General features: G+C 61.7%; 48 protein-coding genes (2 of these 48 cut by a window edge). 25 read left to right on the top strand and 23 right to left on the bottom strand.

The window, feature by feature from the left end; all coding sequences use genetic code 11:
• Positions 1-480, top strand: partial view of an LLM class flavin-dependent oxidoreductase gene (locus ADU59_RS17290; protein WP_068955378.1) — the end only. 918 nt of this gene lie to the left of the window's left edge; 480 of the gene's 1,398 nt are visible here — the last part of the coding sequence; its start codon lies beyond the left edge, outside the window; the stop codon is at positions 478-480.
• Between the two features lie 4 nt (positions 481-484).
• Here ADU59_RS17290 and ADU59_RS17285 read toward each other — a convergent pair whose 3' ends face one another.
• Positions 485-907 carry an META domain-containing protein gene (locus ADU59_RS17285; protein ID WP_083198326.1) on the bottom strand — a complete coding sequence of 141 codons (423 nt, stop codon included), beginning with the start codon at positions 905-907 and terminating at the stop codon, positions 485-487.
• Positions 908-1,079: 172 nt separating this feature from the next.
• Here ADU59_RS17285 and dxr point away from each other — a divergent pair, with 172 nt between their 5' ends.
• Positions 1,080-2,273: a 1-deoxy-D-xylulose-5-phosphate reductoisomerase gene (gene dxr, locus ADU59_RS17280; protein ID WP_068955377.1), complete on the top strand. Its 1,194-nt coding sequence runs from the start codon at positions 1,080-1,082 to the stop codon at positions 2,271-2,273.
• A 10-nt stretch (positions 2,274-2,283) separates the two neighbouring features.
• On the opposite strand, the gene ADU59_RS17275 is transcribed toward dxr, so the two are convergent.
• On the bottom strand, positions 2,284-3,402 hold the full coding sequence (locus ADU59_RS17275; RefSeq protein ID WP_068955376.1) for a serine hydrolase domain-containing protein: 1,119 nt from the start codon (positions 3,400-3,402) through the stop codon (positions 2,284-2,286).
• A gap of 86 nt (positions 3,403-3,488) precedes the next feature.
• On the bottom strand, positions 3,489-4,706 hold the full coding sequence (hemA, locus tag ADU59_RS17270) for a 5-aminolevulinate synthase (protein ID WP_068955375.1): 1,218 nt from the start codon (positions 4,704-4,706) through the stop codon (positions 3,489-3,491).
• A gap of 503 nt (positions 4,707-5,209) precedes the next feature.
• On the opposite strand from hemA, the gene ADU59_RS17265 reads away from it, so the two are divergent.
• From ADU59_RS17265 to ADU59_RS17255, 3 genes are all read left to right on the top strand, one after another.
• The gene (locus ADU59_RS17265) at positions 5,210-5,464 is read left to right on the top strand and encodes a YMGG-like glycine zipper-containing protein (RefSeq protein WP_068955374.1); all 255 of its coding nucleotides are present in this window, start codon (positions 5,210-5,212) and stop codon (positions 5,462-5,464) included.
• Between the two features lie 251 nt (positions 5,465-5,715).
• The gene (locus ADU59_RS17260; protein ID WP_068955373.1) at positions 5,716-7,638 is read left to right on the top strand and encodes an autotransporter assembly complex protein TamA; all 1,923 of its coding nucleotides are present in this window, start codon (positions 5,716-5,718) and stop codon (positions 7,636-7,638) included.
• A 91-nt stretch (positions 7,639-7,729) separates the two neighbouring features.
• Complete coding sequence (locus tag ADU59_RS17255) at positions 7,730-13,441, top strand: translocation/assembly module TamB domain-containing protein (RefSeq protein WP_068955372.1); 5,712 nt, start codon at positions 7,730-7,732, stop codon at positions 13,439-13,441.
• 34 nt (positions 13,442-13,475) lie between these two features.
• Here ADU59_RS17255 and ADU59_RS17250 read toward each other — a convergent pair whose 3' ends face one another.
• Positions 13,476-13,919, bottom strand: coding sequence for an Lrp/AsnC family transcriptional regulator (locus tag ADU59_RS17250; RefSeq protein ID WP_068955371.1), 444 nt, complete (start codon positions 13,917-13,919; stop codon positions 13,476-13,478).
• A 138-nt stretch (positions 13,920-14,057) separates the two neighbouring features.
• Here ADU59_RS17250 and rocF point away from each other — a divergent pair, with 138 nt between their 5' ends.
• The 4 genes from rocF (at position 14,058) to ADU59_RS17230 (ending at position 17,560) form a co-directional block, all read left to right on the top strand.
• Complete coding sequence (gene rocF / locus ADU59_RS17245; RefSeq protein WP_068955370.1) at positions 14,058-14,993, top strand: arginase; 936 nt, start codon at positions 14,058-14,060, stop codon at positions 14,991-14,993.
• A gap of 23 nt (positions 14,994-15,016) precedes the next feature.
• Positions 15,017-16,222 carry an ornithine--oxo-acid transaminase gene (gene rocD, locus ADU59_RS17240; RefSeq protein ID WP_068955369.1) on the top strand — a complete coding sequence of 402 codons (1,206 nt, stop codon included), beginning with the start codon at positions 15,017-15,019 and terminating at the stop codon, positions 16,220-16,222.
• A 281-nt stretch (positions 16,223-16,503) separates the two neighbouring features.
• Entirely contained in the window at positions 16,504-16,983 is a 480-nt protein-coding gene (locus ADU59_RS17235) for a chemotaxis protein CheW (RefSeq protein WP_068955436.1), read from the top strand.
• Between the two features lie 160 nt (positions 16,984-17,143).
• The gene (locus ADU59_RS17230; RefSeq protein ID WP_068955368.1) at positions 17,144-17,560 is read left to right on the top strand and encodes a hypothetical protein; all 417 of its coding nucleotides are present in this window, start codon (positions 17,144-17,146) and stop codon (positions 17,558-17,560) included.
• Between the two features lie 84 nt (positions 17,561-17,644).
• Here ADU59_RS17230 and ADU59_RS17225 read toward each other — a convergent pair whose 3' ends face one another.
• Both ADU59_RS17225 and mprF read right to left on the bottom strand, forming a co-directional pair.
• The gene (locus ADU59_RS17225; RefSeq protein WP_068955367.1) at positions 17,645-19,024 is read right to left on the bottom strand and encodes a virulence factor family protein; all 1,380 of its coding nucleotides are present in this window, start codon (positions 19,022-19,024) and stop codon (positions 17,645-17,647) included.
• Entirely contained in the window at positions 19,021-21,624 is a 2,604-nt protein-coding gene (gene mprF / locus ADU59_RS17220) for a bifunctional lysylphosphatidylglycerol flippase/synthetase MprF (RefSeq protein ID WP_068955366.1), read from the bottom strand. The genes ADU59_RS17225 and mprF overlap by 4 nt, the downstream gene beginning before the upstream one ends.
• Positions 21,625-21,851: 227 nt before the next feature.
• Here mprF and ADU59_RS17215 point away from each other — a divergent pair, with 227 nt between their 5' ends.
• The 4 genes from ADU59_RS17215 (at position 21,852) to ADU59_RS17200 (ending at position 25,206) form a co-directional block, all read left to right on the top strand.
• Entirely contained in the window at positions 21,852-22,655 is an 804-nt protein-coding gene (locus tag ADU59_RS17215; protein ID WP_068955435.1) for a potassium channel family protein, read from the top strand.
• 216 nt (positions 22,656-22,871) lie between these two features.
• On the top strand, positions 22,872-23,060 hold the full coding sequence (locus tag ADU59_RS17210; protein WP_068955365.1) for a hypothetical protein: 189 nt from the start codon (positions 22,872-22,874) through the stop codon (positions 23,058-23,060).
• 76 nt (positions 23,061-23,136) lie between these two features.
• Positions 23,137-24,015, top strand: a complete 879-nt coding sequence (locus tag ADU59_RS17205) for a DUF6030 family protein (protein WP_068955364.1) — start codon at positions 23,137-23,139, stop codon at positions 24,013-24,015.
• 483 nt (positions 24,016-24,498) lie between these two features.
• Positions 24,499-25,206, top strand: a complete 708-nt coding sequence (locus tag ADU59_RS17200; protein ID WP_083198318.1) for a sugar transferase — start codon at positions 24,499-24,501, stop codon at positions 25,204-25,206.
• 173 nt (positions 25,207-25,379) lie between these two features.
• Here the strand turns inward: ADU59_RS17200 and ADU59_RS17195 are convergent, their stop codons facing one another.
• From ADU59_RS17195 to ADU59_RS17160, 8 genes are all read right to left on the bottom strand, one after another.
• Positions 25,380-27,098, bottom strand: a complete 1,719-nt coding sequence (locus ADU59_RS17195) for an ABC transporter substrate-binding protein (protein WP_068955363.1) — start codon at positions 27,096-27,098, stop codon at positions 25,380-25,382.
• A gap of 85 nt (positions 27,099-27,183) precedes the next feature.
• Positions 27,184-27,465: a DUF2160 domain-containing protein gene (locus ADU59_RS17190; RefSeq protein ID WP_068955362.1), complete on the bottom strand. Its 282-nt coding sequence runs from the start codon at positions 27,463-27,465 to the stop codon at positions 27,184-27,186.
• Between the two features lie 13 nt (positions 27,466-27,478).
• Positions 27,479-28,315, bottom strand: a complete 837-nt coding sequence (locus ADU59_RS17185; RefSeq protein ID WP_068955361.1) for a carbohydrate ABC transporter permease — start codon at positions 28,313-28,315, stop codon at positions 27,479-27,481.
• A gap of 21 nt (positions 28,316-28,336) precedes the next feature.
• Complete coding sequence (locus tag ADU59_RS17180) at positions 28,337-29,203, bottom strand: carbohydrate ABC transporter permease (protein ID WP_068955360.1); 867 nt, start codon at positions 29,201-29,203, stop codon at positions 28,337-28,339.
• A gap of 2 nt (positions 29,204-29,205) precedes the next feature.
• Positions 29,206-30,294: an ABC transporter ATP-binding protein gene (locus ADU59_RS17175; protein WP_068955359.1), complete on the bottom strand. Its 1,089-nt coding sequence runs from the start codon at positions 30,292-30,294 to the stop codon at positions 29,206-29,208.
• A gap of 10 nt (positions 30,295-30,304) precedes the next feature.
• On the bottom strand, positions 30,305-31,399 hold the full coding sequence (locus ADU59_RS17170; protein ID WP_068955358.1) for an ABC transporter ATP-binding protein: 1,095 nt from the start codon (positions 31,397-31,399) through the stop codon (positions 30,305-30,307).
• A gap of 51 nt (positions 31,400-31,450) precedes the next feature.
• Positions 31,451-32,992 carry a glycerol-3-phosphate dehydrogenase gene (gene glpD, locus ADU59_RS17165; RefSeq protein ID WP_068955357.1) on the bottom strand — a complete coding sequence of 514 codons (1,542 nt, stop codon included), beginning with the start codon at positions 32,990-32,992 and terminating at the stop codon, positions 31,451-31,453.
• A 105-nt stretch (positions 32,993-33,097) separates the two neighbouring features.
• A complete protein-coding gene (locus tag ADU59_RS17160) occupies positions 33,098-33,862 on the bottom strand; it encodes a DeoR/GlpR family DNA-binding transcription regulator (protein ID WP_068955356.1) in 765 nt (254 codons plus the stop codon).
• Positions 33,863-34,051: 189 nt separating this feature from the next.
• Here ADU59_RS17160 and ADU59_RS17155 point away from each other — a divergent pair, with 189 nt between their 5' ends.
• The 8 genes from ADU59_RS17155 (at position 34,052) to ADU59_RS17120 (ending at position 43,390) form a co-directional block, all read left to right on the top strand.
• Entirely contained in the window at positions 34,052-34,822 is a 771-nt protein-coding gene (locus ADU59_RS17155; RefSeq protein ID WP_068955355.1) for an SDR family NAD(P)-dependent oxidoreductase, read from the top strand.
• Between the two features lie 36 nt (positions 34,823-34,858).
• On the top strand, positions 34,859-35,752 hold the full coding sequence (locus ADU59_RS17150; RefSeq protein ID WP_068955354.1) for a LysR family transcriptional regulator: 894 nt from the start codon (positions 34,859-34,861) through the stop codon (positions 35,750-35,752).
• A gap of 271 nt (positions 35,753-36,023) precedes the next feature.
• The gene (locus ADU59_RS17145; RefSeq protein WP_425332028.1) at positions 36,024-36,443 is read left to right on the top strand and encodes a formate dehydrogenase subunit gamma; all 420 of its coding nucleotides are present in this window, start codon (positions 36,024-36,026) and stop codon (positions 36,441-36,443) included.
• Entirely contained in the window at positions 36,440-38,011 is a 1,572-nt protein-coding gene (locus ADU59_RS17140) for a formate dehydrogenase beta subunit (protein ID WP_068955352.1), read from the top strand. Before ADU59_RS17145 ends, ADU59_RS17140 begins: the two co-directional genes overlap by 4 nt.
• A 216-nt stretch (positions 38,012-38,227) precedes the next feature.
• Positions 38,228-41,107: a formate dehydrogenase subunit alpha gene (fdhF, locus tag ADU59_RS17135; RefSeq protein ID WP_068955351.1), complete on the top strand. Its 2,880-nt coding sequence runs from the start codon at positions 38,228-38,230 to the stop codon at positions 41,105-41,107.
• Between the two features lie 156 nt (positions 41,108-41,263).
• Positions 41,264-42,091 (top strand): formate dehydrogenase accessory sulfurtransferase FdhD, encoded by an 828-nt coding sequence (gene fdhD, locus ADU59_RS17130; protein ID WP_068955350.1) that lies wholly within the window; start codon positions 41,264-41,266, stop codon positions 42,089-42,091.
• Positions 42,081-42,419 carry a formate dehydrogenase subunit delta gene (locus tag ADU59_RS17125; RefSeq protein ID WP_068955349.1) on the top strand — a complete coding sequence of 113 codons (339 nt, stop codon included), beginning with the start codon at positions 42,081-42,083 and terminating at the stop codon, positions 42,417-42,419. Before fdhD ends, ADU59_RS17125 begins: the two co-directional genes overlap by 11 nt.
• A gap of 254 nt (positions 42,420-42,673) precedes the next feature.
• Positions 42,674-43,390, top strand: a complete 717-nt coding sequence (locus tag ADU59_RS17120) for a pentapeptide repeat-containing protein (RefSeq protein WP_068955348.1) — start codon at positions 42,674-42,676, stop codon at positions 43,388-43,390.
• A gap of 14 nt (positions 43,391-43,404) precedes the next feature.
• Here the strand turns inward: ADU59_RS17120 and ADU59_RS17115 are convergent, their stop codons facing one another.
• Both ADU59_RS17115 and ADU59_RS17110 read right to left on the bottom strand, forming a co-directional pair.
• On the bottom strand, positions 43,405-44,304 hold the full coding sequence (locus tag ADU59_RS17115) for an HNH endonuclease (RefSeq protein ID WP_068955347.1): 900 nt from the start codon (positions 44,302-44,304) through the stop codon (positions 43,405-43,407).
• Between the two features lie 102 nt (positions 44,305-44,406).
• Positions 44,407-45,012, bottom strand: coding sequence for a nucleotidyltransferase domain-containing protein (locus ADU59_RS17110; RefSeq protein WP_068955346.1), 606 nt, complete (start codon positions 45,010-45,012; stop codon positions 44,407-44,409).
• Positions 45,013-45,207: 195 nt separating this feature from the next.
• Between ADU59_RS17110 and ADU59_RS17105 the strand changes: the two genes are divergently transcribed.
• The 3 genes from ADU59_RS17105 (at position 45,208) to ADU59_RS17095 (ending at position 50,485) form a co-directional block, all read left to right on the top strand.
• Complete coding sequence (locus ADU59_RS17105) at positions 45,208-46,599, top strand: sigma-54-dependent transcriptional regulator (protein ID WP_068955345.1); 1,392 nt, start codon at positions 45,208-45,210, stop codon at positions 46,597-46,599.
• Positions 46,592-48,589, top strand: coding sequence for a sensor histidine kinase (locus ADU59_RS17100; protein ID WP_068955344.1), 1,998 nt, complete (start codon positions 46,592-46,594; stop codon positions 48,587-48,589). Before ADU59_RS17105 ends, ADU59_RS17100 begins: the two co-directional genes overlap by 8 nt.
• Positions 48,590-48,832: 243 nt before the next feature.
• Positions 48,833-50,485 carry an OFA family MFS transporter gene (locus ADU59_RS17095; protein ID WP_068955343.1) on the top strand — a complete coding sequence of 551 codons (1,653 nt, stop codon included), beginning with the start codon at positions 48,833-48,835 and terminating at the stop codon, positions 50,483-50,485.
• Between the two features lie 192 nt (positions 50,486-50,677).
• Here ADU59_RS17095 and ADU59_RS17090 read toward each other — a convergent pair whose 3' ends face one another.
• Positions 50,678-51,109 carry an Lrp/AsnC family transcriptional regulator gene (locus ADU59_RS17090; protein WP_068955342.1) on the bottom strand — a complete coding sequence of 144 codons (432 nt, stop codon included), beginning with the start codon at positions 51,107-51,109 and terminating at the stop codon, positions 50,678-50,680.
• Between the two features lie 122 nt (positions 51,110-51,231).
• On the opposite strand from ADU59_RS17090, the gene ADU59_RS17085 reads away from it, so the two are divergent.
• Positions 51,232-52,335 carry a saccharopine dehydrogenase family protein gene (locus ADU59_RS17085; protein ID WP_068955341.1) on the top strand — a complete coding sequence of 368 codons (1,104 nt, stop codon included), beginning with the start codon at positions 51,232-51,234 and terminating at the stop codon, positions 52,333-52,335.
• 67 nt (positions 52,336-52,402) lie between these two features.
• Here the strand turns inward: ADU59_RS17085 and ADU59_RS17080 are convergent, their stop codons facing one another.
• The 6 genes from ADU59_RS17080 to atpA form a co-directional block, all read right to left on the bottom strand.
• Positions 52,403-52,657 carry a hypothetical protein gene (locus tag ADU59_RS17080; protein ID WP_139093186.1) on the bottom strand — a complete coding sequence of 85 codons (255 nt, stop codon included), beginning with the start codon at positions 52,655-52,657 and terminating at the stop codon, positions 52,403-52,405.
• A gap of 153 nt (positions 52,658-52,810) precedes the next feature.
• Positions 52,811-54,238 carry a mannose-1-phosphate guanylyltransferase/mannose-6-phosphate isomerase gene (locus ADU59_RS17075; protein ID WP_068955433.1) on the bottom strand — a complete coding sequence of 476 codons (1,428 nt, stop codon included), beginning with the start codon at positions 54,236-54,238 and terminating at the stop codon, positions 52,811-52,813.
• Between the two features lie 286 nt (positions 54,239-54,524).
• Positions 54,525-54,929 carry a F0F1 ATP synthase subunit epsilon gene (locus ADU59_RS17070; protein ID WP_068955432.1) on the bottom strand — a complete coding sequence of 135 codons (405 nt, stop codon included), beginning with the start codon at positions 54,927-54,929 and terminating at the stop codon, positions 54,525-54,527.
• A gap of 131 nt (positions 54,930-55,060) precedes the next feature.
• Positions 55,061-56,623, bottom strand: coding sequence for a F0F1 ATP synthase subunit beta (gene atpD / locus ADU59_RS17065; RefSeq protein WP_068955339.1), 1,563 nt, complete (start codon positions 56,621-56,623; stop codon positions 55,061-55,063).
• A gap of 24 nt (positions 56,624-56,647) precedes the next feature.
• A complete protein-coding gene (locus tag ADU59_RS17060; RefSeq protein WP_068955338.1) occupies positions 56,648-57,532 on the bottom strand; it encodes a F0F1 ATP synthase subunit gamma in 885 nt (294 codons plus the stop codon).
• A 27-nt stretch (positions 57,533-57,559) separates the two neighbouring features.
• Positions 57,560-57,671, bottom strand: the 3' end of a protein-coding gene (atpA, locus tag ADU59_RS17055; protein WP_068955337.1) for a F0F1 ATP synthase subunit alpha. The gene runs 1,418 nt beyond the window's last position; only the last 112 of its 1,530 coding nucleotides appear in the window; its start codon lies off the right edge, out of view; the stop codon is at positions 57,560-57,562.

The following is a 57,671-nucleotide window of genomic DNA, read 5'->3' as shown; positions in this document are numbered from 1 at the left end:
GGCGCACAGGCGCTGATCTCCGGCTGGACCGGCATCGACTTCGGCCAGTTCTCGCCCGACGAACCGCTGCGCCACCGCCACACCAACGCGGTGCAATCGGCTGTCGAGACCTTCACCACCATCGATCCCGACAAGATCTGGAGCGTGCGGGAAATGGCCGACTGGGTCGGCATCGGCGGCTTTGGCCCGGTCTTCGTCGGCTCGCCGCAGACGGTCGCCGATCTCCTGCAGGAATGGGTCGAGGATACCGATGTCGACGGCTTCAATCTCGCTTACGCGGTGACCCCGGAAAGCTTCGAGGATGCGGTCGACCTGCTGGTGCCGGAACTGCAGAAGCGCGGCGTCTACAAGAAGGATTACGCCAAGGGCACGCTGCGCGAAAAACTGTTCGGCGGAGGCCCCCGCCTTGTCGCACCGCATCCGGGCGCCGGCTACCGCCACTTGCCACAGGATCCGGTAAAGCTGGCGGCGCGCGGCTGAGCCGTCAACGTCCCTGCGCAGCCAGCCGCAGGGCGAGGCTCGAATCGGGCCTCGCCAGCACCAGCTTGGTGTCTTCAATTTTCCAGGACAGCCGCGTCCTCAGGGCATCGAAGAACTTCGTCTCCTGGTCCATCACCGCCGGCACGCACATCTTGCGTGTGGCGCCGGCCGGACCGAAGGTGATGACGTTGTCCTTCAGGTTGAAGATGCCTGTATAGCTGTTGCAGCCCGCAAACCCCGAATAGGTGCCATCGTCGTTGATTTCGAGCGTTGTCTGCAGATCATCGATGACGCCCCGGCCGCCGATATCCTCGGCCAGCCACGTGCCCACCAGCGCAGCCGGCACGGTATCTGCCGCAACCATCGAGACCGAAGCCGTATCGATCAGCACGCAGGAGCATGACAGAAACAGCGCAAGTTTCAGCATCAGCAACATCCTTTCCGGCGAGCGGCAGGCCCGGCCACTGGCCCAACCACTGATAATGATTCGCCGCTCCTGCGACCCTATCGCCATAAGCTTGGTCGAGACCACCCTTGTTGACATCCGCTTTCACCTGTAGAGCCTTGCGTGAAACACAAAAAAACAACGGGACTTGGCCATGACCTCCGGCGCAGCTGAAAAACGCCGCTTGACCATTCTGGGCTCGACAGGCTCGATCGGTACCAACACACTCGACGTTATCCGCCAGCTGGGCGGCCGCGAGGCATTCCAGGTTGCCGCTCTGACCGGCAACGGCAATATCGACCTGCTCGCCGAGCAGGCCATGACGACCGGCACCGAACTCGCCGTCACCGCTGACGAAAGCCAGTATGGAAACCTCAAGGCAGCCCTTTCCGGCACCGGCATCGAAGTCGCCGCCGGCCGCAGCGGCCTGATCGAGGCGGCCGAGCGCGATGCGGGCTGGGTCATGGCCGCGATCGTCGGCACCGCCGGCCTTGCCCCAACGCTTGCCGCCGCAAAGCGCGGCGCCGATATCGCGCTTGCCAACAAGGAATGCCTGGTTTCGGCCGGCGATCTCTTCGTGCGCGCCGTTCAGGCCGGCGGCGGCAAGCTGCTGCCCGTCGATAGCGAACACAATGCCATCTACCAGGTGCTGGAGGAAAACCAGCGCCATGCGGTCGAGCGCATCATCCTGACGGCATCCGGCGGCCCCTTTCGCACATCAAGCCTGACGGAAATGCGCGACGTCACCGCCGCGACCGCCCGCGCCCATCCCAACTGGTCGATGGGCCTGAAAATCTCGATCGACAGTGCCTCGATGTTCAACAAGGCACTGGAGATGATCGAGGCGAAGCACCTGTTCGGCATGCGGCCGGAGCAGATCGAGGTGATCGTCCATCCGCAATCGGTCATCCATTCGATGGTCGGCTACTCGGACGGCTCGGTGCTGGCGCAGCTCGGCTGCCCGGATATGCGCACCGCCATCGGCTATGCGCTGTCGCATCCGGCGCGGCCGTCGCTCGATGTCCAGCGGCTCGATTTCGCCAAGCTGTCGCGGCTCGATTTCGAGGCTCCGGACGAAGAACGTTTTCCGGCCCTGCGGCTGGCACGTCTGGCCATGCAGCGTGGCGGAGCGCAGGCCGCGATCCTCAATGCTGCCAAGGAAGTCGCGCTCGAAGCGTTTATCGGTGGGCGAACGGGCTTCCTGCAGATGGCCGAGATCACGGAAGCCGTCATGGAAGCGATGATTGCGATAACGCCTTCATCCACGATGGACGATGTTTTCGCAGTCGATGACGAAGCCCGGCGCATGGCGAGAGCGATCGTCGAACGGGATGCCGCCGCCGCTTGAGCGCGATGGCTTATACCCCGTAGACCGCCTCGACGATCCTGTCGGGAAACTCACCCATGCAGCCTTCCAGCGCATTGTTGGTCATGCTCAGCACCGTCAATCCCTTGGCCGGATCGATGGACCAGCTGTGGCCGTAGACACCGCCCCAGCGAACCGTTCCGGGAGACTGCGGTGTCAGCGCGCCGATGGGATCCTCGACCACGGCGCCGAAATAACCGAATTTGCTGCCGGAATCCGTGACCAGAGCGCCGATCCGGTTGGCAAGACCCGCCTGCACCGTTTCGGCTCTCAGCACATCCTTGCCGCCGGTCCGCAATGTTTCGAGAAAGGCGATGATGTCGCCAGCCGTTCCCGCCATGCCGGCACCACCCGACTGGAATGCCTTGCCGTTGAAGATCCGCGAGGGCGAAAATCCGAGCGTCCAGCCTGCCTCCTCCGGCGCGAAATAGGGATCCGACATCCGGACGGCGGCCGGCTGTGAATCGGTATAGGGCACGGCAAGCCGCGCGGTATCGGTGACATGAAAACGGCTGTCGGCCATGCCGAGCGGGCCGGCGATGTACGTCACGACGGCCTCTTCCAGCGAACCGCCATGCACCTTGGCAATCACCGCGCCGAGAATATCGGTGGCGAACGAGTAAGCCCATTGCGTGCCCGGCGCAAACGCCAGCGGCACGGCATTATGGCGGCCGAAATTGCCTTCGTAGTCGAGATCGGTATCCAGCAGGCCGCAGCTGATGGCCCGGTCAGCGGGCAGAAGCTCCAGCGCCAGATCGTAGACCAGCCCCGATGTATGCGTCAGCAGCTGATGGATCGTGATGTCGGCAACGGCGCCATCCGGCGTCTTCGGCCGGAACCACGGCAGATGGTCGGCGACGCGGTCTGACAGAGCCATCAAGCCACGATCGATCATGGCCAGGGCGGTGGCCGCGACGATGGGTTTTGTTACCGAGGCCAGCCGAAAGATCGTGTCGAATTGAACCGGAACCCCGGCTTCCCGATCGGCAAACCCGGCCGCGCGGCGGAAAATCGGCTCACCGTGCTGATAAACCAGCACGACGGTTCCGGTAACCCTCCCGGACGTGAGGAACCGGTCGATGACCTCATCAAGCCTGCGTTCGACGCTCATGACCTAAACTCCTGCAAGCCGCCAGAATCAAAAATGCGGACCATCTTTCGACAATCCGCATTGCAAATTCAAGCCTTTGGCAACGATCAGGCGACAGCCCTTGCCAGCGCACAGCGCGACCAGAGCTGATGCAGCGCACCGACCAGATGATCGATATCCGCATCCGAATGCAGCGGCGTCGGGGTGATGCGCAGGCGCTCGGTCTTCTTCGGCACCGTCGGATAGTTGATCGGCTGGACATAGACACCGCAATTGTCGAGCAGCAGATCGGAGATCCACTTGCACTTGGCCGCATCGCCGACGATCACCGGCACGATATGGCTCGGGTTGTTCAGATGCGGAATGCCGTTCTTGTCGAGCAGGTTGCGCAGACGGCGAACCCGCTCCTGATGGGCGAAGCGTTCGACCTGGCTTTCCTTGAGGTGACGGATCGAGGCGACGGCACCGGCAGCAAGCGCCGGTGGCAGAGCGGTCGTGAAAATGAAGCCCGAGGCAAACGAGCGGATGAAATCGCACAGCGCCGTCGATGCGGCGATATAGCCGCCCATCACGCCGAAAGCCTTGCCGAGCGTGCCTTCGATCACCGTCAGCCGGTGCATCAGGCCTTCGCGCTCGGCAATGCCGCCGCCGCGCGGACCGTACATGCCGACGGCATGGACTTCATCGAGATAGGTCATCGCACCATATTTGTCGGCAAGATCGCAGATGTCCTTGATCGGCGCGATATCGCCGTCCATCGAATAGACCGATTCGAAGGCGATGATCTTTGGCGCACGCGGGTCTGCGGCTTTCAGCTTGGCTTCGAGGTCGGCGACGGAATTGTGCTTGAAGATCACCCGCTCGCATTTCGAATGGCGGATGCCTTCAATCATCGATGCGTGGTTCCCGGCGTCCGAAAAGACGATCACGCCAGGAATCTTCGAACAGAGCGTTCCGAGCGCCGCCCAGTTGGACACATAGCCGGACGTGAACAGCAGCGCCGATTCCTTGCCGTGCAGATCGGCAAGTTCACGTTCGAGAAGAACGTGGTAATGGTTGGTGCCAGAGATATTCCGGGTGCCGCCAGCACCCGCGCCACACTGGTCGATGGCGAGTTTCATCGCCTCGGTCACCTTGGGATGCTGGCCCATGCCGAGATAGTCGTTGGAACACCAGACGGTAACGTCCTGCTTCTCGCCGCTCGCATTGTAGCGCGTCGCCTTGGGGAATTGTCCGCGCTGGCGCTCCAGATCGGCAAACACCCGGTAACGGCCTTCGTGATGCAGGCTGTCCAGCTCGCCTTTGAAGAAACTCTCGAAATCCATCATTGTCTCCAGAACCTTGCCGTCTTTTTGAGCGAAAGCGGCCCGGCGTCAACCCTTGCAAAGGGTCGCAGCGGCCGCCTGCGGCAAAAGGCCCCTAATTTTGAACAGTTCCAAACTATCCGTCACAAATTTCATTCCATCCGGCGCGGAGTGAGTCAAGTCACAAGAAAAGGACGGACCGTCCCGCCCTTATATTCTGTTTCAAGAAAACCAGCCGTAATCCGCTATGCGGCGGCAACCGCGTCTGCGGAGACAACCGAGCGCCGTCCGGAAAATTGCAAGAGGTGTCACGCAGGGAACTGCGCTTTCAGCTTCTGTTCAGCTTGAATGACGTTCTCTTGCGCCGAAGGGGGATTTGCAGGATATCTGTAGACGTTCACAGGTAGCGAATTATCTTTCGGCATTGCAAGTTCGACCGGAAGGGGACCTTACCGTCCATCTTCCATCCCTGGGGAGAAACGGACGGCGGGGATTTGAGTTCACGCGTCCAGATTGGAGAGACAATGAAAAAGGCCATCGTGCTTGTGCTGCTCGCGCTATCCGTCGCCAGCTGCACACAGACTGAAAAGGGTGCCGGTATCGGCGCAGTTTCCGGAGCGATCATCGGCGGAGCGATCACCGGCAACGTTCGCGGCGCTGCCGTCGGTGCTGCGATCGGCGGCGTTTCCGGTGCCGTCATCGGCCATGTCGCCGAACAGCCCGGCCAGTGCTATTACCGCGACCGCTACGGCCGCCGCTACATCGACGATTGCCGGTAATACCACGCACCCGACGCACCGGCGCCTGCCCTTTTTGGCGGCAGAAAACACGGCTGGACCCCGGAGAAATCCGGGGTCTTTTGTTTCGAATGCATCACACAAAGTGCGCTTTTTCCGAGAATTTCGCCTCCCTGCCTTCATCAACAGGGCTTTGCTGTGTAGGGTCATCGTTAATGAAAGGGAAAACCTTGTCATGCGATGGTGGCCTGCCGTGACGGCGGGCAGATGTTGAAAGTAGCCTGAACAGCGGAATGCGGAAACGAATGCGTCTGCCGAACATAAGTGTTGCGTATCGGAAGGCTGGCACTGCAATTGCGGTCGCGGCTATGGCTGCCTGTGGGCCGCTTTCGGTATCGGATGCTTACGCATTCAAGATTTTCGGCATGCGCTTCTTCGAGAAAGACGCGGAAGCCACCGATGTCGTCGATCCCGTCAACTACAACCTGACCCTGAATGAAGGCTCCGGCGACGCGGACCTCAAGCAGGCACTGGAAAACAGCTCCCGCCTGTTTCAGGACAAGGAAAAACCGGTTTCCGGCGACCTCGGTCTTGCCATCAAGGCGCGCGACGACCGCGACCGTCTGCTGGCAGCGCTCTACGAACAGGCGCGCTATGGCGGCATTGTCAGCGTCACCATCAACGGTCAGGATATCGACACGCTGCCGCCCGATCCGGTGTTTCCGCATGGCGCCGCGGTTCCCGTCGAAATCACCGTGAAGCCCGGTCCGGTCTTCACCCTGGGCAATGTCGTCCTCAAGGGGGACGCTGCGGGGCACAGGCCGGACGAATACCTGAAACCGGGCACAAGAGCCGATTCGACCCTCATCATCAAAGCCGGCGAAAAGGTTGTCGACGATCTCAAGGAAGAGGGCCGGCCGCTTGCCAAACTGACCGAACGCAGCGTCGTAGCCGATCATGCGACCAACACCGTCGACGTCACGATCGCGGCCGAGGGCGGCCCCGTGGCACCGGTGGGCGCTGTCACCGTCACCGGCACCAAGACGGTCGATCCCACCTTCGTCGCCGATTATTCACGCCTCAACGGCGGCAAGCCCTATTCGCCGGAAGCCTTGCGCAAGGCGTCCGACCGGCTACGCCAACTGGGCGTGTTTTCCAGCATCACCATCCGGCAGGCCGATCAACTGGCGCCGGATGGTACCATCCCGATGGCCATCGAGGTCTCGGAAGGCAAGCACCGCTATTTCGGCGCCGGCGCGCAATATTCGACCACCGACGGCTTTGGCATCCAGGGCTACTGGGGCCATCGCAACCTCTTCGGAAGGGCGGAATCGCTGCGCCTCGAAGGCTCGGTCAGCCGCATCGGCGAAACGACGGACATCGGCAATCTCGATTATTCCGCCGGCCTGCTCTTTGCCAAGCCCGGCGCCTTCGGACCGGCCTCCACCTTCAATGCCAGCCTGAAGGCGCAGCTGCTGGATCCGGATGCCTACAAGGCGACGATCTTCACCGGTGCCGCCGGCGTCACCGTCGAACTCTCCGACACCGACACGATCTCCGCCGGCGGCGAACTCAGCTGGGCGAATGTCGAAGATGCCTTCGGCAAAAATGAATACCTGACCGCGGCGATCCCGATCGAATATGTCCGCGATACGCGCGACAACAAGCTGAACCCGGCCTCCGGCTACCGTGCCTCGATCAACGCCAAGCCCAGCTACGAGATCAACGGCCAGACCTTCTTCAGCTCCTTCGAGGGGTCGGCTTCGGCCTATCTCGGCCTCGGCGCGGAAAACCGCTTCGTGCTGGCCGGGCGGCTCGGTGCCGGCGTCCTGGCCGGCGGTGACGGCCTCGCCTCGATCCCGGCCAACCGGCGCTTTTACCTTGGCGGCGGCGGCACCGTGCGTGGCTATTCCTATCAGGAGATCAGCCCGCGCAACGGCGACAACGAGATCCTCGGCGGCCGGTCCTATGTCAACGCCACGCTGGAGGCACGCATCGGCATCACCGAAAAGATCGGCCTTGTTCCCTTCATCGATGCCGGAACGGTATCGGCCAAGACCACGCCCGATTTTTCCGATATCCGCGCCGGTGCCGGCATCGGCCTTCGCTATGCGACACCGTTCGGGCCGATCCGGCTGGATGTCGCCGTGCCGCTGAATGCCTATCCGGGCGGCACGAAATACGGAATCTATGCCGGTATCGGCCAATCCTTCTGATTGCCCAAGGCAGTCACCACGGCCTGAAGCCGAACCCCGGTTTCAGGGAGAAGCAATTTCACCGCGACGCGACTTGCGCTATGGATGACCGATGAATCGTTTGCCCCGCTTCCTGAAAACCGCCTCGCGTTGGCTGGTTTACTGCCTCGGCTTTGGCCTCGTCGCCGTCGTGCTTGTCACCCTGTTTGCCGGCTTCACGGCACCGGGCGCGCGCTTCGTTGCCGCCATGATCGAGAAATACGCCTCGACGCCGGACCAGATCGTTCGCATCAACGATCCGAGTGCGCTGCTCAGCGGTGATTTCACCGCCTCCAGCGTGACATTGTATGACAGCAAAGGCATTTACGCGGAAATCCGTGAAGTCGCGATCGACTGGTCGCCGGCGGCACTGTTTTCCAGGCGCTTCGATGCGGCCAGCCTTTCGGCCGGATCCGTGCGTCTCGAGCGGCTGCCGATCCCGTCGCAGGAAACCCGGGAAGTCCGCCGAACCTTCGCCTTGCCGCTCGACGTCAAGATCGATGCCTTCAATCTGAAGGAGATCGTCATCGGCAAGGATATTGCCGGGACGGATCAGTTCCTGAGCGCCGAGGGCAAGCTGAACGCCACCAATGCCAGCATCGCCGCCGCCCTTGCCGTCGCCCAGCGAGACAGACCGGATGCCAAGGCCATTGCCGATATCGTCTTTGATCCGGCCGGCAACGCGCTGACGCTGGAAACCACCATCAATGAGCCCAAGGGCGGACTGCTCGCCAAGGCCATGCGCCTGCCCGGCGAACCCGCGCTCAACATATCCGTGACAGGCGAAGGCCCGCTCTCGAAATGGAGCGGAAAGGCAACGGCCGCCCTCGACGGCAACGAGGTTCTAAAGCTTGACGGCCAGCACACGCTGGCGGCCGATGGTTTCCGTACCGTCTCCCTCAAGGGCGGCGGCACGTTCAGCGATCTTTTGCCAGCTGCCTTCAGGCCGTTGTTCGAAGGCACCACCGATATCGACGTCTCGGCAGCACTCGACGGCAAGACCATTCGCATCCAGACAGGCAAGGTCTCGACCGGCGCGCTGACGCTCTCTGCGTCGGGCACCTACAGCACAACGGGTGAAAACGACCTGCAGGCAAGCCTGACCGGCAAGACCGGCCCGATCGATTTCCGCCTGCCGCTGGCAAAGGGCGAGGCACAGCTTTCCATCAACAGCGCCAATGTTTCGCTGATCGGTGAAGCGCAAAGCGCCGTGCTCGACCTCGGCGCCGATATCGGCAAGGCGACGCTGCCGCAGGGCGAGATCGACGCGATCAGGCTGCACGCCTATAGCGATAGCTTCAACCTGTCGACAAAAACAGGGCCGCTGAAAACCACGATAGAGACCGGCGCCACACGCTTTGTCAGTGCCGATATCGACCGCCTCGTCAAGGGCCCGGTCAAGATCGACGGCACGCTGTCGGTCACCCCGGAAACGGTATCCTTCGACCCGGTCACGCTGGAAAGCGCCAGCATCGGCGGCACGCTGACGGGTTCCTATGCGATTGCCGAAAACACACTGGCAACGGCCCTCAAGCTCTTCGCCGTGCCTGCCGTCCTGCCGCCGGCGCTGGCTGAGAAATTCGACACGACCATTGCCATCACCGGCAACCTCGCAACAGGCGCCAATGGCAGCGTCGATGTCAGCGATCTTGCCGTCAAATCCGGAACCGTCGAGGCAGCGGGATCGGCGGCGCTCGAAACCGGCAATCTGACGGCGGCGATCACCGGCACCATTCCCGAAATCGGCAAACTGCTTGCCGGCGCCAAGGGTGTCGCCAATTTCAGCGCCAACGCCACCGGGCCGCTTGAGGCGCTGGCGGTCAAGGCCGAGGTGACGGCGAATGGCGCAACGCTGGCCGGCCGTACCCTCAACGGCCTCGCCGTCAATGCTGATGCCGTCATCGGCCAGAACGGACCGAACGCAACGGTCACCGCCACCGGCACGCTCGACGGACAGGCGATCAACGCCAAGGCCGAGATCGCCTCTGCCAAGGGCAGCACCAGCCTTCCGTCGATCGAGGCCACCATCGGCGAGAACACGCTGAAAGGCGCGCTGGACCTGAGCGAGGATTTCCAGCCAAGCGGTTCGCTTGCCTTCAACTTCCCGGATGTCGGTCTGCTGGCCGCAATGGCCGGTCAAACCGCATCCGGCGACCTTGCCGGCTCGGCCAGCATCAAGAGCGAAAACGGCATCACATCGGTTGTCGTGAAAGCCGGTGGCACGGGCATCACCCGTGGCGACCTGATCATCGCCAAGCCCGCTGCCGACATCACCATTGCCGACCTCAAGGCCCTGGCAATCACCGGCACCGTGACCGTCGAAGAGGTGACACAGGGCGACAACCGGCTGGCCGGTCTGTCGCTCGGTTTCGATCAGCAGGGCAGCAGGACGAATTTTGCCCTCGACGGCAGCTATGACGCAGCCCCGCTCACCGCACGCGGCGACCTGCAGAGCGCCGATGGCAAGACGACGATCAACCTTCAGTCCTTCGCAGCCGCCCCGAAGAAAATCCCGCTGCAACTGGCGGCCCCGACGACGATCACGATCGAGAACGGCGCGGTCAACCTTCAGCAGCTTGCCATCGCCGCATCCGGCGGAACGGTGACGCTCAACGGCAGCGCCGGCGAAAAGCTGGATATGACCGCAGAGCTCGCCGGGATCGATGCCCGCCTGCCGCTGGCAAAGGGCGAAGCCCGTCTTGTCCTCGATACCGGCACATTGACGGCGAAGGGCAGCATGGAGTCGGCCATCCTCGACGTCAAAGCCACCGCCGGTCAGCTCGCCTTGCCACAGGGCCGCCTTGAGGCCGTCAGGCTTACCGCGCACAGCGATACCTTCAATCTGTCCACTCGCACCGGCCTCGTGAAAACCAGGATCGAGACCGGGAACATCCAGCTGACAAGTGCGGATCTCGACCGGCTGGTCAAGGGACCGTTGACGATCGAAACCACCCTGGACGTATCGCCCGACAGGATCGGTTTCGATCCGGTCACCGTCGACGGCAGCAACCTCGGCGGCACAATTGTAGGCTCTTTCGAAATCCCTGCAAACGCCCTGAATGCCGGGTTCAATCTGTCCGTCCTTCCTGCCGGCCTGCCGGCGTCGCTCGCACCCAAGTTCGACACGCCAGTCGCACTTTCCGGCATGGTGACGACAGGCGCGGATGGCGCGGTTGATATCAGCAGACTGGCCGTCAATTCCGGCACCATCGAAGCCGCCGGTTCGGTGGCGCTCAAGGCCGAAAATCTGACGGTAGCAGTGACCGGAACCCTGCCCGATCTCGGCAAGATTCTGGCCGATGCCAGCGGCATGGCGGACTTCAAGATCGATGCCAGCGGCCCGCTCGACGCTCTCGGCATCAAGGCCGAGGTCACCTCCAGCGGCGCAACGCTCGCCGGCCGGACGCTGAGCGATCTGCAGCTGACAGCCGATGCAACCGCCAATCCGAAAAACCCGCAGGCGAAAATCAAGGCCACCGGCGCGCTCGGCGGCCAGGCCATCAACGTCAACGCCGACCTCGTATCGGAGGAAGGCCGCACCAGCGTTCCGGTTCTTCAGGTCCAGGTCGGCGACAACAGGCTGAACGGCAAGATCCAGTTCACCGCTGATTTCCTGCCGCAGGGGACGATCGACTTCACCTTCCCCGATGTCGGCTTGCTCGCCGCCATGGCCGGTGAAAAGGCATCCGGGGATATCGCCGGATCGGCGTCCATCGACAGCAATGGCGGCACCACCTCGATCGCACTCAAGGCCAGCGGCTCGGGCATCAAGCGCGGCGATCTCGTCATCACCAAGCCGGTCGCCGATATCACCATCGCCGACCTGAAGGCACTGGCGGTCAAGGGCAATCTCTCCGTCGAAACTTTCGCGCAGGGGCAAAACCGCGTCAGCGGCCTGAAGCTCGATTTCGTCCAGCAGGCCGGCAAGACCAATGTCACGCTCGACGGCCAATATGACGGGGCGCCGCTCAACCTGCGCGCCGACATCCAGACCGCCGGCGGCAAGACCGTCGTCAACCTCGCTTCTTTCGCAGCCGCCCCGAAAAGGATACCGGTCAAGCTGTCGGCACCGGCGGCGATCATCATCGAAAACGGCACGGTCAGCCTGCAGAAACTGACGATCGGTGCATCCGGCGGCACGGTGGCGGTGACCGGCTCGGCCGGCGAGAAACTGGATCTGAATGTCGATCTCAATGCCCTGCCCGCCAGCCTCGCCAATACTTTCGTGCCGTCGCTCGGCGCCGACGGCGCCATCAGCGGTGCGGTCGGCGTCAAGGGCACGTCGGCGGCACCGGTCGTAACCTATGACCTGCGCTGGGCCAACGCCGCCGTTGCGCAGGCCAGATCCGCCGGTGTCGGTGCGCTCGACATCACCGCCAAGGGCCAGTTCGCCGACAACGATGTGACGCTCGACACCACGATCAGCGGTCCCGGTGGCCTTGCCTTCAGGGGTGGCGGCAAGGTCGGCATTGCCGGCAACCGGCCGATCGACATGAAATTCGCGGGCAGCCTGCCCTTCGGCCTCGCAGCCAACCTTTTGGCGGAGCAAGGCTTCACACTGACCGGCGCTGCCAATGTCGATGTCACCGTCACAGGCGCAGCGACCGCACCGCAGATCACCGGGACGATCTCGACCTCCGGCGCACGCCTTGTCGATGTCCGCCGCAATCTCGCGATCACCGACCTCATGGCCAACGTCGCCCTCGACGGCAAACAGGCGAACATCCAGAAACTGTCCGGGCGGCTTGCAAGCGGCGGCTCGATCGATGTTACGGGCACGATCGGCATCGCGGCCGGCTCCGGTTTTCCGGCTGATCTCGCGATCCGCCTCGACAACGCGACCTATGTCGACGGCAGCCTGTTCACCGCCAATGTCAACGGCGCCATGACCCTGCAGGGACAGCTGACGGCAACGCCGGTGCTGGGCGGCAAGGTCACCATCCGCAAGGCCGCCATCACCATTCCGGAAAAGCTGCCGGCCTCGCTGTCGGAGATCAACATCAAGCACAAGAATGCGCCTGCCGACGTCAGGCAGATGCAGGCGGATATCCGTAGCGATACGGCAAGCGGCGGCAGCACCAAGAGCGGCGGCGTTGCCTTCGATCTGGCGGTCAGCGCGCCCGGAAAGCTTTTCGTTCGCGGCCGTGGCATCGACGCGGAACTCGGCGGCGACCTGACGATCCGCGGAACTGCCGCCCAGCCGGCAGTTTCCGGCGGTTTCGAGATGCGGCGCGGCCGGCTGGAAATTCTCGGCAAGCGGCTCGATTTCGCCGATGGCACGATCAGCTTCGGCGGAAACCTGATCCCGACGCTCGATCTCGACGCAACTTCAACTGCCGGCTCGACAACGATCACCGTCAATGTGGCGGGCCTTTCCAACAACCCGAACATCACCTTCTCCTCATCGCCCGCCCTGCCGCAGGATGAAATCCTGGCGCAGCTGATCTTCAACCGCTCGCTGTCCAACCTTTCAGCCCTGCAGATCGCCCAGCTGGCCAGCGCCGTCAGCGAACTGGCCGGCGGTGGCTCCAACTCGCTGCTGAGCGGCCTGCGCAACAAGCTCGGCGTCGACGATCTCGACGTCTCGACGGACGCAACGGGCGGCGCCACCGTGACCGCCGGCAAATATCTCAACGATCGCACCTATCTCGAGCTTCAGTCCGGCGCCGAAGCCGGCGGCGGCAAGGCGATCATCAACCTCGATGTCGGCCGTGGCGTGAAGCTGCGCGGCGAGGCGGGCGCAAGCGGAGCCGGAGGCGGGGTTTTCTATGAGAAGGAGTATTGAGCGGCATAGATGACGCCGCTCAATGGTATCCAACTTAAAACGCCGCCGAGATCTTACTGGTCTTCAGCAGGATATTCGTTTCCGTCAGGTTGATCCCGTCGATCAGCCGGATCAGCCGCAGCGTCTCGTCGAAGGTGCCGAGATCCTTGTCTTCCAGCTCGGCGATGAAATCCCAGCGGCCGTTGGTGGAATGAAGCGCGCGGACCTGCGGCAGGCCGCGCAGCTGCATTGCGACGCGATCCGCCATCTTGCCATGCACCTCGATCATCACGATCGCCCTGACACCGCTACCGGTCAGCTCCGCCCCAGTGCGGATGGTGAAGGCGGCAATGGTGCCGGAAGCCACCAGCCGGTCGATGCGGGCGGCGACCGTGGCGCGCGAGGCGCCGGTCGTGGCGGCAAGCGAGGACACGGGCGTGCGGGCGTTGTGACGCAGGGCACCGATCAGCGCGTGGTCGAGATCATCCAGACTTATCATAATGGTCACCAAGGCTTATCAAACTGTCGATAATTGCCCTCTATTTGCCAGTTTTCCACCTATTTGCCAACGCTGAAACCCCTATAATCCGCGTACAAACCGGGCAAACCGGCATCACGCAAACCTGCGGGGAAAACCATGGCTGAATCCAAGAAAAACATCGTGCTGATCGGCGCACCGCTCGAAGAAGGCTCTGGCCGCAGAGGTGCTGCGATGGGCCCCGCCGCCCTGCGCATTGCCGGCGTCGACACCATCCTTGCCGGCCTTGGCCATACGGTCACCGACGAAGGCGACCTGAAGCCGCTGCCTGCCCGCGATCTCGCCAATCATCCCGGCGCCAACAACCTGCAGATCGTTGCCGCCATCACCCGCGCGCTCGACGAAACCGTCCACGAGGCTGCCCGCACGGGCAAATTCCCGCTCATCCTGGGCGGCGACCACGCACTGTCGATGGGCTCGGTCTCCGGCATGGCCCGCTATGCAGCAGAACAGAAGCGCCCGCTTTTCGTGCTCTGGCTCGACGCGCACGCCGATTTCAACTCGCCGGCAACATCGCCCTCCGGCAACATGCATGGCATGCCCGTCGCTTTCTTCTGCGGCCAGGCGGAATTCGCACCGATCCTCGATGCCGGCCGCCCGATGATCGATCCGAAAAATGTCTTCCAGGTCGGCATCCGTTCCGTCGATGACCGCGAGCGCGAGGAAATCGCCGAGCACGGCGTCAATGTCTACGACATGCGCGCCATCGACGAGACCGGCATGGCGCATATCATGCACGAGATCATCGCCACGATCAAAGCCGCCAACGGCCTCCTGCATGTCAGCCTCGACGTGGATTTCCTCGACCCGGAGCTGGCCCCCGGCGTCGGCACCACCGTGCCCGGCGGCGCGACATTCCGCGAAGCCCATCTGATCATGGAAATGCTCTGCGACAGCGGTCTCGTCTCCTCGCTCGATCTGGTCGAGCTCAACCCATTCCTCGACGACCGGGGCAAGAGCGCCCGCATCCTCGTCGAGCTGACGGCCAGCCTGTTCGGCCGCCGCATCCTCGACCGCCCGACCCGCAGCGCCTGAGCCCCCCGCCTATGGAGAACCGCATGAACACGACCAATGCACTGATCGAAACCGAATACCGGCTGGGCGCGCATAATTACAAGCCGATCGACGTCGTGTTGTCGCGCGGTGAAGGCGTCTATGTCTGGGATCTCGACGGCAACCGCTATCTCGACTGCCTTTCGGCCTATTCCGCCGTCAACCAGGGCCATTGCCATCCGAAGATTCTCGCGGCGATGGTCGAGCAGGCGCAGAAGCTGACGCTGACATCCCGCGCCTTCCGCAACGACCAGCTGGCGCATTTCTACGAGGAGCTGGCGGCGCTGACCGGCAGCCACAAGATCCTGCCGATGAACTCCGGCGCCGAAGCGGTCGAGACCGCCGTCAAGGCGGTGCGCAAATGGGGTTATGAGGTCAAGGGCGTCGCGCAGAACAAGGCCGAGATCATCGTCTGCTCCAACAATTTCCACGGCCGCACCATGGGCATCGTCGGCTTTTCGACCGACCCGGACGCGCGCACCGGCTTCGGCCCGTTTGCGCCCGGCTTCAGAACCGTTCCATTCGGCGATATCGAAGCCTTCCGCGCCGCCATCAATGAAAACACCGTCGCCTTCCTGATCGAGCCGATCCAGGGTGAAGCCGGCGTGATGATCCCGCCGCAGGGCTATTTCCCCGAGGTCCGCACGCTCTGTTCAAGGCACGGCATCACGTTGATCCTCGATGAGATCCAGACGGGCCTCGGCCGTACCGGCAAGCTGCTCGCCGAGGAGCATGAGGGCATCGAGGCAGACGTGACGCTGATCGGCAAGGCCCTGTCCGGTGGTTTCTATCCGATCTCCGCCGTGCTCTCCAATTCCGAAGTGCTCGGCGTGCTGCAGCCCGGACAGCACGGCTCGACCTTCGGCGGCAACCCGCTAGCCTGCGCCATTGCCCGCGCCGCGCTGAAGGCGCTGACCGAGGAGGACATGATCGGCAACTCCGCCCGCATGGGTGACCGCTTCCAGAACGGGTTGAAGAACATCCGCTCCAACATCATCAAGGACGTGCGCGGCCGCGGCCTGATGCTGGCCGTCGAACTGGTGCCGGAAGCCGGCGGTGCCCGCAAATATTGCGAAGCGCTGAAGGAGCGCGGCATCCTTGCCAAGGACACCCACGGCGACACGATCCGCATCGCCCCGCCACTGGTCATTACGCAAGATCAGGTCGACTGGGCCGTCGAGCAGTTCGCCGGCGTTCTGACATCAAACTGATTGTCAAGCATGCGCACCGGCCGATCAGCCGGTGCGCATTCCTTTGCCGCGAAAAATCATCTCTTAACGATTTTCGATATAAGGTTCTCTTCAAGGCGCGAACGGCTATCCAGCCGCGCATGACGCATCGCCCCCGACCGGATGTAACCGGCATTCCAGACATTTTTTCTGACGCGGCAAGCGCAGGCGGGAAACGGTTCCGCCAGCTGCATGCGGCCGACGAGTGTCCAAAGCTGCGCGTCGAAACGCCAGCCGAGGGTCGCAACCGGAAGGAACCGCAGATGACGAATGCATTGAAAATGACAGGTTTCGACGGTGAAACGCTCGAGATCATTGCCTTCCGCCTTCACGATCAGGAGTTCTGCGTGAAGACCACGACGATCCGCGAAATCCGTGGTTGGGCGCCTTCGACGCCGATCCCGCATTCGCCGGCCGACGTTCTCGGCGTGATGAACCTGCGCGGCACCGTCATCCCGATCATCGACCTCGCCCACAAGCTCGGCATGAAGAGCACGGTTGCCAACGAACGCAGCGCCATCGTCGTCGCGGAAGTGCATAACATGGTCATCGGTCTCGTCGTCGACCGCGTCTCCGACATCCTGACCGTCCGCGGCGACCAGGTTCAGCCGGTCCCGGAAATCACCACCTCCTTCGACAAGAGCTATGCCGAAGGCATCATCGCCAATGAGACCGGCATGATCTGCTTCCTCAATCTCGCCCGCATGTTCAAGGAACGGGACATGGAAGACGTCGCCGCCTGATTGGCGCCTCTTCTCTCTTTGATCGAAGAGCGGCTACGGCCGCTCTTTTGCATTTTAGGCGGGCCATATCGGCCGCGTCTTCGCCCGGCGCCAAGCCCGGACGGAACAAAACCCATCCCGGCCTGTTATCAACCGTAACGCATGTCCGGAGGTGACAGTCATGGAAGTAATCGGCACACAGGTCCACCCGCAAGCCTCATCCGGGTTTATGACCGTTGAATTCGTTGGCGAAGATGGCGATGTCATCTCGGTTCAGATGCATCGCGGCGAAAATGACGGTCTCAATCGCCTCAACGCGATCGAAAAAGCCAAGGCGATGATGCTGAAGGTGGCAAATTCGAAACAGCCGGACAAGGATGCGGTCGAGGACGGCACCGAGCACGGTGGCACAGCCGACGGGGAATCCCCGGCCGTCATATCGCTGCGCAGCGCCAGGGCAGCGCACGATACCGGCACGCTGGAAGAGCAGCTCGATGAGGGACTGGAATCGTCCTTTCCCGCTAGCGACCCGGTTTCGGTGACGGTCAGCACCATACCGAGCGGCCGCATGGACCCCAAAAAAGCCGGGAAGCAATAATCCGCTTTCATAAAAAACGGCCGCTCTCCCGCCGGAGGGCGGCCGTTTTTGTTTGAGAACGCATATAACGAAAGTCGTTATACTCTACGGTTTGGCAATTGCAGCCAGCCTGCGGTCGAAGCTGTCCAGAATGCGCTTGACCAGTGCCGGATAGTCCTCGTCGAAGTGGTGGCCTCCGTCGATGGCGATGATTTCCACGCCGGTATCCTTCAGCGTCGGGCAGACATCGTCGTCGTCATCGGTGCCGTAGACGCACTGGATGAGAGCAGGCTTGATCTTGGCGATGTCGTCTGCCGGATCTCCGGCGCCGTCCGAGCCGGATGCGCCGATCCAGCCGAGCACCGAAATCTTGTAATCCACCTGATGCGAGACGGCGAGCAGCGACAGCTGTGCGATCCGGTCGCGATCGGCCTGCGGCAAGAGATTGTAGGTCCGGGGCAGGATATCGGCACCGAAGGAATAACCGATCAGCAGGATATGTTTCACATTCCAGCGCTTGGCGTAAAGGCTGATGATGCGATGCAAGTCGTCGGCCGTTTCCTGCGGCTGACGTTCCGACCAGAAATACCGCAGCGAATCGACGCCGACCACCGGCATTCCCTGCTGCTGCAGCAGATCGCCGACCTCCTTGTCGATATCGCGCCAGCCGCCATCGCCGGAATAGACGATCGCCATCGTGTCGCGCGTTGGCTTGGCATCGAGCACCGTCAACGGCAGGCCGAGCGGGTTGTCGTCATCCGCGGATGCGGAAACAAGATCCGACAGTGCGTCGGGAAAAGCCGTCCACAGGTCGTCATCCGTTTCCGTTATCTCGATATCGCTGTGTTTGGCGGTCAATTCGGTCACATGCGCGCGGCCGTCCGCCGGCGCGGCCCCCGTGAACAGCACCGTGACCGGATTGGGCAGCGGCCCGTCGGTAAGGCCGTAGATCATGTGGTCGCCCACGGTTTTCTTGTCGGCCGGTGTGCACAGCTGCTTGGTGAGGGCGATACCGGCCTCGGGGTCGACGGCCAGTGTCTGCCCGATCGTCGCCGGCGGCGTCTGTGCGGCAATGGCCAGGGCAAGCGCCCCACCGGCGCCGGCGCCGGCCACGATCGGCAGGCGGTAATCGTTGTTCTTGGCCGCACGCTGGACCTGCTGGCTCAGCGCCTCGATATCCGACACCATATAGATGCAATCGCCGTCGTCCTTTGCCAGAGACGCCAGGTAGCTCGGCAGATCGATACCGATCACCAGCGCCCCGCCATCGGTGAGGGTCTTGGCAAGCGCACCCTCCTTGTCCGACCAGCCAGCCTTGTCCGAAATCAGGACGACGGCGGCGGAGACATCGCCGGTGGGCATCAGAATATGCGGCGACGGGATCATGCCCGTATCGAACTTGGCCGGGTCTTCGGCGCGGGCTCCGCTCGCCCCAAAAAACAGGCCAGCGGCGAAAACGGCGTGACAGCAGGTCTTCCAGATCATTTTCTTACAATCCCCTTTACACCGCCGCCAATCAGAAACGTTGCATCCATGAGTGCCAGAACAGGATTGATACCACCACCGGCCGCCATATAGCGAGGCTGCCAATGCGGATGAAACTTCGATTTGAAGGCCTTCAATCCCTTGAAGTTATAGAAACGTTCGCCGTGTTCGAAAACCGTTCGCCCGATTTTATCCCAGACGGGAGACGAGCGGCGCTCCGAAAGGCCCGCTAGGGGAGCCATGCCGAGATTGAACGTCTTGAACCCCCTGTCGCGCAGAGATTCCATCAGCGAGACAAACAGGAAGTCCATCGAGCCCTTGGGCGCATCCGGCGAAAACCGCATCAGATCGACAGACCCTTCCGCCAGTGTGTCGGTGACGAGAATATTGGCAAACGCCACGATCTGCCCCCCGACCTTGAGGATGGCGACCGGCTGACTGGCAATATAATCCGCATCGAACGCGCCCAGCGAAAAGCCCTTCTCCTTGGCCCGGTGATGCGCCAGCCAGCTGTCGGAAACGGCGGTGAGCGCATCGATGATCTGGGGAACCCCTTCGGGCTCCACCATCTCGAATTCCAGTCCGTCTCTCTGCCCGCGGCTGACCGTCTGGCGCAGGCTGGCCCACTTGCCGCCCTTCAGGTGGAACGTCGTCAGATCCATCAACGCCAGTTCGCCGAGGCGGAACGCGCGCAGGCCGGCATCGGCATAATAGGACAGGCCGGCGGGCGAAACCTGATAGAAGACCGGACGGCAGCCACAGGACCGCGCAGCCTCGACAAATTGCCAGATCAGGTCCGGCCAGGCATCGCGCGGGCCGATCGGGTCGAAGAGGGCGATCCAGGAGCGCGCCTGCCGGCCGTACATGATGAAAGCCCGCCCATCTTCGGAAAACATCAGGCTCTTGTCGTTCATCCGCACCAGATTGGCATCGGACATATCCTGCCCGGCGGCAATAGCGATCGCCTTTTGCAGCGCATCGTCAGGGGTGGCACGCGCAAACCCCTTTGCCGGACGCATCAGGCTCCACAGCGCCACGGCACCGGAAAAGATCGTCAACCCGAGAACGGCGCGAAGACCACGCGGCGCTTCGGCCGAAAGCTCGAACTGCCACCACAGACGGTTGCTGTATTCCACATCGCGATAGACGAACAGGAGAACGATGCCGGCAAAGAAGCTGAGTGCCAGCATGGCCGAAATCCACGAAGGCGTCAGCGGTTCGCTGGTAAAGGTGGCCGGCCGGTTGAAAATACGGCGGGTGGCCAGAAGGCTGATGATGAAGAAGGCCAGCAGACTTGCCTCGATCAGCGCCACCGCCTTGATCAGCGAGAAGAGCAGGGCAACGGAGGCAATCACCAGTGCCGCCCACCACGCACCATCAAGCCGCCGCGCCAGACCGCGCGCCGCGATCACCAGAACCAGGCCGAGCAGACTTGCCAGAAAATGCGCGCCTTCCAGGACGGGAAGCGGGAAATAATCGGATAGGAAGGCCAGGTTTTCGTCCGGCGTCGGCGTCACGCTGGAAAACACCAGCATGGCCGAGAGAACCAGCGCCAGCGTCGCCAGCAGCACCGGCGTCAGCCGCCCGGCAACCCGGCGCAGGCTGGAGGCGACGGGGCGGCGATAGAGGCCCCGCGCTTCCGTGCCGATGACGAAGATGACCGCCAGCAGCAAAGGCAGGACGTGATAGATCAGGCGGTACAGCATCAATGCGCCAAGCACCGTGTCGACGTCCGCCGTCTGTCCCAATGCCGCGATGATGACCGTCTCGAAAACGCCGAGCCCCGCCGGTACATGGCTGAGCACACCGAGACCGACGGCGATCGAATAGACGGCCAGGAACGCCGGCCAGCCCATGACTCCTTCCGGCAAAAGCACGTAGAGCACGGTCGCGGACGCTGCGACATCGAGAACCGAAATGAGAAACTGCCGGGACGCGGTGCGTGAATCGGGAAGTCTCAGGGCAATGCGGCCAAGATGCAGGACGCGTCCGTTCCGCCCCGCGATCATCAGGCCACCCAGGCCCGCCAGCACCAGCACGGCAATGACCCGAAGCCAGGCGGGATCGAGCCCGACCAGCGGCGCGATCTCCGGCGCGATGACCAGAAGGCTCAGCGAGGCGATGCTGGCAAGTCCCAGCCCGAAGGCCAGCGTGACGAATGCGATCACCCCGGCAATTTCCTCGGGCTTCACACCCAGCCGGGAATAGGCGCGGTACCGGATGGCTCCGCCGCTGAGCGGGCCGAACCCGGCGGTATTGCCCACCGCATAGGCGGCAAACGCGGTCAAGGCCACATCCACATAGGGCAGCTTGCGCTTGACGTAGAGAAGCGCACCGAGATCGTAGAAGGTCAGAGCGACGAAGCTGAGAGCGGTGAACGCAACGGCGAACACGATGGAGAGCCAGGGCGTGGCGCTCAAGGCAAGCACGACGTCATCGTAGCGGACTTCGCTCGTCAACTGAAAGATGGCGAAGCCGACGATGAGCAGAACGGCGGCGGTGGCCCCGCCCTTCAAAAGCCAGCGGCTACGGCGCGAACGCTGAAACAGGGAAGGAGCGCTCTGGTCGCTCGGCTCGGTCTGATCGGAAATATCTGTCATGTGGGCACCCTGCTGATGCTACTTGGAACGATAGCATGGGCGAGGATATACATCCGCTTCGATCCGCAAATAAAGTGAACTTCCTGTAATTTGTCGGAAATGGCACTTCACCTTTCTGATCACTCTTTCGGGTTTCTATCATCGTGGCAAATCTATGCCGAATGTGTCTTCCACATCGGCATATCACGATGATTGACCCGCTCGGGGTTGCAGTCTATCTCGCTTCCATGGCGGAACAGACCCATCGACAAAAATCGGGCGAAACAAAGTTGAATGCACTGCGGGAGCGGCTGCGGGCGCTTTATCTCGGAACCAGCCGCAAGGCGATCCAGTTTCAGGTCGCCATGGCGGTGGTCGATCTTGCCATCATCATCTTCTTCCTGCTCGGCCCCTATTTCAGTGCAGGCAGAACCTACCTCATCATCGACTACGCGATCGCCGCCCTGATCGCCTTCGAGCTCGGCGCGCGGGTGCTGATCGCGTCGAACCTCAGACGCTGGCTGACGCGGCCGATGACCTGGGTCGATATCGCCATCCTGGCAACGCTGCTCTTTCCGGCGCAGTTTTCCAATTTCGCCTTCCTGCGCGCCTTCCGCATCTGGTCGCTCGGCCAGAGCAAGGTGTTTACGCTTTTGATCAAGCGTGCGGGCTATGGCGAATGGGAAGACGTCATCCGTGCCTGCATCAATTTCCTCACCTTCCTCTTCCTCGTCACCGGCTTCGTCTACACGGCGTTTTTCTATCATCAAGCCGGCGTCGAGGGATTTGTCGATGCGCTCTATTTCACCGTCGCCACCATTACGACGACAGGCTTCGGCGACATCACGCTTCCCGGAACGCTCGGCAAGCTGACCTCGATCGTGACGATGATCTTCGGCATTTCGCTGTTCGTGCGGCTGGCGCAGGCGATCGTCCGGCCACACAAGGTCGTCTTCCCCTGCCCGCAATGCGGCCTGCAGCGCCACGATGCCGACGCCGTGCATTGCAAGGCCTGCGGGCATATTCTGAATATTCCCGACGAAGGGAATTAAGCCGGGGCGCCGGGCAACACTTGAGAAGAAACCGGATACCACGCGTCGACGGAGCCGGAAGACAAGACGGCATCACCGTGGGCCACGGGTCGATTGTGCGCCACAATCGAATCATGCGAGGATAGCGCCAGCCTTTGCCGTGGCGCCTCGCCAGCCACAGAAAAGTCGCGCGTTCCCCGAGTTTGTCTTCCTCCCACGAATGTCGGTCCCTGCGCGATGGCATGGTTTGTTTTATTTTATACCTTGATCTGCCTGTTTTTTCTCGACAATACCTATCGCGAGGGTGAGATGGCCGGAAACGGCTGGGATGGAATGCGTGTTCTCGGACTGGTTTTGTGCCTGGTATGGCCGCTGCTCCTCGTTCACGTCATCATCCTGGTCTACAGGGCCCGGCAGACGGGCTGACAGACGTCCATAATCCCGCCCCGGAAAGATGCCAGGATAGGCTTGGCACAAACGAGAAGCGCCGGATGGCCAAGGCATGAAAGAGGAGCGGAAAAGCCGGTCTGGAAAGATCTTCTTTCTCGCCGCTGTCGGTCTGATCTTTGCCGGCATCCTGGCGACCGTGCTGCTCGCCAATGGCCACCGCAACCTTGATCTTCTGCTTGTCTATCTCGGTTATCCCGATCTGCTGGCAAAGCCTGAACCCGCGCCGAAACAGATCACGATCACCCAAAGCAGAGGCCTTCGCCTGCCGCCGGCGCGCATGGTTCTGCCGGTCTACGCCTTCGCCGATTTCAGGGCGCCACAACAGAATTTCGTCCGGCTGATCCAGAGCGATCCGAAAACCCTGTGCGAACAGCTGAAGAGCGGCGGCTTCGGCGATCTCGACTGGACGGTCAGCAGCGCCACCAAGGACAACTGGGAATGCTCGTCCTCCGTCGATCTCCCGGTCAGAAACGCGAACGAACCCGCCCAATCCTCGATTTTCATCTTCATCAAGGGGGACGGCGAAAACCGCGTCACCTCCTTTCGCGTCAAGCTGAATATCGAGAACGACGCGGATGCCATCCGGGTCGCCGACCTTGCCGGCAGTGCGGCCAACATCTTCCTGCGCCAGGTCCGATGGGGGAACCCGGGCGAAATCATCGGCAAGATTCACGCGCTCGAGGCCTTCGACATCCGCAATTTCGGCAGCCGGATCCAGTTCAAGAGAGAATTCGGCGAGACACCGCGCTACAATTTCCTCGCCAACCAGATCGGCAAGCCCGGCAACGGGACGCCGGGGGACCTGTTCTTCGACCGCGGCAAATGGTTCCCGCTGACCGGCAGCGACGGCCTGCCGATGATCGACGGGATGATGGCGGGCGAAAGTTCCGAAGGGTGGACACTCTCAGGCCCTGAAAACACGGCACCGTGACCGAACCGGTCCAGTCATAAAAATTTCAAACGAACCGACCTTACGCTGAAGCCGGCAACGGCGATGCAGCAACCCCATGCTGTTTTGCGGCAAGAGCTTGAACGGCAACTCTAATCCACCCAAAATTGATCCGTTTCGGAGCGCTGCAAATTAACCACAGATAAGAAGATTGCATCAGCGACGGCTTGTCAAAGTCGATCATATTTAATAAATGGTTAAAAAATAAAAATATCTTTAGCAGACAAATAATTTTCAGGGACGGCAATACTCAACGGGAATACCGGACATAAGAACCTTGCCGAAAAGGCGAGGAAACCATTTATTTTGAGAATAGAAAATCGACCGGCTTCTTTGGACAAACACATTTTTCGGAAAAGGCCGGACATAGGCCTGCATCGTCTGTCAAAAGTGCCAGGAGTATTTAAAGCCATGACAGAAAAAATGATGTTACAACAATCACCTGCTATCGGAGTGGAGGATAGCATGTTGATCAGGACTATTTCTGGAGGGTATACCGTTCAGGGCAAGGAACGGCGTGCGGATGAAAGCAATTTCTACATCAATCCGGCCAGCGCACCGGACTTGCCCGTTCAACTCGCACTCAAGCGGGCGTTCGATATCGCCGGGTCGTTTTTCGGCCTTCTCGTTCTGGCGCCCGTCGTCCTTCTCATTGCCGTACTGATCAAGCTGGAAAGCAAGGGCCCGGTTTTCTTCAGGCAATTGCGCACGGGCCTCAACGAGGCTCCGTTCGAGATCCTGAAGTTCCGTTCCATGTACACCGACCTCTGCGACTGGAGCGGCGTGCGCCAGACGGTCGACAATGACCCGCGCATCACGCCGCTCGGTCGTGTTCTGCGCAAGACCAATCTCGACGAACTGCCGCAGCTGTGGAACGTTCTGATCGGCGACATGTCGCTGGTCGGGCCGCGTCCGCATGTGCCCGACATGCTGGCTGCTGGGCGCAGCTATTCCGAACTGGTGCAGGGATACGAGTATCGGCATCTGATGCGTCCGGGTCTCACCGGTCTGGCACAGGCGCGCGGCCTGCGCGGCCCGACGGGACACCGCTGGATGGCGATCCGCCGCATCGTCTGCGATGTCGAATATGTCCGGAACTTCTCGCTGTTCCTCGACATGAAGATCATGATCCGCACCGTCGTCAACGAGTTAAGGGGCGGTACCGGCCTCTGAGACTTCAAGACCGGAACGGCGGGTGTTCCCAAGCCCCGCCGTCGGGAACATCAATCAACGAAAAGCCGCCCGGAGACTGTCTCCGGGCGGCTTCTTTTTTGCCGGCCAACAGGTAAAGGCCGATCGGAACAACAAGGCCCGGCGCCGGTTTTATCCGGCGCCGGACTGTCCTCTTACTGCCAGCTCTTGACCAGTTCGTCGTAGTTGATGGTCACGGGCTTTTCTTTCTCGTTCTCGATCTTCAGCTGCGGCGCCAGGTTGCCCTTTGCGACCGCATCCTTGTTCCAGTAGTCGAGGTCGTGCTCTTCGGCCAGCTTCGGACCGATATCGCCCTGGATACCGGCACGCTCGAGACGGCTGAGAACCTTCTCCTGCTCGGCGCACAACGAGTCCATGGCTTCCTGCGGCGTCTTGTTGCCGGCAGCGGCATCACCCACGGCCTGCCACCAGAGCTGAGCCAGCTTCGGATAGTCCGGAACGTTGGTGCCGGTCGGCGACCACTGAACACGGGCCGGCGAACGATAGAACTCGATCAGACCACCGAGTTCCGGGGCACGCTTGGTGAAGCTGTCATGCCGGATCGACGATTCGCGGATGAGCGTCAGGCCGACATGGCTCTTCTTCACGTCCACGGTCTTCGAGGTCACGAATTGCGCGTAAAGCCATGCGGCCTTGGCGCGGTCTTCCGGTGTCGACTTCATCAGCGTCCAGGAACCGACGTCCTGATAGCCGAGCTTCATGCCGTCTTTCCAGTAGACGCCATGCGGGGAAGGCGCCATGCGCCATTTCGGCGTACCGTCCTCATTGACGACAGGCAGACCCTTCTTGACGGCATCGGCGGTGAACGCCGTGTACCAGAAGATCTGCTGGGCAACTTCACCCTGAGCCGGAACCGGGCCGGATTCGGAGAAGTTCATGCCCTGTGCTGCCGGCGGTGCATAGGCCTTCATCCAGTCGAGATATTTCTGGATGGAGTAGACGGCAGCCGGGCCGTTGGTATCGCCGCCGCGCGCAACGCAGGAGCCGACCGGACGGGAATTCTCGTCGACCTTGATGCCCCATTCGTCGACAGGAAGACCGTTGGGGATGCCCTTGTCGCCGTTGCCGGCCATCGAAAGCCAGGCGTCTGTGAAGCGCCAGCCGAGCGATGGATCCTTCTTGCCGTAGTCCATGTGGCCATAGACCTTCTTGCCGTCGATTTCGCGGCCGGTGAAGAATTCCGCGATATCCTCGTAAGCCGACCAGTTGACGGGAACGCCAAGGTCATAGCCGTACTTTGCCTTGAAGTCCGCCTTGTTCTTCTCGTCGTTGAACCAGTCGTACCGGAACCAGTAGAGGTTGGCGAACTGCTGGTCGGGAAGCTGGTAGAGCTTCTTGTCCGGTGCCGTGGTGAACGACGTGCCGATAAAGTCGGGCAGGTCGAGCGTCGGCGAGGTGACGTCCTTGCCTTCATTGGCCATCCAGTCGGTCAGGTTGCGCACCTGCTGGTAGCGCCAATGCGTGCCGATCAGATCCGAGTCGTTGACATAGGCGTCATAGATATTTTCGCCCGACTGCATCTGCGTCTGCAGCTTCTCGACCACATCGCCTTCGCCGATCAGGTCGTGGGTGATCTTGATGCCGGTGATCGCCGTAAAGGCCGGAGCCAGCACCTTCGATTCATATTCGTGGGTGGTCAGCGTTTCCGAAACCACCTTGATGTCCAGGCCGGCAAACGGCTTGGCGGCATCGATATACCATTGCATTTCCTTTTCCTGGGAAGCGCGGTCGAGCGACGACAGGTCGCCGATTTCCTTGTCCAGGAACGTTTTTGCCTCGTCCATGCCCGCGTATGCGGACCCGGTGAGGGCCAGCAGGATCGCTGCCGTCGATGTCAAGAGATGCCGTCGCATGAGTACTCCTCCTCTTAAGGTTTTGCGATTGCAGTTTCAGGCTCCCGGATCCTCCCCCGGCCAGACCCGCTTCTTCAAACTTGCGTCAGACCAGCTTGAACACGCCGACGGCGTAGACAACGGACAGAGCAAGAGCCCACCACACGTTGGGACCGATCAGCCCCAGCCATGCGAGATGAATGAAAGCGCTCCCGAGCAGCGACACGAACAGCCGGTCGCCGCGCGTCGTCTCGAAGCGCAGGATGCCGACCCGCGGATTGCCGCCGGGCGACAGATATTCCCAGATGCCCATGCCGATCAGCAGGAGCAGGATCGCCAGAAAGAAGAGCGCTGTCGGCAGCGTCCATGCCATCCATGAAAAATTCATTGGCCTGCCTCCCTCACACGCGGCCCAGGGCAAAGCCCTTGGCGATATAGTTTCTGACGAAATAGATGACGATCGCACCCGGAATGATGGTGAGCACGCCGGCTGCCGCCAGCACGCCCCAGTCCATGCCGGATGCCGAAACCGTGCGCGTCATGATGGCGGCGATCGGCTTGGCGGCCGTCGTCGTCAGGGTGCGGGCGATCAAAAGCTCGACCCAGGAAAACATGAAGCAGAAGAAGGCGGCGACACCGATGCCGGATGCAATCAGCGGGATGTAGATCTTGATGAAGAAGCGCGGAAAGGAATAGCCGTCGATATAGGCCGTCTCGTCGATTTCCTTCGGCACGCCGGACATGAAGCCTTCGAGGATCCAGACCGCCAGCGGCACGTTGAACAGGCAGTGCGCCAGCGCCACGGCGATGTGGGTGTCGATCAGGCCGAAAGCGGAATAGAGCTGGAAGAACGGCAGCGCGAAGACGGCCGGCGGCGCCATGCGGTTGGTGAGCAGCCAGAAGAACAGATGCTTGTCGCCGAGGAACCGGTAGCGCGAAAAAGCGTAGGCCGCCGGCAAGGCCGCCGTCACCGAGATCACCGTGTTCATCACCACATAGATGATCGAGTTGATATAGCCATTATACCAGGACGGATCGGTGAAGATCACCGCGTAGTTCCTCAGCGTCGGGGCGTGTGGATAGAGCGAGAACGCCCCGGTGATCTCCGTGTTCGTCTTGAAGCTCATGTTGACGAGCCAGTAGATCGGCAGCAGCAGGAAGATGATGTAGATCGTCGGCACGAGCCAGGAGAGGCTGCGGCCGGATGCCGGTGATGCGGATTGTGTCGCGGTGGTCATTGTTTTCCCTCCCTCCGGCCGTCAGTTCTGCGCATCGCTGGTGGTCATCACGGTGTAGAAGATCCATGAGAGCAGCAGGATGATCAGGAAGTAGATGAGCGACAGTGCCGCCGCCGGACCAAGGTCGAACTGGCCGATGGCCGTCTTGACGAGATCGATCGACAGGAATGTGGTGGAGTTTCCAGGCCCGCCGCCGGTGACGACGAAGGGCTCGGTGTAGATCATGAAACTGTCCATGAACCGCAGCAGGAAGGCGATCAGGAGAACGCGCTTCATTTTCGGCAGCTGGATGTAGCGGAACACCGCCCAGCGCGAGGCGCCATCGATCTTGGCCGCCTGATAATAGGCATCCGGGATCGACACGAGGCCGGCATAGCACAGGAGAACCACGAGGCTGGTCCAGTGCCAGATATCCATGACGATCAGGGTGATCCAGGCGTCCAGTACGTTGTTGACGTAGTTATAGGGAATGCCGAGAGCCGCCAGCGTATACCCGAGCAGGCCAATATCGACGCGACCGAAGACCTGCCAGATGGTGCCGACGACATTCCACGGGATCAGCAGCGGCAAAGACATCAGTACGAGGCAGACGGGAACGCCGAAGCCCTTCTTGGGCATGTTCAACGCAATCAGGATGCCGAGCGGGATTTCAATGGTCAGGATAATGCCCGAAAACAGCAGATTGCGCTGCAGCGCATCCCAGAAACGGTCGGACTGCAGCACCTGGATGAACCAGTCGGTGCCCGCCCAGAAGAACTCGTTGTTGCCGAAAGTATCCTGTACCGAATAATTGACCACCGTCATCAGCGGGATGACCGCCGAGAAGGCGACCAGCACCAGCACCGGCAGAACCATGAACCAGGCCTTGTTGTTCCAGGTCTTTTCCATGATCAGGCCTCCCCCCCTACCAGCGAAGTATCTGCCACGCGCCAGCTATCGGCGTAGATATTGATGGCGTTGGGATCGAAGGTGATCTTCGGTTCCGCCGGGATATCCCCGTCCTCATGAACGACAATGGCGATCGGCCGGTTGGCGAAGGAGGCACGGACGATCTTCTGGCGGCCGATATCCTCGACCTTGGAAATCGTCACCGGCATGCCCTCGCGGCCAAGCCGAATGAATTCCGGCCGGATACCCAGTTCGGTCTTGGCACCGGCAGCAATCTTCGGCGCAAACGACAGCGCGACCGTCTGGCCATCGAGATCGACGGTTGATCCATCGATCTTCGCCGGCAGCACGTTCATGCCCGGAGAGCCGATAAAGTAGCCGACGAACGTATGTTTCGGCTTCTCGAACAGCTCAGCCGGTGTGCCGATCTGAACGATCTCGCCGTCATACATGACGACGACCTTGTCGGCGAAGGTGAGCGCTTCGGTCTGGTCGTGGGTGACATAAACCATGGTGAAGCCGAACTGCTTGTGCAGCCGCTTGAGCTGCGAGCGCAGCACCCATTTCATATGCGGATCGATGACCGTCAGCGGCTCGTCGAACAGGATGGCGCTGACGTCGGAGCGCACGAGGCCGCGGCCGAGCGAGATCTTCTGCTTCTGGTCGGCCGTCAGTCCCTGCGCCTTTTTCCTGGCGCGGTCCGACAGGCCGATCATGTCGAGGATTTCGGTGACGCGGCGGTCGACCTCGCCCTCCGGGACATGGCGGTTGCGCAAGGGAAAGGCGAGATTGTCGTAGACGGTCATGGTGTCGTAGATGACCGGGAACTGGAACACCTGGGCGATATTGCGGTCCTGCGTCGACAGGTTGGTGACGTCCTTGCCGTCAAACAGGATCTTGCCTTCGGATGGCTGCAACAGCCCGGAAATAATGTTGAGCAGCGTGGTCTTGCCGCAGCCGGAGGGACCGAGCAGCGCATAGGCGCCGCCGTCGTTCCATTCGTGATGCACTTCCTTCAGCGAATAGTCCGAAGGCTTCTTCGGGTTCGGGCCGTAGGCGTGGCGGATATGATCGAGACTGATGCGTGCCATGGTTTTCTCCTCACGCCCCCCGAACGGTCTGGCTATCGGTAGCGCCGCCAATCGCGCGCCCATCCGGCCCGAAGACCATCAGGTGGCGCGTATCGACGAAAAGCTCGATCGCCGTATCCGGCTCGATGTCGTGGATGCCGTGCTCGAGCATGACCCAGCGCGATCCGGTCCAATCGACATGGATGAAGCTCTCGGAGCCGGCAATTTCCGAAATGATGATGCGCGCCTTCAGCACCGCCGCTGTTTCATGCGGGCGGGCAAGCGACAGATGGTGCGGATGGAAGGCGACGGTATAGGCACCGTCGGCAATGGCGGAAAGATGCGCCGGCACCGGCAGAACGGTGATGCCGTCACGCTCGAAAACATTGCCGGACTTGACCAGATCGATGGTGTTAAGCGGCGGATCGGCGAAGGTTTTGGCGGTGACGATGTCGGACGGCTTGCGGTAGACCGAGATCGTCGAGCCGAATTGGCTGATCCGCCCCTGGTGCATCGTTGCCGTATTGCCGCCGAGCAGCAGGGCCTCGCCCGGTTCGGTGGTCGCATAGACGAAGATCGAGCCGGAAGCGGCAAACAGCTTCGGCAGCTCTTCGCGCAGTTCCTCGCGCAGCTTGTAGTCGAGATTGGCAAGCGGCTCGTCGAGCAGCACCAGGCTGGCATTCTTGACGATGGCGCGCGCCAGTGCCGTGCGCTGCTGCTGACCGCCGGACAGGTTGAGCGGCGTGCGCTCCAGATAAGGCGTCAGCTTCATCAGCTCGGCCGCCTTGCGGACCTCGCGGTCGATCGTCGCCGCGTCCTTGCCGGAAATGCGCATCGGCGAGGCGATGTTCTCGTAGACCGTCATCGCCGGATAGTTGATGAACTGCTGGTAGACCATGGCGACAGAGCGGTCCTGCACCCGCATGCCGGTCACGTCTTTTCCGTCAAACGCAATGGTGCCGGTGGTCGGCTTGTCCAGCCCCGCCATCAGCCGCATCAGCGACGTCTTGCCGGATAGCGTCGGGCCCAGAAGCACATTGAGCGAGCCCCGCTCCAGCACAAGATCGGTCGGATGGATATGCGTATCCGCCCCCACGACCTTGGTGATGTTTTTCAGTTCGAGCATTCGGTCGTCGTCCTCCCAGACACCGGCAGACTTACAGGGTCGGCATTGCCGTCAGGCAACGCTGCGAACCGTCTCCCGCATGTATTCCTCCAGCCCGGCGGCTTCCGCCTGGCTCAATGATAGTCCCAGCTTGGTGCGCCGCCACAGCACATCCTCGGCGTGCCGCGCCCATTCCTGGGCGATCAGCCAGTTCACCTCGACCTCGTAGAGATCGGCGCCGAAATGCAACCCGAGGTCCTCCACCTTGCCGGCAGCGCCAAGCAGGCGTGCTGCCAGCGTACCATACAGCCGCACAAGCCGGCGCGCATGGCGCTCGGCCAGAAACGGATAGCCGCACTTGAGTTTTGCAACTTCGGCATCATAGCCGGTCGCCGGAAAATCACCGCCCGGAAGCACGCTCTTGGCTGTCCACGGCATGCCTTTGGCGCCGATCGCACCGGCAATCTTTTCCAGCGCATGCTCGCCAAGCCGGCGGTAGGTCGTCAGCTTGCCGCCGAAAACGTTGAGCAGCGGCGCCTCGCCATCGTCGCCGTCCACCTTCAGCACGTAATCGCGGGTGGCTTCCTGCGCCTTCGAGGCACCGTCGTCGAACAGCGGCCGCACGCCGGAATAGGTCCAGACGACATCGGCCGGTTTGACAGCTTCGGAAAAATACTCGCTTGCCGCCGAGCAGAGATAGTCGATCTCGGCATCGGTGATGCGGATATCCTTGGGATCGCCGGTATAATCGTTGTCGGTCGTGCCGATCAGCGTGAAATCGGCCTCATAGGGGATCGCGAAGATGATGCGGTTGTCCGGATTCTGGAAGAAATAGGCGCGGGCATCGTCGAACTTCTTCTTCACGACGATATGGCTGCCCTGAACCAGCCGGACATTGTGAACATTGTTCTTGCGCAGAGCGTTCGATAGCACCACGTCCACCCAGGGGCCGGCGGCATTGACCAGCATGCGCGCCTTGAACGTGCTGACGGCACCGGTCGCGACATTCTCGACGTCGACCGTCCACAGCCCGCCCTCGCGCTCAGCCGACACCACCCGGCTACGGGTCATGATGCGCGCGCCCTTCAGCGCCGCGTCCTTCGCGTTGAGAACCACGAGGCGGGCGTCATCCACCCAGCCATCGGAATATTCGAAGGCCTTGGTGAACAGCGCCTTCAGCGGCTTGGCCGCCGGATCGCGCCGCATGTCCAGCGTGCGGGTGGCGGGCAAAAGCTTGCGGCCGCCGATATGATCGTAGAGGAAGAGGCCGAGGCGAATGAGCCAGGCCGGGCGGATGCCACCCTTGTGGAACGGCAGGACGAACCGCATCGGCCAGATGATATGCGGGGCCATGGCCCAGAGCACTTCGCGCTCCATCAGCGATTCACGCACCAGCCTGAACTCGTAATGTTCAAGATAGCGCAGTCCGCCATGAATAAGCTTGGTGGCGCGCGACGAGGTGCCGGAAGCGAAATCGTCCATTTCGGCCAGCGCAACCGAATATCCACGGCCGACAGCATCCCTTGCGATACCGCATCCATTGATGCCGCCACCGATCACGAAGATGTCGAGTACGTCTTGCGCAGGCACTGCTTCCCCTCCCACATTTCGCATTGCACAATTTTGAGCACATGCGAAAGCAAAATTAATTAAAGCGAAAATCTTACGAATGTCAAACGAATGTTGAGGGAAACCCGGCCCGCACAAAAACCGGCAATGTCAGCGCGAGGTCTCGATCAGCCGGACATCCTGCTCCTGGCAGATGGCACGTACGTTTTCGATCGGACACATATCGGTAATGAAGGTGTGAACCTGGGTGATATGGCCGATCCTGACGGGCGCCGTGCGTTCGAACTTGGTCGAATCGGAGACGAGAATGACATGGCGGGCATTGGCGATGATCGCCTGCGCGACTTTCACTTCGCGGTAATCGAAATCGAGCAGCGCACCGTCGTGATCGATCGCCGACGCGCCGATGACGGCATAGTCCACCTTGAACTGGCGAATGAAATCGACCGCCGCCTCGCCGACGATACCGCCATCGGCCCCGCGCACGACGCCGCCGGCAATCACCACTTCGATCGAGGGAAAAACCCGCAAACGATTGGCAACATTGATATTGTTGGTGATCACCATCAGTTCGGTATGATCGAGCAGCGCTTCGCCGACGGCTTCGGTCGTCGTGCCGATATTGATGAACAGCGAGGAATTGTTGGGGATCATCGCCGCGGCCGCCTGGCCGATCGCCTGCTTCTCCGGCGCCGCGATCGACCGCCGGGCCTCGTATTTCACATTCTCGTTGCCGCGCGGAAAAATCGCCCCGCCATGGATGCGCGTCAGCACCCGTCCGTCGCACAAGTCGTTGAGATCCTTGCGAATGGTCTGCGGCGTCACCGAAAAACGCGCGGCCAGTTCGTCGACGAGGACCCGGCCTTCCGTCTTGGCGAGCTCAAGGATTTCCGACTGCCTGCCCGACAGATACATGAAGATTCCTCCCGTTATTTTCGTTTTGTTTCATAATATGCAAAAACGAAAGCAGCGCAATTTCATAAATGCGGCGTGCGGTTCGAAACTGAACCCCTTGTCCTGAGCGCTTGTGCAGACAAGAGCGCGCTGCGGCGTTGCAATTCAGGCCGTCATGCGACAGCCTGTCGGCCGCGGGAGGTATTCGTTATGTTTCATCCATCCTTGTTCAAAGGCCTGAACGTGGTCGTCACCGGAGCCGGACGCGGCATCGGCCTGGAAGTGGCGCGGCAGTTTCTCGATTGTGGCGCCACCGTCTACCTGCATGGCGGACGCCTGGCGCGCGAGCCGCTGCCCGATTTTCTCGACGCGGCACTGACGGAAGGCCGGGCCTTTCTCTCCTACGCCGATTTCTCCACCCAAAGCGGGGTCGAATTGCTGGCCGCCGGTATCGCGTCCCGCTTCCAGGTGATCGACGTTCTCGTCAACAATGCCGGCACGATGGTCGGCCGCTTTCTCGCCGGCGAGCTGACGGATGCGCAATATGAGACGGTGGTACAGCTGAACCAGACCGCCGTGGTGCAGACGACGCGCGCCCTGCTGCCGCTTCTGCGGCGCGGCACGCATCCGGCCATCGTCAACACCGTGTCGATCTCGGCGCTGACCGGCGGCAGTGCCGGCTCGGCGATCTACTCGGCGACCAAGGCCTTCGTCTCGACCTATTCCAAGGCGCTGGCCCGCGAACTGGCGCCCGAGGGCATCCGGGTCAATTGCGTCTCGCCGGGCACGATCACCACCGATTTCCACGAGCGCTATTCCTCTGCCGAAAAGCTGGAGGCGACCCGCAAGACGATCCCGTTGCAGCGACTCGGCACGGCGGAGGATTGCGCGCCCGCCTATCTGTTCCTCGCCGCCAACGCGCTGTCCGGTTACATCACCGGCCAGGTGTTGGAAGTGAACGGCGGACAATTGATCTGCTAAGGGCAGACAATACGATATTCGGGAGGGTTATAGCGCGTGATCGACAAGCTGGAATTTTTCATCGCGCTTGCCCAGGAGCGGCATTTCGGCCGCGCCGCCGAACTCTGCGGCATCACCCAGCCGACGCTGTCGGCCGCGATCAAGCAACTGGAGGACCAGCTCGGTGTCATGCTGGTCAATCGCGGCTCGCGCTACCAGAGCCTGACGCCGGAAGGCCAGCGGGTGCTGGAATGGGCCCGCCGGATCGTCGGCGATTCCCGCACCATGCACGAGGAAATGCGCGCCGCCCGGCGCGGGCTTGTCGGCCATATCCGGCTGGCGGCGGTGCCCACCACGCTTGCCATGGTGCCGCGCATCACCGGACCGTTTCAGGAAAAGCATCCGGAGGTGACCTTCTCGGTTCTCTCGACCACATCGCTGAAAATCCTCGGTCTTCTGGAAAATCTTGAGATCGATGCGGGGCTGACCTATCTGGAAAACGAACCGCTGGGACGGGTCACCAGCGTACCCTTGCAGGTGGAGCGCTATCATCTGGTGACGGCGGCAGGCACGGAGCTGGCGGATCGCGAAACCGTGACCTGGAAGGAAATCGGCGGCATTCGACTTTGTCTATTGACCGCCGACATGCAGAACCGGCGCATCATCAACCAGCATTTCACAGAAGCCGGTGTGACTGTATCGCCGACGCTCGAATCCAACTCGATGATCGTCTTGTTTTCCCATGTACGCACCGGCCACTGGGCCAGCATCATGCCATATAACGTCGCGAAATCGTTCGGCTTTCATGACGAAATAAAACTCATCCCGATCATCGAGCCCGACGCCCGGCACACCGTCGGGCTGGTCGCGACACACCGCGAACCGTTCACCCCCCTCGTCTCGGCGTTGCTGCATGAAGCGCGCATTCTGGCCGACGCTCAGGCGCTTTGATAGAAAACACCTATCGCTTAACGGAACAGGCCTATTGACCGGTTCGCTGGCTGCTGACACCCTGCTTTGCAGTGCGCGGACTGCAAAACCGTTTTCGTCTGCCTTATCAGGCAAGGCGCCGGATGTAACGATGTTCTGGAGGGGGCATCATTTCATCCGTGGGGCCGCAGACCGCAACCGATTGTTCGTTTCAGTTCGGGAGGTCTGAACGTTGAACCTGCATCTATCAAGCCGTGATATCGATAGCCGGACGCTGGATATCGTCAGCGAGATGAAGTCGCTCGAAGGGCCGCTTCTGCCGATCCTGCACGAGATCCAGGCCGAGTTCGGCTATGTGCCGCAGGAAGCCCTGCCGGTCATTGCCCGCGAACTCAATCTGTCCCGCGCCGAAGTCCACGGCGTCGTCACCTTCTACCACGACTATCGCGACCATCCGGCCGGGCGGCATGTGCTGAAACTCTGTCGCGCCGAAGCCTGCCAGTCGATGGGCGGCGACGCTCTGGCCGAACGGGTGAAAGTGCTGCTCGGCATCGATTTTCACCAGACGACGCTGGATGGCTCGGTGACGCTGGAACCCGTCTATTGTCTCGGGCTCTGTTCCACCGCACCCGCCGCGATGCTCGACGGCGAGGTGCACGGGCGGCTCGATGCGGATGCGGTGCGTGACCTCGTTGCGGAGGTGCGCGCATGACCGTCAGGATTTTCGTTCCCAGAGATGCAGCCGCATTGGCCCTCGGCGCCGATCGGGTCGCCAAGGCGCTCGCCGGTGAAGTCGAGACGCGCGGGCTGGATGTCACGCTCGTGCGCAACGGCTCGCGCGGCCTGCACTGGCTGGAGCCGATGATCGAGGTCGAGACGGCCGAGGGCCGGATCGCCTATGGCCCGGTGAAAGTCTCCGATATAGCGTCCCTGCTCGACGCCGGCCTCGCCACCGGCGGCAATCACGCCCTCTGTCTCGGGAAGACCGAGGAACTGCCGTTCCTGAAAAACCAGACGCGCCTGACCTTTGCCCGATGCGGCATCGTCGATCCGCTATCGCTGGATGACTACCGGGCCCATGACGGCCTGAAGGGCCTGGCCAAGGCGGTGGCGATGACATCGGCCGATGTGGTGGCGCAGGTCACCGAAAGCGGCCTGCGCGGCCGCGGCGGCGCGGGTTTCCCGACCGGGATCAAATGGAAGACAGTTCTCGACGCCCCCATCAACGTTGAGAAGGGCGACCGCAAATATATCGTCTGCAACGCCGACGAGGGCGATAGCGGCACCTTCGCCGACCGGATGATCATGGAAGGTGACCCCTTCGTGCTGATCGAGGGTATGGCGATAGCAGGCATCGCGACCGGCGCGACCAAGGGCTTCGTCTATATCCGCTCGGAATATCCGCACGCCATCGCAACGATGACGCAAGCCGTCGAGATCGCCCGCGAGGCAGGCATTCTGGGCAGTTCTGTGCTCGGCTCGGGCAAGGCTTTCGACATCGAAATCCGCACTGGAGCCGGCGCCTATGTCTGCGGCGAGGAAACAGCGCTGCTCAACAGCCTGGAAGGCAAGCGTGGCATCGTCCGCGCCAAGCCGCCGCTTCCGGCTCACAAGGGCCTGTTCGGCTGTCCGACCGTGATCAACAACGTCATCTCGCTCGCCTCGGTGCCCATCATCATGGACAAGGGGCCGGTGTTCTACAAGGATTTCGGCATGGGCCGCTCGCGCGGCACCATCCCGATCCAGATCGCCGGCAATGTCAAATATGGTGGGCTTTACGAAGCAGCCTTCGGCCTGACGCTCGGCCAGATCGTCGACGAGATCGGCGGCGGCACGGCCACCGGACGGCCGGTCAAGGCCGTTCAGGTCGGCGGCCCGCTCGGCGCCTATTTCCCGCGCGCGCTGTTCGATACGCCGTTCGATTACGAAGCCTTTGCTGCGAAGGATGGCCTCATCGGCCATGCCGGCATTACCGTCTTCGACGACACCGCCGACATGCTGAAACAGGCCCGCTTTGCCATGGAGTTCTGCGCCGTCGAATCCTGCGGCAAATGCACCCCCTGCCGCATCGGCTCCACCCGCGGCGTCGAGACCGCCGACAAGATCGCGCAAGGCATCGAGCCGGAAAAGAACCTCACGCTGCTCGCCGACCTCTGCAACACGATGAAATTCGGCTCGCTCTGCGCGCTCGGCGGTTTCACGCCCTATCCGGTGACAAGCGCCATGAACCATTTCCCGGACGATTTCCGGCCAGTGCCTTTGGTGGAGGCGGCGGAATGAGCGTGACAACAAAACCCCTCCCGCTCGCTTTGCTCGCCGCCCTCCCCACAAGGGGGAGGGCTCGGCCCGCGGCAACTTCACGCGTTACATTGATTAATCGCTCGCGGACAGTACCGCTGGTTAAGTCCCTCCCCCTTGTGGGGAGGGGTTGGGGAGGGGTCTTCTCCCCACTTTCAAAAAGAAATCTCGCCGCGACATCCACACAGGAGGCCCTCCATGCCCCTCGTCTCTGAAATCGACTTCGGCACCCCCGCCTCCCGCTCGGAAAAGATGGTCACACTCACCATCGATGGCAACGAGATCACCGTGCCCGAGGGCACCTCGATCATGCGGGCCTCGATGGAGGCCGGTATCCAGGTGCCGAAGCTCTGCGCCACCGACATGGTCGATGCCTTCGGCTCCTGCCGCCTCTGTCTCGTGGAAATCGAAGGCCGCAACGGTACGCCGGCCTCCTGCACCACGCCCGTCGCCCCCGGCATCACCGTCCATACCCAGACGAGCCGGCTGAAGGACATCCGCAAGGGTGTGATGGAGCTTTATATCTCCGACCACCCGCTCGACTGTCTGACCTGTGCTGCCAATGGCGACTGCGAACTGCAGGACATGGCCGGCGCCGTCGGCTTGCGCGATGTGCGCTATGGCTACGAGGGCGACAACCACGTCAAGGCGCGCAGCAATGGCGACATCAACGCCAAGTGGATGCCGAAGGACGAATCGAACCCCTATTTCACCTATGATCCCTCGAAATGCATCGTCTGTTCGCGCTGCGTGCGCGCCTGCGAAGAGGTTCAGGGCACGTTTGCGCTGACCATCGAAGGCCGCGGTTTCGGCTCCCGCGTCTCGCCCGGCATGCATGAGAATTTCCTGGAATCGGAATGCGTTTCCTGCGGCGCCTGCGTGCAGGCCTGCCCGACCGCGACGCTCACGGAAAAATCCGTCATCGCCATCGGCCAGCCGGAGCATTCGGTCGTCACCACCTGCGCCTATTGCGGCGTTGGCTGCTCCTTCAAGGCCGAAATGCGTGGCGAGGAACTGGTGCGCATGGTGCCCTGGAAGGACGGACAGGCCAATCGCGGCCATTCCTGCGTCAAGGGGCGCTTCGCCTATGGTTACTCGACCCACAAGGAACGCATTCTCAACCCGATGATCCGCGAAAAGATCACCGATCCCTGGCGCGAAGTCAGCTGGGAAGAGGCGCTCGCTCACACGGCCGGCGAATTCCGCCGCCTGCAATACCAATACGGCCGCGAATCGGTCGGCGGCATTACCTCGTCGCGCTGCACCAACGAGGAAACCTACCTCGTCCAGAAGCTGATTCGCGCCGGTTTCGGCAACAACAATGTCGATACCTGTGCCCGCGTCTGCCACTCGCCGACCGGCTACGGCCTCGGCGCCACCTTCGGCACATCGGCCGGCACGCAGAATTTCGATTCGGTCGAACACACCGATGTCGTCATCATCATCGGCGCCAACCCCACCGACGGGCACCCGGTCTTTGCCTCGCGGCTGAAGAAGCGCCTGCGCCAGGGCGCCAAGCTGATCGTGATCGACCCGCGCCGCACCAATATGGTCTCCTCGCCGCATATCAAGGCATCGCATCACCTGCCGTTGCGCCCCGGCACCAATGTCGCCGTGGTCACCGCGCTGGCCCATGTCATCGTGACGGAAGGCCTCTACGACGAAAAGTTCATCCGCGAACGCTGCGACTGGTCGGAGTTCGAGGACTGGGCTGCCTTCGTCGCCGAGCCGCACCACAGCCCGGAAGAGGTCGAAAAGCTCTCCGGTGTTCCAGCCGAGGAAATCAGGGGCGCCGCCCGCCTGTTTGCCACCGGCGGCAACGGCTCGATCTATTACGGCCTCGGCGTCACCGAGCACAGCCAGGGATCGACGACGGTGATGGCGATCGCCAACCTTGCCATGGCGACCGGCAATATCGGCCGCCCGGGCGTCGGCGTGAACCCGCTGCGCGGCCAGAACAACGTTCAGGGCGCCTGCGACATGGGCTCCTTCCCGCATGAGCTGCCGGGCTACCGCCACGTCTCCGACGATGCGACCCGCGAGACCTTCGAAAAGCTCTGGGGCGTGACCATCTCCAACGAACCGGGCCTGCGCATCCCCAACATGCTGGACGCCGCCGTCGATGGTTCGTTCAAGGGTATCTACATCCAGGGCGAGGACATCCTCCAGTCCGACCCGGACACCAAGCATGTGCAGGCCGGCCTCGCCGCCATGGAATGCGTCGTGGTGCAGGACCTGTTCCTCAACGAAACCGCCAACTACGCCCATGTCTTCCTGCCGGGCTCAACCTTCTTGGAAAAGGACGGCACCTTCACCAATGCCGAGCGCCGCATCAACCGCGTCCGCAAGGTGATGACGCCACGCAACGGCTATGCCGACTGGGAGGTGACGCAGAAGCTGGCGCAGGCGATGGGCCTGAACTGGAACTACAGCCATCCATCCGAAATCATGGACGAGATCGCCGCCACGACACCGAGCTTTGCCATGGTCTCCTATGACTATCTGGAAAAGATGGGCTCGGTGCAGTGGCCCTGCAACGAGAAGGCGCCGCTCGGCTCGCCGATCATGCATATTAACGGCTTCGTGCGCGGCAAGGGTAAGTTCATCCGCACCGAATATGTCGCGACCGACGAAAAGACCGGTCCTCGCTTCCCGCTGCTGCTCACCACCGGCCGCATTCTCAGCCAGTACAATGTCGGCGCCCAGACGCGGCGCACGGAGAATGTCGTCTGGCACGAGGAAGACCGGCTGGAAATCCACCCGAACGACGCCGAGATGCGCGGCGTGCGCGACGGCGATTGGGTGAAATTGCAAAGCCGCTCCGGCGATACGACGCTGCGGGCGCTGATCACCGAACGTGTGGCACCCGGCGTCGTCTACACCACCTTCCACCACCCGACGACGCAGGCCAACGTCATCACCACCGATTTCTCCGACTGGGCAACCAACTGTCCGGAATATAAGGTGACGGCCGTGCAGATATCACCGTCGAACGGCCCGTCGCAGTGGCAGGTCGATTACGACGAACAGGCCCGCCACTCGCGCCGCATCGCCGGCAAGCTGGAGGCGGCGGAGTAGAGTTGCAATGATGCGTTTGTGGCAAATCCCCCCCTCTGTCCCTTCGGGACATCTCCCCCACACGGGGGGAGATTGGCTGGGGTGTGCGCTGCGAACTCCCTCGTCCGGCACCGCGCACCACCTTCTCCCCACTGGGGAGAAGAGGGAGCAAGGCGCATGACCCCATTCAAACTCACCCAAACCGTCCCCGAGACCGCCCACCGCAACGGCACGCTTTCCACCGGCTCCCGCGTCGTTCCCGAAGAAACCCCGGTCGCCTTTTCCTATGGCGGCTCCACCCATGCGGTGATGATGGCGACACCGGGAGATTTCGAGGATTTTGCCGTCGGATTCAGCCTGACGGAAGGGATCATTGCCGATCCCTCCGAGATCGAATCGATCGAAGCCGTTCCTGACGACAAGGGTATCGACCTGCAGATCATGCTCCGGGACGAACAGAACGCCGCGCTCACCGCCCGCCGTCGCCATATGGCAGGGCCCGTCGGCTGCGGCCTTTGCGGCATCGAATCGATCGAACAGGCGGTGCGCAAGACGCCATCCGTTTCAGGCTCGCCGCTGCGGCTGTCGCAACAGCAGATCGTCGAGGCTGTCGCATTGCTCAACGGCCAGCAGCCGCTGCATTTCGAAACCCGCGCCGTGCATGGCGCAGGCTTCTACGTGCCCGGCAAGGGGCTGATCGCGGTGCGCGAGGATGTCGGCCGTCACAATGCCCTCGACAAGCTGGTGGGTGCCGCGGCACGCGCCGGGCATGCTGGATCAACCGGCGCCGTCGTCGTCACCAGCCGTGTCTCGGTCGAGATGGTGCAGAAGACCGCCATCATCGGCAGCCCTTTCATCATTGCCATCTCTGCCCCAACGGCACTGGCCATCCGCACGGCGGACGAGGCCGGCATGACGCTGATCGCCTTGGTGCGCGGCGCCGATTTCGAGATTTTCACCCATCCCCACCGCATCCAATCCGGAGCCATCGCCGATGTCGCTTGATAACACCAATGGCAAACTCGTGCGGATGGCCAACCAGATCGCCACCTTCTTCAAGTCGCAGCCGGAAGCCGAGCGCATCGAGGGCGTCGCCACCCATATCAACAAGTTCTGGGAACCGCGCATGCGCAAGGCCTTCTTCGAACTCGTGGAACAGGGCGGCGCCGGCTTCGACCCGATCGTGATATCCGCCGCCGCCATCATCAAACGCCCCTATTCCGGCTCGGAAGGGGTGGGAACCGGCAGCGATGCCGCAGCCGGCGCACCGGAGGGCAAGGGAGCGGCGGCGGGAGAATCCCTGTCGGAATCGAGCCTGCCCGAAAAGGCCTGATCTCTTTTGGGCGCAATGGGAGACGCCGGACGCAAACCGGTGAGCCACGCATCCAGCCTTTATTTCCGCGTTGAACCGAAACGGCGGGTGCGGTATGCAAAAGGACCGAAAAAGATGGGCCGGTTGGTAATCCGGTCCCTGCATTCTGCAGCTTATGGCCTGTTGGCTTCCACGGTACCAGTTTGATCGGACACGGTCGGCGAGGTACGTGGTCTTGCGACATGTTCCCTCGATGACGAAGAAGGAACATCGATATGCCCCCATACGGCTCACCGGACACATCCAAGATCCCGCCAGCCAATATCATCGAGAATCGCGCGCTGGATCGCGCAAGCATCGAAACCCTCTCGAAAAACGGAATGGCCTACCGGCTGGTTGACTGCGTTCTCGAGGAAACCGACCTTTCACGCCTTGCGCTGGATGGCTGGGTCTTCGAGGCCTGCAATGTCAAACAGGCCAATTTCACCGGCGCAAAACTGAGCGCCACCGTCTGGTCGAGCTGCAAGGGCGGCCTTGCCGATTTCACCGGCTGCGATCTCTCCGAAAGCCGGCTTGAGGCCTGCGACTTCAACAACAGCAGCTTCAGGGGTACGACGCTCACCGGTGCACTGTTCGAGCGGTGCAAGCTGACGGGCGCAAACCTTTCGGAAGCGAAAACGCTAAACCTCTCCTTCAACGAAACGCGGATGGCCGACGCCCGGTTGCCCGGCCTGTCGTTTCGAAAGTCGCGTCTCAACGGCCTCGATTTTCAGATGGCGGATTTGCGCAAATGTGACTTCCGCGATGCGGTGTTTCAGGACTGCAGCCTGCGCGATGCCAATCTGGTCGATTGCCGGTTCGAAGGCGCCGATCTGCGCGGCGCCGACCTCGGCGGCATCCGCCTGTTGAATGCCAAGCAATTCAAGGGCGCGACCATCTCGCGCGATCAGGCGGGGCAGCTGCTCGCCGAGCTGGGGCTGAAGGTTCGATAGGTCCTATTGACACTTCACTGTTTGAAGCAGTTTTCGCGATGCCATTGCAGGAAGTGGGGATGCGGACGCTCGAACGCTCGCGGGGGCGCAAACGCACGGCCGGTCTTGTTGATGAAGGCTCGCACGGTATCCGGATCGTTGACCTGCCGCGAGACAAGAATCTCTAGATCGTCGGTCAGGCCAATCAGTCCGCGATCAAACATCCAATGTGCCGTACCGGAGAGGGCAATTCCATTGCTGACAATATCCGGCCCGCTCGCCTCAACCGGCCGGATATGTGCTGCATCAACCTCTGCGCGGCCGCCACCATTGATCAATTTCAGTCCGGAAATGGCGCAGCGTTCATCATAGGCACGCAAGACAATCCGCCGAAAGACTCGCTTCCTCACGATTCGCGACGAGATATAGCTCACCCGGTCACGGCTCTCCTCGAATTGGAACGGCGCTTGCTCCTCCTCAAAACCATGGGGCATGGTCGCTTCATCGACGCGGGGCAGCAAGGGCTCGTTCTCATCAAGACCCAGCGCGATAATGCGGTCGAAGTCAGTTGATGAGATGGGACGAACTGCGGACTGGGCACGCCCGGAAATCCGCCCCTGTTCATTCAACAGACCACGCTCGACAATGCCGTCAGCGTCGCCGAAGGAGACAGGGTTGACGAAGTCGAGATAGCTTCCGGGTTCGATCAGAGCGAGGTACATGCCGGATGCCGAAGGGTCTGGAATGACCTGCTGAACCTTCGCTATTGCGAAATAACCGCGTGTCTCAGCGACCTTGCGAGGCTCATAGTAGATGATCCAATGGCCTATGCAGGCTTCGACGCGGCCGAGATACTGACTGGGAAACTGATAGCGTTCCGCCGGACTGTCGTCGTAAATCGAATCTGAGCGATGGATGAAAACCCCGAATCCCATGATGCTCCTATAGCATGCTCTTTTTCCATATACACACGTGGTATTTGGTCCATTGAGGTGGCCAGTTCTTGCAGCGTGCATGAACCGCACCACAAGCCCCCCCTACAACATCCCAATCCAGTCATGCCCCGGATGCACCCTCTCAAGGCAAGCCTTCAGCCATGCACGTTCGGATCTCGCCAGCTTCGGCAGGGCATTGGCAAAATCGATCTCGTCCTTGGCCCGCCGGTGCTTCGCCTTGAACAGCAGCACACCCGCTGGCTTCAGGTAGGCAAGCCCATCGGGTGTCACGTCAACCATATCGGCGCGTGAACGGGTAAGCCGGGGATCGCGTTTGTAGGCCCATGTCTGCGGCGTTCCCGGCTCGATCATCATATCCACCCGCCAGCGCCTGTCAGCGATGTCCAGACACCAGATTTGCCAGATCGCCGCCGATGGTTCTGTACCCGCTGGCAGGAATTCGACGATGCCGTTTCCGGCCGTATAAAAATCCAGTCCGTAGAGTGCTTGGCGGAAAACACCGAGATCGGTGCGCAGGATCGTGAATTCGAGATCCTCGTGATCGCGGGTCTGCTGCCCATGCCACAGATCAAGCGCCCAGCCGCCAACGATGCACCATGGTTTCGACACGCTGGAAAGCCGGCTTCCCAGCTCGGCCGGATGCCAGGCAGTCCATGCATCGTGATCCGGTGCTGGTTGTGCATTCATCGAACAGTCCTGTCTCACCCACGCAGCCTGACCGGGCATCTATCAGGATAGGCACCGCGGATAAACCGGCTTCTCATGGCAAATAATGCCTCCGCCGCAAACGATTCGCCCCCTTTCCCCGGTGAAAGCAGAAACGGCCTTTGTACCTGCCCGTTAGCCTTGCTATGGTTGGCAGGTCAAAAGAGGGAGAGACTTTTGCAGGGAGACGCAGCGCGAAAAACGTCCGTGCCGGAGCGCGATCCGGAATTCGGTCCGTGGCTGGCGCAGGCGTCCATCCTGATCGTCGATGACGAGCCGGGCATGCGCAATTTTCTCGTGCGCACGCTTGGCCCGCGCTGCAGCCACATCGAGGAGGCGGCCGATACCGACGAGGCCTCGCGCAAGCTCGATGCCCATCATTTCGACGTGGTCATCCTCGACAATATCATGCCCGGCAAGAACGGTGTCGACTGGCTGGCCGAGCAGCGGGCCATCGGCTTCTTTGCCGAGGCGATCCTGATCACCGCCTTTGCCGATCTCGAAACCGCCATCCAGGCGCTGCGCGCCGGCGCCGTCGATTTCGTGCTGAAACCCTTCCGCTCCAACCAGATCCTCAATTCCGTCGCCCGCTGCCTCGACCGCATGCGGCTGCAGCGCGAGAATTTCGTGCTGCGCTACGAGCTGAAGGCAACCTCCGATCACATCCTTTTGCGCGACCGGCTGATCGGCGCATCCCGGGTCATCGGCGAGGTCCGCGATACGATCGCTCGGGTGGCGCCGCTGCCGACCTCAGTGCTTCTGACCGGCGAATCCGGCACCGGCAAGGAAGTGGCGGCCCGCTCGCTGCACACGCTGTCCGACCGGGCGGAAAAGCCCTTCGTGCCGGTCAATTGCGCCGCCATTCCGCCGGATATGATCGAGACGGAACTGTTCGGCCATATCAAGGGCGCCTTCACCGGCGCTGAAAACGGCCGTGAGGGCCTGTTCACCCATGCGCAGGGCGGCACGCTGTTTCTCGACGAAATCGGCGAAATGCCGCTTGCCACCCAGAGCAAGCTGCTGCGGGTGATCGAGGATCGTCGCGTCCGGCCGGTCGGCTCGGAGCGCGAAGTGCCCGTCGATCTGCGCTTCGTCTTTGCCACCAATGCCGACCTGCAGAAGGAGGTCGAGAAAGGGCGCTTCCGCGCCGACTTGTTCTACCGCATCAATGTCATGCAGATCCATCTGCCGCCGCTGCGCGACCGGGGCAACGACGTGCAGGAACTGGCCGATCTGTTCATGCAGAAGCTGTCGCAGCAGCTCGGCATGCCGAAGGTTGCGATCGATGCACCCGTGCGGGCGGCATTGGCGCGCTACGCCTGGCCCGGCAATGTGCGCGAACTGCGCAACCTGATCGAACGCTCGCTGATCCTCGGCAAGTTTCCGGACGATTTCCGCGGGCAGCGCGGCCCGCAAGCCAGTCTCGCCGGGGAGACGCTGGATGATGTCGAGCGGCGCCATATCCTGGCGGTGCTGGAGGAGGCCGGCGGCAACCGCGACGAGGCGGCAAGGCGCCTTGGCATTTCACGCAAGACCATCGACCGCAAATGCGCCGTCTGGAATGGCTGAAGCAGGCCACGCCGGCGCACCGACGCGCCCTGCCCGCTCCATCCGCTTCCGGCTGCTGGCCATCGCGCTGCTGCCGACGCTGGTCATCCTGCCGCTGCTTCTCGGCATTGCCATTGCCCGCTGGAATACCAAGTTCGACGCGCTGCTGATCACCAAGGTCAATGGCGACCTGACCATCGCCCATCAATATCTCTCGCGCATTCTGGAAAACACCGGCGAACATATCCAGGCTTTGGCGGTATCCGCCGCGTTTCGCGATGCCGCAGGCTCGTCAGACGCGATCAAGCTGCCGGCATTGCTGGAAAAAAGCCGCCAGACGCTTGATCTCGATTTCCTCATGCTCATCGATGGCAACGGGCAATCTGCGGATGCGGGCAATGCCTGGCCGGTGGTGGCATCGGCGCTTGACGGCACGCCTTCGACGGCGATCGACATTTTCTCCAATGAACAACTGGCTGCGATTTCGCAGGCACTGGCCAACCGTGCCCGCATCGATCTGGTCGAAACGGCCAATGCCGTCCCGACGGACCGCAAAAGCGAGACCCGCGGCATGGTCGTGCATTCGGCAAGCCCGGTCACGCTGGCGGATGGCCGCAAAGCCGCGCTCGTCGGCGGCATCCTGCTCAACCAGAACCTCGTCTTCATCGACACGATCAACGATCTTGTCTATCGTGATGCGAGCCTGCCGGAAGGCAGCAAGGGCACGGCGACGCTGTTTCTCGATGATGTGCGCATCAGCACCAATGTGCGCCTGTTCGAGGATCTGCGCGCCCTGGGGACACGGGTCTCCGGCGCGGTGCGGGCGGCAGTGCTGGGGGACGGCCAGACCTGGCTCGACAGCGCCTTCGTCGTCAATGACTGGTACATCTCGGCCTACGAACCGATCGTCGACAGCTTCGGCAAGCGGGTCGGCATGCTCTATGTCGGCTTTCTGGAAACGCCCTTCCGGCAAGCGAAATATGCGACGCTGCTCACCATCGTGCTCGCCTTTCTGATCGTCACGGCGATCAGCGTACCCGTCTTCCTGCGCTGGGCGCGGGCGATCTTCAAGCCGCTGGAACGCATGAGCGACACCATCGCCAAAGTCGAAGGCGGCAATATGGGCGCGCGCACGGAACTGAAAACCGCGAGCGACGAGATCGGCCGCGTGGCGCTGCATCTCGACGGGCTCCTCGACCAGTTGCAACAGCGCGACCGGGAGCTGCGGCGGTGGAACGAGGAACTGAACGACCGCGTCGCCGAACGGACGAGCGAACTGGAACTTGCCAACCGCCAGATCGAAGCGACGACGAAGCAGCTGATCATGTCGGAAAAACTGGCGGCGATCGGCGAGATCACCGCCGGCGTGGCGCATGAGATCAACAACCCGATCGCCGTCATTCAGGGCAATCTCGATGTGGTGCGCAGCGTGCTCGGCGCCCAGGCCGACGAGGCAAAGGTCGAGTTCCGGCTGATCGACGAGCAGATCCACCGCATCAGCCAGATCGTTACCAAGCTGCTGCAATTTGCCAAGCCGGAGGAATATGCCGGCTATGTCGAGCGGCATGCCCCGGCCGAGGTGGTCTCCGACTGCCTGCCGCTGGTGCAGCATCTGCTGCACAAGGCCGAAATCAAGCTTATCCGTACCGATAGCGCCACGCGGCTGGTGCTGATGAATCGGACGGAGTTGCAGCAGGTGGCGGTCAACCTGATCGTCAATGCCATTCATGCCATGCCGCGCGGCGGAACACTGTCGATCGGCACGCAGGATCAGGACTTCGAAGGCAAGCCGGGTGTTGCGCTTGATATCGCCGATACCGGTGTCGGGATGACGGCTGAGCTGATCGGCAAGATCTTCGACCCGTTCTTCACCACCAAGCGGCAGGAAGGAACCGGCCTCGGCCTGTCGATCAGCCAGCGGCTCATCGCCCGCCAGGGCGGCGGCATCGTCGTGGAAAGCCAGCCCGGGCGGGGAACGACCTTTTCCATCTGGCTGCCCGAAGCCAGCTGATCCGGACAAACTGTCCGCCATCCACCGGACATTTTGTCCCCTCGCTTCCCCACCCCGATCATAAGTCATTGAAATCCTGAATGGCCCGATTTGGCACGCCGATTGCTCTTCATATGTGTGGGCGACGGAGCCAGGCATCATGCGTTGAGGAGCGGGTGGCGCAGGGCAATCTCTGTCGAGCCCGGACATGGCAATCACTGGGGAACCGTCCGGCGGGGCTCGGGCGAATGGAGGAAAAAGACAATGGCAGCAGCAACGGACACCTATGCCGGCGGAGGCGCGGTCGGCCTTCTCGACCGGGAACGCATCATCGCCAAACCGGGCTTCAACCGCTGGCTCGTGCCACCGGCAGCGCTGGCCATCCATCTCTGTATCGGCATGGCCTATGGCTTCAGCGTCTTCTGGCTGCCGCTGTCCAAATCGATCGGCATCAGCGCCGCCACCACCTGCGCCGACCTGACGCTCGGTTCCGCGCTCTTCACCACCAGCTGCGACTGGCGCGTCAGCGATCTCGGCTGGATCTACACCCTGTTCTTCGTGCTGCTCGGCTCGTCCGCCGCCATCTGGGGTGGCTGGCTGGAGCGCTCCGGTCCGCGCAAGGCCGGCTTCGTCTCGGCTTGCTGCTGGTGCGGCGGCATCCTCGTTGCGGCGCTCGGTGTCTATACCCATCAGCTCTGGCTGATGTGGCTGGGTGCCGGTGTGATCGGCGGCATCGGCCTGGGTCTCGGCTATATCTCGCCGGTCTCGACGCTGATCAAATGGTTCCCCGATCGGCGCGGCATGGCCACCGGCATGGCGATCATGGGCTTTGGCGGCGGCGCGATGATCGGTGCACCTTTGGCCAACCTGCTGATGACCTATTTCCGCACCGACACCTCGGTCGGCGTCTGGCAGACCTTCGTCGTCATGGCGCTCGTCTATTTCGTCTTCATGATGGGTGGCGCCTTCGGCTACCGCATCCCGCCGGCTGGCTGGCGCCCGGAAGGCTGGACACCGCCTGCCGCCAAAAGCGCGATGATCACCACCCGGCATGTGCATCTGCGCGATGCCCACAAGACCCGGCAATTCTGGCTGATCTGGGCCGTGCTCTGCCTCAACGTCTCGGCCGGTATCGGCGTTCTCGGCATGGCCTCGCCGATGCTGCAGGAAATCTTTGCCGGCTCCCTGATCGGCCAGCCAGGCGTTGCCTTCGTCGACATGAACCCGCAACAGCTGGCAGCCATTGCCGCCATCGCCGCCGGTTTCGCCGGCCTCCTGTCGCTGTTCAATATCGGCGGCCGCTTCTTCTGGGCCTCGCTGTCGGACAAGATCGGCCGCAAGAACACCTATTTCTGCTTCTTCACGCTCGGCATCGTCCTCTATGCCCTTGCCCCCTGGGCAGCAGGCATCCAGAGCAAGATCCTGTTCGTCGGCATGTTCTGCATCATCCTGTCGATGTATGGCGGCGGCTTCGCCACCATTCCCGCCTATCTCGCCGATATCTTCGGCACGCAGTTCGTCGGTGCCATCCATGGCCGGCTGCTGACTGCCTGGGCGACCGCGGGCATCATTGGGCCTGTCGTGGTGAACTATATCCGCGAAGCCCAGATCGCCGCCGGCGTGCCGCGTGATCAGGTCTATAACTTCACCATGTACATCCTCGCCGGCATGCTGGTGCTGGGCCTCCTGGCCAACGCGCTCGTCCGGCCGCTGGCCGACAAGTGGTTCATGAAGGACGAGGAGGTGGCAGCCCTGCAGGCGAAGACGGCAGCCGCCAATGCCGGCCCGAGCGGCTCCTTCGGCATCGGCCGGGGTGGTTTCGACAGCAAGGCGCTGATCGCCTGGGCGCTGGTCGGCATCCCGCTGCTCTGGGGCGTCTGGAATACATTGAAGGCGACCTTCGCCCTCTTTGGGTAAACCGGGTGTGATCTGCCCCTCATCCGGCCTATCGGCCACCTTCTCCCCGTAAAACGGGGAGAAGGACAAGCGGCAAACCCCGTAAATCCCCTCTCCCCGCCTGCGGGGAGAGGGTGAGGGGCAAGCTCCACACGATATCGCGGCGAATCGACAATACCCCGCATACCCACAGCAAGCAGACTTTGAGCATCGTCAGCGCTGGATCCGCGTCGATAGAATGATCGACGACAGCGTCTTTTCCACCCCATCGATCTCGCCGATCCGGTCGATCACCAGATCCAGCTCGCTGATCGATGCGGCGGCAACAATGGCGATCAGGTCGAAACTGCCGCTGACCGAATGCAGGGTGCGCACGTCCTGGATATCGTGCAGATCCTGCGTCACCCGTCCGAGCGCCTTCGCGGCCAGCGTGATCAGCACATGTGCCTTGACCAGCCCCTTCTCGAAATCGTCAGACAGCCGCACACCATAACCGGCGATGATGCCGTCACGCTCCAGCCGCTCGATCTTCGCCTGTACGGTGGTGCGCGACAGCCCAAGCTTGCGCGCGAGCAACGCAGTCGGCATGCGGGCATTCTCGCTGAGAATAGATAGAAGCTGCCGGTCTTTGTCTGCCAACGTCATTATGACTATCCTCATCGGCATTATGCCGAATATTCAGCGGCAATTTTATCAGATCGGCGCTTCATATCAACCATCGAAAGACCGACAATTCCCCCACAGCAGATTCATTCGGGGGACCCAATATGAAAAACGTCGTCGTCATCGGAGCCGGCAAGATCGGCTCGACCATCGCCCGGCTTCTCGCCCATTCCGGCGATTATCAGGTCACCCTTGCCGATCGCAGCACCGAACAGCTTGCCCTGATCGAAAAGCACGAGGCCATCTCGGTCGCGGAGATCGACATTTCCGACGCAGCCGCCATGGTCGGCCTGCTCACCGGCAAGTTCGCCGTTCTCAGCGCCGCCCCTTATCACCTGACGATCGCCATCGCCGAAGCCGCCTCCAGGGCCGGCGTCCACTATCTCGACCTCACCGAGGACGTCGAATCCACCCGGCGGGTGAAGGCGATTGCCGAGACTGCCAACACCGCCTTCATCCCGCAATGCGGCCTGGCGCCCGGCTTCATCTCCATCGTCGCCAACGATCTTAGCCGCCGCTTCGATACGCTCGACAGCGTTCGCATGCGCGTCGGCGCCCTGCCGCAGTACCCATCGAATGCTCTCAACTATAACCTGACCTGGAGCACCGACGGCGTCATCAACGAATATATCGAGCCCTGCGAGGCGATCGTCGAAGGCCATCTGATCGAGGTGCCGGCTCTGGAGGAACGCGAAGAGTTCTCGCTCGACGGCGTCACCTATGAGGCCTTCAATACATCGGGCGGCCTCGGCACACTCTGCGAAACGCTGAAGGGCAAGGTCCGCACGCTGAACTACCGCACCATCCGCTATCCCGGCCATGCCGCGATCATGAAGGCGCTGTTGAACGATCTCGGCCTGCGCCACCGCCGCGAGGTGCTGAAGGACATCTTCGAGAACGCCCTGCCCTCGACCCTGCAGGACGTCGTCATCATCTTCGTCACGGTATCCGGCCGCAAGGAAGGCCGCCTGGTGCAGGAAACCTACGCCAACAAGGTCTATAGCGCCGTCGTTGCCGGTCGCATGATGAGCGCCATCCAGATCACCACGGCCTCCAGCATCTGCGCCGTGCTCGACATGCTGGCCAAGGGCGAACTGCCGGCCAAGGGCTTCATTCGCCAGGAAGAAATCGGCCTTGACGCCTTCCTCAAGAGCCGCTTCGGCCACCACTACGAACAGAGAGCCTACGCGGACAAAATGGCAAGCTGACCTGCGGGGATAAGAAGACCATGGACCGCGACGCCCGGGATTGAAAAATCCCGGGCGTTTTGTTGTTTCAACCGTTAACGGCAAACGCGATCGCGACGATGTTGACCACCGCGCAAATTGTGAAAATGAAACATGCGACGAGAAGCAGGCGAATATGCAGCCTTCCCAAGCGACTGGTCATATATCCGTATACCGCTTCATCGACCCATCGGCCGTCGGAATCTCCAAAGGAAAAGGCCCGTTTTCTGAATTGGCTTAAACTCGGGGCCAGATAAGCATAGACGAACAGCGGCGGCACGAAGAGCCCCAGAACGATAGCCATTCCCAAAAGCGCATAACCAGTTATCGGCAACATGAGATGACCTGAAGCGGTGATGAGATTTCATTTCAGTACGACAGGCGGTTTATCTCTAAAGGTACTCTGCATATCCGTCGTACTCAATGGACCTCTCATCACCGGTCGTCCAAATGAAGACTACGTCCGCCCGAACTCGTCATCCAGCCGGATGATATCGTCATCCTCGAGATACGACCCCGTCTGCACCTCGATCAGCTCCAGCGCGATCTTGCCCGGATTTGTCAGCCGGTGCACGACGCCCTGCGGGATATAGACGGACTCGTTTTCATGTAAGAGCCGCGTCTCGCCATCGATGGTGATCTCCGCCGTGCCGCGCACGACGATCCAGTGCTCGGAGCGATGGTGATGCTTCTGCAGCGAGATCTTGCGGCCGGGGGTGACATGCAGACGCTTCACCTCGAACCGCTCGCCGCTCAGCACCGACGCAACCGCGCCCCAGGGGCGGTAGGAGGTCGGATGGGTTTCCGTCAGGCCTCTGGTCTTTGCCGAAAGCGCCAGCTGCTTGACAATGTCTCCGACATTCTGGCTATCCTCCAGCCGCCCGACATAGACGGCGTCCTCGCTGGCGATGACGGCGATATCGTCCAACCCCTGGACGGCAATATGGATATCGCGCGACAGCACAAGCGAATTGCGCGTGTCGTTGACGGTCGCCTTCTGGCCGACGACATTGCCCGCCCCATCCTTTTCGCCGATCGCCCAGACGCTATCCCAGCTGCCAAGATCGGACCAGCTGAAGGATGAGGGAACCACGGCCGCATGCGGCGTATTTTCGAACACGGCATAATCGACCGAGATATTCGGCGCCTGCGCAAACGCTGCCTCATCGAGGCGATCGAAATCGAGATCGCGCTGAACGCCCTGGATGGCCCGCTGCGCCGCATCATAGACAGCCGGCGCATAACGCAGGATTTCCGCCAGGAACTGCCCGACCGGCAGCATGAACATGCCGGAATTCCACAGATAGCGACCGCTCTCCAGCAGCTCCTCGGCGCGCTCCCGATCCGGCTTCTCGACGAAACGCGCGACGGTTTTTGCCCCCGATGCGAGATCGTCACCCATTTCGATATAGCCGTAGCCGGTCGCAGGCTCCGTCGGCTTGATGCCGAACGTCACCAGCTTTCCCGCCTTGGCGGTCTCGCGGGCAATGCGGATGCAATCGAAATAGTGCGCCCCGGCATCGATCTCATGATCGGAGGCCAGCACCTGCATGATCGCCTCGTCGCCATGTTCGCGCAGCACCACGAAAGCTGCGGCAGCAAGCGCCGGTGCCGTGTTGCGCGCCACGGGCTCCAGCAGGATGCTCGACAGCGGCGCTTCCAGCGCCCGCGCCTGCTCGGCAACGATGAAGCGGAATTCCGTATTGGTGACGATGACGGCTGGCGTATACCGGTCCTGATCGGAAACGCGCTCCAGGGTCTTCTGGAACAGCGACTGATCACCGAGAAACTGCAGGAACTGCTTGGGCGCCGCCGAGCGCGACAGCGGCCAAAGCCGCGTTCCCTTGCCGCCGGCCATGATGACCGGCACGATCTTGGAAGACATGCGCATCCTCTTATCTCTTGTCGGACCACCGGTCCGAAAATTTCAAAATTGTCTGCGACGGGCGCAGCCTAGCGAAAAACGAGGGTATGTAAAATCATTTTGCAGATGCGAAAATTTATAAAATCAAAGCGTTAGAGTATCAGTTCCAAGGCAGGGGAAACAATTCCGGCCTGCACAAGGGCGCAAAACACCCGATAACCGGCACTCTAGCCCCGGCCGGCCACAAGGGGGAAGACAATAAAAAACCCGCCGAAGCGGGTTTCGAAAATCGATCCGGAAGGCCGGATCAGAATGCGACGACGATGCCGTTCAGATGCGTCAGTTCCGCCAGGAATTGCTCCAGCCGGCTCTTGTGCTCGTCGCTATGGGCGCCTTCAAGCTCGGTCTTGGCCGCGTCGATACGCTTCTGGACGGCGGCCGGATCCATCTCGTCAGCCGGGATTGCGGATTCGGCAAGCAACGTGCAGCCGGTCGGCAGGATATCGGCAAAACCGCCGAAGACGACATAACGGCTGACCTTGCCGTCGGCAGCCTTGACGGTCACGACGCCCGGCTTGATCGTCGTCATCGTCGGCGCATGATTGGCCATGACGGTCATCTCGCCATCCGTTGCCGGAATGACGACTTCGCTGACGCGCTCGGAAAGCAACAGGCGTTCCGGAGAGACGAGTTCGAAATTGAAATCAGCCATGATCATTCGCTTCTTTTCGAGCTACCGGCTCAGACCCGCCGGCAGAGAATTCCGTTCGGTACGCCGGGGCGCAAGCCCGCGCAGCGATTGACGACCGGGGCGTCCACAAGAGGCGCCCCGGTCAAAATTCATCAAGCCGCTTCAGCAGCCAGACGCTTGGCCTTTTCGATCGCTTCCTCGATGGAGCCGACCATGTAGAAGGCGGCTTCCGGAAGGTGATCGTAATCGCCGTTGACCAGGCCCTTGAAGCCCTTGATCGTGTCTTCGAGAGCAACCAGCTTGCCCGGCGAACCGGTGAAGACTTCGGCAACGAAGAACGGCTGCGACAGGAAGCGCTCGATCTTGCGGGCGCGGGCAACGGCCAGCTTGTCTTCTTCAGACAGTTCGTCCATGCCCAGGATGGCGATGATGTCCTGGAGCGACTTGTAGCGCTGCAGGGTCGTCTGCACCTTGCGGGAGATCTCGTAATGCTCTTCGCCGACAACCATCGGGTCGAGCATGCGCGAGGTCGAGTCGAGCGGGTCAACGGCCGGGTAGATACCCTTTTCGGCGATCGAGCGCGACAGAACCGTCGTTGCGTCCAGGTGGGCGAACGAAGTTGCCGGCGCCGGGTCGGTCAAGTCGTCGGCCGGAACGTAGATGGCCTGAACCGAGGTGATCGAGCCCTTGGTCGTCGTGGTGATGCGTTCCTGCATCTGGCCCATGTCGGTGGCGAGCGTCGGCTGATAACCAACAGCCGAAGGAATACGGCCGAGAAGAGCCGACACTTCGGAACCTGCCTGGGTGAAGCGGAAGATGTTGTCCACGAAGAACAGAACGTCCTGACCTTCGTCACGGAACTGTTCAGCGATCGTCAGACCGGTCAGGGCGACGCGAGCGCGGGCGCCCGGCGGTTCGTTCATCTGGCCGTATACGAGGGCTGCCTTGGAGCCTTCGCCGCCGCCGTGCTTGTTCACGCCGGATTCGATCATTTCGTGGTAAAGGTCGTTGCCTTCGCGGGTCCGTTCACCCACGCCTGCGAACACCGAGTAACCACCGTGCGCCTTGGCGACGTTGTTGATCAGTTCCATGATCAGAACCGTCTTGCCGACGCCGGCGCCGCCGAACAGGCCGATCTTGCCGCCCTTGGCGTAAGGTGCGAGCAGGTCGACGACCTTGATGCCGGTGACGAGGATCTGTGCTTCGGTCGACTGCTCGACGTAGCTCGGTGCTTCCTGATGGATCGAGCGCTTGCCCGAGGTGATCAGCGGACCGGCTTCGTCAACCGGCTCGCCGATGACGTTCATGATGCGGCCGAGCGTTTCCAGACCGACCGGAACGGTGATCGGAGCGCCCGTGTCGGTGACCGGCTGACCGCGAACCAGACCTTCGGTCGAGTCCATGGCGATCGTGCGAACGGCGTTTTCACCGAGGTGCTGGGCAACTTCGAGAACCAGACGGTTGCCGTTGTTGTCCGTTTCCAGAGCGTTGAGGATCAGCGGCAGCTGGCCTTCTTCGAATGTCACGTCGACGACGGCGCCGATGACCTGGGTCACGCGGCCGACTGCGCCGGTTGCCGTGACGGCCACCTTGGCTGCCGGTGCCTTCTTCGCCGCAACGGTCTTCGCTGCTGCTGCCGGCTTTTCCGCTGCTGCCTTCACTGCTGCCGGCTTCTTCGCCGCTGCTGTTGTACTGGGGGTAGCTGCCTTAGCCATAATCCTTACCCTCTTTCCGTAACCTTAGAGCGCTTCCGCGCCCGAAATGATTTCAATGAGTTCCTTGGTGATCTGAGCCTGACGCTGACGGTTGTAGGACAGCGTCAGCTTGTTGATCATTTCACCGGCATTGCGCGTGGCGTTGTCCATCGCGCTCATCTTGGCACCCATTTCACCCGCAACATTTTCGAGCAGAGCTCGGAAAACCTGCACCGAAATGTTGCGCGGGATGAGATCGCTGAGGATCTCGCCCGCATCTGGCTCGTATTCATAGATCGCAGCGGCCGAAACTTCGTCCGACTTGGCAACGGCAGGAGCCGCAGCCGGGATCAACTGAAGCGCTGTCGGAACCTGCGAAATGACCGATTTGAACTCCGAATAGAACAGAGTGCAGACGTCGAATTCGCCCTTTTCGAACAGGCCGATGACCTTCTTGCCGATCTGATCCGCGTTTTCGAACCCGACCCGCTTGACTTCGCGCAGATCGATACGATCGACGATCAGCGAAGCGAATTCGCGGCGAAGGATGTCGAAACCCTTCTTGCCGACGCAGATGATCTTCACCGTCTTGCCTTCGGCAAGCAGCTTGCGCACATGATCGCGGGCAAAGCGGGCGATCTGGCTGTTGAAGCCGCCGCAAAGGCCGCGTTCCGCCGTGCAGACCACCAGCAGATGCGTCTGGTCGCGGCCATTGCCCGTCATCAGGCGCGGAGCGCTATCGTCCGTGCCCACAGCTTCTGCGATGTTCGCAAGAACGATCGCCATCCGCTGCGAGTAAGGCCGGGCAGCCTCGGCCGCCTCCTGCGCACGCCGAAGCTTCGCCGCGGCGACCATTTTCATCGCCTTGGTGATCTTCTGCGTCGCCTTGACGGAGGCGATCCTGTTTTTCAGATCCTTAAGTGAAGGCATCCGTTGTCCGTCCTAACTGGTACCCGATCAGGCGAAGGATTTCGCAAACGTGTCAATGGCAGCCTTGAGCTTACCCTTGACGTCGTCGCTGATTGCCTTGTCCTTGCGGATAGCCTCAAGAATGTCCTTGCCTTCGGAA

The sequence above is a fragment of the Pararhizobium polonicum genome (assembly GCF_001687365.1).
Lineage (GTDB): Bacteria > Pseudomonadota > Alphaproteobacteria > Rhizobiales > Rhizobiaceae > Pararhizobium > Pararhizobium polonicum.
The sequence above is the reverse complement of the archived record's forward strand: the minus strand, read 5'-3'. Positions and strand labels throughout refer to the sequence as shown.

What these genes read in the sequence shown, in the direction of transcription:
- ADU59_RS17170 (WP_068955358.1), bottom strand. Translation starts at nt 31,399, where the DNA reads ATGCTCGAACTGAAAAACATCACCAAGGTCGTGGGGGCGGATACGCAT.
- ADU59_RS17070 (WP_068955432.1), bottom strand. Translation starts at nt 54,929, where the DNA reads ATGGCTGATTTCAATTTCGAACTCGTCTCTCCGGAACGCCTGTTGCTT.
- ADU59_RS17185 (WP_068955361.1), bottom strand. Translation starts at nt 28,315, where the DNA reads ATGACCACCGCGACACAATCCGCATCACCGGCATCCGGCCGCAGCCTC.
- ADU59_RS17250 (WP_068955371.1), bottom strand. Translation starts at nt 13,919, where the DNA reads ATGATAAGTCTGGATGATCTCGACCACGCGCTGATCGGTGCCCTGCGT.
- ADU59_RS17230 (WP_068955368.1), top strand. Translation starts at nt 17,144, where the DNA reads ATGGAAGTAATCGGCACACAGGTCCACCCGCAAGCCTCATCCGGGTTT.
- ADU59_RS17090 (WP_068955342.1), bottom strand. Translation starts at nt 51,109, where the DNA reads ATGACGTTGGCAGACAAAGACCGGCAGCTTCTATCTATTCTCAGCGAG.
- ADU59_RS17215 (WP_068955435.1), top strand. Translation starts at nt 21,852, where the DNA reads ATGGCGGAACAGACCCATCGACAAAAATCGGGCGAAACAAAGTTGAAT.
- ADU59_RS17140 (WP_068955352.1), top strand. Translation starts at nt 36,440, where the DNA reads ATGACCGTCAGGATTTTCGTTCCCAGAGATGCAGCCGCATTGGCCCTC.
- hemA (WP_068955375.1), bottom strand. Translation starts at nt 4,706, where the DNA reads ATGGATTTCGAGAGTTTCTTCAAAGGCGAGCTGGACAGCCTGCATCAC.
- ADU59_RS17235 (WP_068955436.1), top strand. Translation starts at nt 16,504, where the DNA reads ATGACGAATGCATTGAAAATGACAGGTTTCGACGGTGAAACGCTCGAG.
- ADU59_RS17205 (WP_068955364.1), top strand. Translation starts at nt 23,137, where the DNA reads ATGAAAGAGGAGCGGAAAAGCCGGTCTGGAAAGATCTTCTTTCTCGCC.
- ADU59_RS17120 (WP_068955348.1), top strand. Translation starts at nt 42,674, where the DNA reads ATGCCCCCATACGGCTCACCGGACACATCCAAGATCCCGCCAGCCAAT.
- ADU59_RS17175 (WP_068955359.1), bottom strand. Translation starts at nt 30,294, where the DNA reads ATGGCACGCATCAGTCTCGATCATATCCGCCACGCCTACGGCCCGAAC.
- ADU59_RS17095 (WP_068955343.1), top strand. Translation starts at nt 48,833, where the DNA reads ATGGCAGCAGCAACGGACACCTATGCCGGCGGAGGCGCGGTCGGCCTT.
- ADU59_RS17110 (WP_068955346.1), bottom strand. Translation starts at nt 45,012, where the DNA reads ATGAATGCACAACCAGCACCGGATCACGATGCATGGACTGCCTGGCAT.
- ADU59_RS17265 (WP_068955374.1), top strand. Translation starts at nt 5,210, where the DNA reads ATGAAAAAGGCCATCGTGCTTGTGCTGCTCGCGCTATCCGTCGCCAGC.
- dxr (WP_068955377.1), top strand. Translation starts at nt 1,080, where the DNA reads ATGACCTCCGGCGCAGCTGAAAAACGCCGCTTGACCATTCTGGGCTCG.
- ADU59_RS17190 (WP_068955362.1), bottom strand. Translation starts at nt 27,465, where the DNA reads ATGAATTTTTCATGGATGGCATGGACGCTGCCGACAGCGCTCTTCTTT.
- ADU59_RS17060 (WP_068955338.1), bottom strand. Translation starts at nt 57,532, where the DNA reads ATGCCTTCACTTAAGGATCTGAAAAACAGGATCGCCTCCGTCAAGGCG.
- ADU59_RS17200 (WP_083198318.1), top strand. Translation starts at nt 24,499, where the DNA reads ATGTTGATCAGGACTATTTCTGGAGGGTATACCGTTCAGGGCAAGGAA.
- ADU59_RS17160 (WP_068955356.1), bottom strand. Translation starts at nt 33,862, where the DNA reads ATGTATCTGTCGGGCAGGCAGTCGGAAATCCTTGAGCTCGCCAAGACG.
- rocD (WP_068955369.1), top strand. Translation starts at nt 15,017, where the DNA reads ATGAACACGACCAATGCACTGATCGAAACCGAATACCGGCTGGGCGCG.
- ADU59_RS17285 (WP_083198326.1), bottom strand. Translation starts at nt 907, where the DNA reads ATGCTGAAACTTGCGCTGTTTCTGTCATGCTCCTGCGTGCTGATCGAT.
- ADU59_RS17155 (WP_068955355.1), top strand. Translation starts at nt 34,052, where the DNA reads ATGTTTCATCCATCCTTGTTCAAAGGCCTGAACGTGGTCGTCACCGGA.
- ADU59_RS17145 (WP_425332028.1), top strand. Translation starts at nt 36,024, where the DNA reads ATGAAGTCGCTCGAAGGGCCGCTTCTGCCGATCCTGCACGAGATCCAG.
- fdhD (WP_068955350.1), top strand. Translation starts at nt 41,264, where the DNA reads ATGACCCCATTCAAACTCACCCAAACCGTCCCCGAGACCGCCCACCGC.
- ADU59_RS17100 (WP_068955344.1), top strand. Translation starts at nt 46,592, where the DNA reads ATGGCTGAAGCAGGCCACGCCGGCGCACCGACGCGCCCTGCCCGCTCC.
- ADU59_RS17115 (WP_068955347.1), bottom strand. Translation starts at nt 44,304, where the DNA reads ATGGGATTCGGGGTTTTCATCCATCGCTCAGATTCGATTTACGACGAC.
- ADU59_RS17275 (WP_068955376.1), bottom strand. Translation starts at nt 3,402, where the DNA reads ATGAGCGTCGAACGCAGGCTTGATGAGGTCATCGACCGGTTCCTCACG.
- atpD (WP_068955339.1), bottom strand. Translation starts at nt 56,623, where the DNA reads ATGGCTAAGGCAGCTACCCCCAGTACAACAGCAGCGGCGAAGAAGCCG.
- ADU59_RS17255 (WP_068955372.1), top strand. Translation starts at nt 7,730, where the DNA reads ATGAATCGTTTGCCCCGCTTCCTGAAAACCGCCTCGCGTTGGCTGGTT.
- ADU59_RS17125 (WP_068955349.1), top strand. Translation starts at nt 42,081, where the DNA reads ATGTCGCTTGATAACACCAATGGCAAACTCGTGCGGATGGCCAACCAG.
- ADU59_RS17225 (WP_068955367.1), bottom strand. Translation starts at nt 19,024, where the DNA reads ATGATCTGGAAGACCTGCTGTCACGCCGTTTTCGCCGCTGGCCTGTTT.
- ADU59_RS17180 (WP_068955360.1), bottom strand. Translation starts at nt 29,203, where the DNA reads ATGGAAAAGACCTGGAACAACAAGGCCTGGTTCATGGTTCTGCCGGTG.
- ADU59_RS17195 (WP_068955363.1), bottom strand. Translation starts at nt 27,098, where the DNA reads ATGCGACGGCATCTCTTGACATCGACGGCAGCGATCCTGCTGGCCCTC.
- ADU59_RS17080 (WP_139093186.1), bottom strand. Translation starts at nt 52,657, where the DNA reads ATGGCTATCGTTCTGGGGCTCTTCGTGCCGCCGCTGTTCGTCTATGCT.
- ADU59_RS17085 (WP_068955341.1), top strand. Translation starts at nt 51,232, where the DNA reads ATGAAAAACGTCGTCGTCATCGGAGCCGGCAAGATCGGCTCGACCATC.
- ADU59_RS17260 (WP_068955373.1), top strand. Translation starts at nt 5,716, where the DNA reads ATGCGGAAACGAATGCGTCTGCCGAACATAAGTGTTGCGTATCGGAAG.
- rocF (WP_068955370.1), top strand. Translation starts at nt 14,058, where the DNA reads ATGGCTGAATCCAAGAAAAACATCGTGCTGATCGGCGCACCGCTCGAA.
- ADU59_RS17075 (WP_068955433.1), bottom strand. Translation starts at nt 54,238, where the DNA reads ATGTCTTCCAAGATCGTGCCGGTCATCATGGCCGGCGGCAAGGGAACG.
- glpD (WP_068955357.1), bottom strand. Translation starts at nt 32,992, where the DNA reads ATGCGAAATGTGGGAGGGGAAGCAGTGCCTGCGCAAGACGTACTCGAC.
- fdhF (WP_068955351.1), top strand. Translation starts at nt 38,228, where the DNA reads ATGCCCCTCGTCTCTGAAATCGACTTCGGCACCCCCGCCTCCCGCTCG.
- mprF (WP_068955366.1), bottom strand. Translation starts at nt 21,624, where the DNA reads ATGACAGATATTTCCGATCAGACCGAGCCGAGCGACCAGAGCGCTCCT.
- ADU59_RS17210 (WP_068955365.1), top strand. Translation starts at nt 22,872, where the DNA reads ATGGCATGGTTTGTTTTATTTTATACCTTGATCTGCCTGTTTTTTCTC.